The organism is Sphingomonas sp. 2SG (genome assembly GCF_005503285.1).
Taxonomy (GTDB): Bacteria; Pseudomonadota; Alphaproteobacteria; order Sphingomonadales; family Sphingomonadaceae; genus Sphingomonas; species Sphingomonas taxi.
The window spans coordinates 1-54435 of record NZ_SCMZ01000005.1 but is presented as its reverse complement, the minus strand read 5'-3'; the positions used below and the strand labels follow the sequence as shown (position 1 = coordinate 54435).

Sequence of the window (54435 nt, the reverse complement as noted above, 5' to 3'; positions counted from 1 at the left end):
CGCGGCGCGGATCGACCAGCGGCACCAGGCCATAGCCGATGTCGAAATTGACCTGCATGCCGTCGGTGACCTCGTCCCAGCCGATCTTCGACGGGTCGGCGGGCTCCTCGGCGACCGCGGGGGTCGCCTCGACGAGCGGGCGGCGTTCGATCTGGCGCAGCTTCCATGCCGCAAAGCCGGCGATCCCCGCAGCCGTGAGGATGACGAGATGCGGCATGCCGGGCAGCAGGCCGAGCAGGCCGAGGATCACCGCGACCGGGGTCCAGGTGCGCGGGGACCCGAACTGGCCGCCGATCTGGCCGGCGAGATCCTTGTCCGACGACACGCGGGTGACGATCGCGGCGGCGGCGATCGAGAGCATCAGGGACGGCAGCTGCGCGACGAGCGCGTCGCCGATCGCGAGCAGGATATAGCTTTTCGCTGCGGCAGCGATGGTCATGCCGTGGCTGACCGGGCCGAGGATCAGCCCGCCCACCACGTTGGCGGCGAGGATCAGCATCGCGGCGACCGCGTCGCCCTTCACGAACTTCGACGAACCGTCCATCGAGCCGTAGAAATCGGCCTCGGTCGCCACTTCGACGCGGCGCTTCTTGGCGTCGTCGGGGGTGATGAGGCCGGCGTTGAGATCGGCGTCGATCGCCATCTGCTTGCCCGGCAGCGCGTCGAGCGTGAAACGCGCCGAGACTTCCGACACGCGGCCGGCGCCCTTGGTGACGACGATCAGGTTGATGATCATCAGGATCGCGAAGACGAAGATGCCGACGACATAGTCGCCGCCGATCAGGAAGGTGCCGAACGCCTCGATGACGTGGCCCGCCGCGCTCTCGCCCTCGTGGCCGTGGACCAGCACGATGCGGGTCGAGGCGACGTTGAGGCCGAGGCGGAACAGGGTGGCGAACAGCAGCACCGTCGGGAAGGACGAGAAGTCGAGCGGCTTCTGCGCGTTGAGCGACACCATCAGCACCGCGAGGCTGATCGCGATATTGGCGACGAAGAAGATGTCGAGCAGGAAGGCCGGGATCGGCACGACCATCACGACGACGAGCAGCAGGATGGCGAGCGGCAGCGCCGCGCCGCGGCCGGACGCAAGGAGCTTGTTCACCTCAGCGCCCCCCCATGCTGGCGAGCATCATATAGGCGAGCCTTGCGTTGTTCGGCGACGGGCGCAGCAGCGCGTTCGCCGAGGTCGGGTTGGTGTTGAGCCGGCCCCCCATCTGGCCCATCGCGCGCGACGCCCAGGCGAGCGCATCCTCGGCGCTTTCATTGCCGCCGGTGACGACGGTCGATCCGTCCATGTCGAGCGCCTGCGCGGCGAAGGCGAGGTTGGCCTTGCGCGTTTCGGTCGTGCTGTCGCTCGCCGCGCCGAGCTTGTCGGCGAACCTCTGGTAGATCGCTTCGAGCGAGCGCGGCTGGCCGTTGCCGGCGTAGAAGATCGAGCGATTGGCGCCGGCGGCCTGCGGGAACAGCGACGCCGCCGAGGCGCCCGGATTGTTCTGCATCGCCGAGAGGAACTTCTTGGCGCCGCCGAGGCCGAGGAAATGCGCCATATAGAGGTCGGTGCCGTTGGCGGAGCGGCCGAGCGTCCCCTCGAGCACGTCCTTGTTGTCGGAGGCATGTTCGGCCGCCATCAGCGAGGCGGCGGTGGGGTCGTTGCGCAGCGCGAGGATCGCCGAGCGGGTGGCGGGATCGCCGACGGTGAAATGGCCATGCGACTGGCCGATGCTGTCGGCGGCCCAGGCCATGCCGTGCTCGGCGCCATGTTTCTTGACGACTGCGAGCCAGCTCTGCTCGACGAACTGGTACAGGCCCGACGCCGACGAGGTGCCGGCGCGCGCATTGGCGTTGAGACCGCTCTCGATCTTGGCCTGACCGAGCAGATAGTCGAAGTCCACGCCCGTCTTGCTGCTCGCAAGCGCGATCGCGGACTGCACCCGGCCGGAGGTAATCGGATTGACGGTCATTGCGAAGAAAGCACACCCCAGTTGTTGCAGGTGTGATCAGCAAGGACCGTGCCAGTTCTGCCCAGATGCCCCCGTGAAGGGGCGATCGGGTCACGCGTAGGCCGACACCATCGTCGGGCGGAAGCCGTGGCCGGCATCGCCGGTCAGAAGTTGCAGGCGGCGGCGAACATTTGCCGCCATCAGATTGACGTAGATCCGGCAGGTCTCGTTCAGCCGGTTCGCCTCTTCGGCGAGCGCGCGCAGGTCGTCGCCGGCCGGGCCGGTGCCGAGCGCGGCGACCTGTTCGATGCCGGCGAGCTTTTCCTGCGTCGCCCGCTCGAGCGCGGTGACGTTGTTGGTCTTGAGCGCCTCGATCTCGGCATGCAGCGAGTCGATCACCTTGATGAGGGCATCACGCCGCGTCATGGCCATCCCAGTTCAGCCGGAGTGCGAGGAGCCGGTCGGCGATCGTCGCCGGCAGGATCGGGAACGAGCCGTTCTGGATCGCCTTCTTGATCTCGTCGACGCGGTCGCTGTCGATCGGCGGTTCGGCCGCGAGCGTCCTGGCGAGATTGGTCAATTGCGTCGCGGTGTTCGCCGCGGGGGCCTGTTGCGCCGCCTGTTGCAATGCGGGCTGCACCGCCGGCGCAGCCGCTGGGGCGGCGACGCGCGAAACGCTTCCACTTCCGTTCAGCGGCGTTGAGCCGATCGAGTCCACCATGTCCGCACCTATCTGTGTTGCCTGACATGAGGATAAACGGCCGACTGCACCCTGGCTTTAGCAAAAAAGATTCGACGGTCACGCGCGCCGGCTCATTCACCCCAGCCGGGCAGGGTGGCGCGGCCGCTTTCCAGCGCGATCGCCTGCACCGGGCCCTTGGCATCGTCGACCTTCACCATGAAGCGGCCGCCCGGCGCGGCGTCGCCCATCGCGACCCCCTCGCGGCTGATCGAGAAGCCGTTCGACCCCGCCTCGATCACCACCGGGTCGCCGCGACGGATCACCGGTTCGGCCTTGGCGGCGACGGTCATCGGGCGGGCGGCACCGGCCGGTGCCGCAGCGGCGGCCGGGCGGATCACCGGGACGAAGATACGCCAGTCCGGCCCCGAACAGGAGACGACGACGGCGTCGTGCGCCTCGGTCCGCCACGCCAGCGCGACGGTGGAACAGGGCGCGAGCCGCAGCCGGCTGTCGATCGCGGTCCGCGCGCCGCCCTCGGCGCCGATCGGACGGCTGGTAAAGGCGGACACGGCGCGGTCGAGCCCGCCGATGTCCTGGAAGGCGACCGCGCCACCGGCGGCGAGAAGCAGGGGAAGGAAGATCATGGCTGATGGTCCGTGCTGGATTGTTCGCCGACGAAGGCGAGCGTGACGATCGCGGCGCGGCGGCCGGGATGGGGACTGGTGGTGACGGTGATCCGCGGGCCGACCGGGGCGAGCGCCGCGGCGAGGCTGCGCGCGCGATCGGCCGCGAGCAAGGTGGCGCTGCCGGTGGCGCGATCGACGTCGGCGGCGCTGCCGTCGGTCGATCCGGTCACGGTCAGCGCGACGCGCGGATCGCGCACCGCCTCGCGCGCCCAGGCGATCACCGTGGCGGGACTGTCCGGCAAGGTCGCGCTGCCGGGTGCGAAGTCGAACAGGCCGGCGGCCATCACCGGCAGCGCCGCGGGCGCCGGCGCGCCGCCGAAGCTCTGGCGCAGCGCATCGGTGATCGCGCGCGGCTTTTCGCTCGCCTGGATCAGCACGAAGAAGCCGACCAGCAGCAATGCGAGGTCGGCGAGCGTCACCAGCCACAGCGGCTTGGCCGGCGGCGAGGGCGGGTAGAAGGCGTCGCCGGTCATGCGACGCTCTGCAGGGGATGGCGGGGCGTCTCGCGCAGCGCGAGCGCGAGCAGCGGCGCCTCGATCCGCGCGCGCTCGAACGCCTCGATCCGGCCGGCGGCGCGCAGGCGATGGCAGATCGGGGTGAGCACCAGATTGGCGAGCAGCGCACCGTAGAGCGTCGCGAGCAGTGCGATCGCCATCGCCCCGCCGATCGCCTTGGGGTCGGTCATGCTGGCGAACATGCTGGCGAGGCCGATCAGCGTGCCGACCATCCCCATCGCCGGCGCCGCCTCGGCGGCGGACGACCAGACTTCGGCGATCGCGACATGCCGCGCGATGCGCGCCTGGCGATGATAGCGCAGCAGCGCCTCGACCTCGCGCGGATTGCCGCCATCGACGATCGCGGCGATCGCGGCGGCGACATCGGGGTCGGCGATCACCGAGCGATCGAGCGCGACGACACCGTGGCGCTTGGCGATCCGCGCCTGCGCGGCGACCTGGTCGAGCAGCGCATCGGCACGGAACGGCCGCCGCGCGAGCACGCGCAACGCCGACACCGCACCGAGCGCGTCGCGCAACGGCGCGCGCAACACCGCGGCAAGGACCGTCCCGCCGCCGACGATGGCAAGCGCGACGGGATCGAAGAGCTGGGCGATCAACATGCGCGTGCCGATGCAAGGGGCGGGCCAGTTTGTATGGTCCCTCTCTAGTCGTCATCCCGGCGAAAGCCGGGACCCATGGCTGCGATCGGCTCATGGCGCGCGCCAACACCAGCGAACCGCGTCCATGGGTCCCGGCTTTCGCCGGGATGACGAGGAGGGCAAAGGCTGACAAGACGGAGATGGGGTGGGGCAAACGGGTGCGATCCCCATGTGCGCGCGTCGAAAATGGTAAACCCCCGCAACACCATCCGCGCCGTCATCCGGCAGCCTTTGCCGCTCCCCGGCAATCCCCGGCAAGCGTTTGCCGGCCGCCTTGCCGTTCCCTCGTGGTCGCCTTGCCGTGGCTGAAAAAATCGCCTGCCACCGGCCGGAATCGAAAACTGGCACGGCGGTTGCTTAGGTCCGGGCAGCGCAATGGTGCGCCGGAGATTTGGGCCGATGGCCGCAGAGAGTTTGTTCGGAGTCCATGGTGCCGCCCTCGAAGTGCGCGGCCAGCGCATGGGCGTCCTGGCGTCGAACATCGCCAACGCCTCGACCCCCGGCTTCAAGGCCAAGGACATCGACTTCAAGTCGGCGCTCGCGTCGATGGAGCAGGACGGCAACGGCAGTCTCGACGCCGCGACCAAATATCGCGTGCCGCTGCAGACCTCGATGGATGGCAACACGGTCGAGCTCAACGAGGAGCAGACCGCCTTCGCCGAGAATGCCGTCCAGTATCAGACGACCCTGTCGTTCCTGAACGGGCGCATCGGCCAGATCACCCGCGCGCTGAAGGGGGAATAAGCCGATGGCCGATCCGATGAACGTCTTCCAGGTCGCCGGTCGCGCGATGAGCGCGCAGCTCATCCGCATGAACACGACCGCGTCCAACCTCGCCAACGTCGGCGGCACGACGGGGTCGGCGGAGACCGCGTACAAGACGATGAAGCCGGTGTTCCGCACCAGCTTCGACGCCGCCAGCGGCCTTGCCACCGTCGACGTCGAGAAGATCGTCACCGCCGGGGAATCGCCGACCAAGGTCTACGATCCGAACAACCCGCTCGCGGACAAGGACGGCAATATCTACCAGGCCGCCGTCGACGAAAGCCGCGAGCTCGTCGACATGATGGAGACCGCGCGCTCCTACCAGAACAACGTCGAGGTGATGAACACTGCCAAGCAGCTCACCATCGATACCCTCAAGCTGGGACGCTAATCATGGTGACCACCGCCTCGACCACCCAGTCGACCTTCGATGCGACGCTCGACAAGCTCGGCATCAAGCGCTCGACGGCGAATACCGCGACGACCACCGCGACCGGCGCCTCGGCGACCCCGGGCACGACCAAGACGACGCTGGATCAGAACGATTTCCTGAAGCTGCTCACCACGCAGCTCAAGAACCAGGACCCGCTCAGCCCGATGGACAATACGCAGATGGTCGCCCAGATGGCGCAATTCTCGTCCGTCGCCGGCATCAGCGAGATGAACAAGACGCTCAGCGGCGTCGCCACCAAGCTCGGCTCGACCACCGCGTCGGATGCGATGAGCTACGTCGGCAAGACGGTGCTGACCGCCGGCTCGACCGCCTATCCGCGCGCCAGCGGCAGCCTCGACGGTGCGGTCGAGCTCGACGGCGACGCGACGCAGGTCAACGTCTCGATCTCCGACGCCAACGGCGGCACTTTGCGCAACCTGCAACTCGGCGCGCAGAAGCAGGGCACCGCGACCTTCGACTGGGATGGCAAGGACGGCGCCGGCAACAGCGTCGGTTCGGGCCCCTTCACGATCACCGCCTTCGCCACTGCCGGTGACAAGACGGTGACCAGCCGCACGCTCGTCTGGGCGCCGGTCGAATCGGTGTCGCTGCCGTCCAGCGGCGCCCCCAAGCTCAAGGTCCTCGGGGTCGGCGACGTCGATCCCTCGGACGTCCGTTCCGCCACCTGATTCTCATCCGCCGACCTACCGCTTCCAAGGAGTAACCCGATGTCCTTCTACACCTCGCTTTCCGGCCTCCAGGCGTCGCAGACCGACATGGCGACGATCAGCCACAATCTCGCCAACGTCTCGACCACCGGCTTCAAGAAGAGCCGCACCGAATTCGCCGACATCATCGCGTCGAGCACCTCGACCGATCCGCGCAAGATGGTCGGTTCGGGCGTCGTGGTGAAGGGCAACACGCAGCAGTTCAAGGAGGGCAACCTCACCACCACGTCGAACGCGCTCGACCTGGCGATGGTCGGCGAGGGCTTCTTCACGATGCGCTCGACCGGCACCAGCGATTCGACCACCTACACCCGCAACGGTGCCTTCTCGGTCGATTCGAACAACAACGTCGTCGACGCGCAGGGCAGCTACCTGATGGTCTATCCGGTCGACAGTGACGGCAACGTCACCGCCACCGGTGAGAAGGGCCTGACCACGCTGCAGATCCAGCAGACCAGCGGCACCCCCAAGGGGACCAGCAAGGTCGCCACCGCGGTGCAGATGTCGTCGACCTCGACCGTCAAGGGCGGCGGCGCCGGCTACAAGTTCGATCGTACCGATACGACGAGCTACAACAATTCGGTCGCCACGCGCATCTACGACGCGAACGGCAACCCGATGACGATGACCAGCTATTACGTCCGCACCGCTGCCGGCACCGCCGGTCCGCCGGCGACCACCGGCAGCTGGGACGTCTATACCTTCATCGGCGACCAGGCGATGACCACCGGCACCGGTGCGGCCAAGTCGGACAAGGTCACGCTGACCTTCGACGACAAGGGTGCGCTCGCCACCGGCACGACGATGCCGCTCAACTTCAACACCTTCACGCCGACCTCGGGCGCCGCGGCGCAGACCGTGTCGCTCGACCTGACCAACTCGACGCAGCTGTCCTCGGCATTCGCGGTCAATGCCAAGACGCAGGACGGCATCGCGGTCGGCCAGCTCGCCGGCGTGACGGTGACCGACGCCGGCCTGATCCAGGCGAGCTTCTCGAACGGCGACATCAAGCCGCTCGGCAAGGTCGCGCTCGCCAAATTCTCGACGCCGACCGGCCTGCGCCAGATCGGCAACAGCTATTGGGCGGCGACCGGCGTGTCGGGTGCGGCGACTTTGGGCTCGGCGAGCGCCGACGGCTTCGGCTCGCTGATGAGCGGCACGATCGAGGGATCGAACGTCGACATCACCGAGGAGCTGGTCAATCTGATCGCGGCGCAGCGCAACTTCCAGGCGAACTCGAAGGCGCTCGATACCGCCAACCAGGTCTCGCAGACCATCATCCAGATCCGCAACTAAGCGACGCGGCGCGGAGGCCTTAAATGGACAAATTGGTCTATACGGCGGCGACGGGGCTGCGTGCGCACATGCAGGCGCAGGCGGCGATCGCCAACAATATGGCGAATGCGTCCACCACCGGCTTCCGCGCCGATCGCGTCGTCTTCGACCGGATCGAACTGAAGGGCGGCGGCGCGCAGCTCGAAGCGCGCATGCCGACCAGCGAAGAGGTGACCGACGCCGATCGCGCGCCCGGCGCGATCCAGGCGACCGGCCGCGCGCTCGACGTCGCGATCAGCGGCAACAGCGACTGGCTGGCGGTGCAGGCGGGCGACGGCAGCGAGGCCTATACCCGCCGCGGCGATCTCGAGATCGCGCCCTCGGGCGTGCTCCAGACCGGCGACGGCTTCATCGTCCAGGGGCAGGCGGGGCCGATCACCGTGCCGCCGCACGACAGCCTGACGATCGCCGCCGACGGCACGATCAGCATCGTGCCGCAGGGCGGCGACGCGAAGAACCCGCAGGTGCTCGACCGGCTCAAGCTGGTCGACACCAAGGGAACGGCGACGCTGAAGGGGCTCGACAACCTGCTCCGCGTCAAGGGCGGCGGCACTCTGCCCGCCAATCTCGACGCCAAGGTGCAGGGCGGCGCGCTCGAAGGCTCCAACGTCAACATGACGCAGGCGCTGGTCGACATGATCGAGAACCAGCGCAGTTACGAGGTTCAGGCCAACCTCATGAAGTCGGCCAAGGATATGGACGAGAGCAGCACCTCCGTGATGCGCCTCCCGAGTTAAGGAACAGACACGATGTCCTCCTCCGCCATGCACATCGCGCGCACCGGGCTCGACGCCCAGGATACGCGCATGCGGGTCATTTCGAACAACCTCGCCAACGTCAACACGACGGGGTTCAAGAAGGATCGCGCCGCCTTCGAGACGCTCGCCTATCAGACGATCACCGCGCCCGGCGCGGCGTCGACCGCCGAGACCAAATATGCGACCGGCCTCAACCTCGGTACCGGCGTGCGCGTGCAGGGCACCGCGCGGATCGATACGCAGGGCTCGCTCACGCAGACCGGCAACAGCTTCGACATGGCGCTCGACGGCGACGGCTATTTCCAGGTCCAGCTGCCCGGCGGCAACCTCGGCTACACGCGCGCCGGCAATTTCAACCGGTCGCCCGAGGGCCTGCTGGTTACCTCGGAAGGCTATCAGGTGATGCCCGGCATCACCGTGCCGGCCAATGCCACCTCGGTCTCCATCGGTACCGACGGCACCGTCACCGCACAGGTGCCGGGCCAGAACGAGGGCACCAACATCGGCCAGATCCAGGTCGCGAGCTTCCCCAACGCCACGGGGCTGCAATCGACCGGCGACAATTACCTCAAGGAGACCGCTTCGTCGGGCGCCGCCAACCTCGGCATCGCCGGCCAGGACGGGCGCGGCAACATCCGCCAGGGCAGCCTCGAAGCGTCGAACGTCAACGTCGTCGAGGAACTCGTCGACATGATCGAGACGCAGCGCGCCTATGAGGTCAATTCCAAGATGATCTCGTCGTCCGACGAAATGCTCAAATATGTGAACCAGAACCTGTGATGGCCGCCGCACCGCATAATCGCCGTCCGGCCGCCGTCGCCGCCGCGGGACTGCTCGCGCTTGCCGCGTTCACGCCCGGAACGGCCGATGCCAGCATCCTCGGCAAGAAGAAGCCGGCAGAGGATTTCACCGTCGTGCGCGCGCCCGTCGCACCGGCGCCGGCGCCCGCCAACGGGTCGATCTTCCAGGCGAGCGATGGTTATGCCGCGCTGTACGAGGGCTGGCGCGCACGCCGCGTCGGCGATCCGCTGACGATCATCCTCGTCGAGCGCACCGCCGCATCGAAGTCGTCGGGTTCCAAGCTCGATTCGAAGGGATCGGGCAGCATCACGCCGCCGACGACCGGACCGCTCAAGTTGTTCAACTCGACCGACGTCACCGCCAGCGGCAGCCGCGGTTTCGACGGGCAGGGGCAGGCCGATCAGGCGAATTCGCTGTCGGGCGAGGTCTCGGTGACCGTTGCCGAAGTCTATCCCAACGGCACGATGCTGGTGCAGGGGCAGAAGCGCGTCACGCTCAACCGCGGCGACGAATTCCTCCAGATCAAGGGCATCGTCCGCACCGCCGATATCGGCGCCGACAATCGCATCCTGTCGACCCGCGTCGCCGACGCGCAGATCGCCTATACCGGCAAGGGCGACGTCGCCCGTGCCGGCCGGCAGGGCTGGCTCAGCCGCTTCTTCTCCGTCGTCAGCCCGTTTTGAGCGCCCGTTAACCCTATGACGCGCAGAGTGTCCGCCATGATCCGTTTTCTTCTCGCCTCGCTGATCGCCACGCTCGCGTTCGCCGCGCCCGCCTCGGCGGACCGGATCAAGGACCTCGGCGGCTTCCAGGGTATCCGCTCGAACCAACTCACCGGTTACGGCGTGGTGGTCGGCCTGCCCGGCACCGGCGACGACAATCTGGAATATACCGTCCAGTCGCTGAAGGCCGTCGCGTCGCGCTTCGGCCTGCAACTGCCGCCGGGCGCCAATCCGGGCATGAAGAACGCCGCGGTGGTGATGATTACCGCCGAGCTGCCGCCCTTCGCCAAGCCGGGTCAGCGGCTCGACATCACGGTCGCGTCGATGGGCAAGGCCAAGTCGCTGCGCGGCGGCAGCCTCGTGCTGACCCCGCTGCTCGGCGCCGACAACCAAATCTACGCGATGGCGCAGGGCAATCTCGCGGTCGGCGGTCTCGGCGCGGAAGGCGCGGACGGCTCCAGGATCGTCGTCAACGTCCCCTCGACCGGCCGCATTCCCGAGGGCGCCACGGTCGAGCGCGCCGTCGCCACCGGGTTCGACTCCTCGCCGATGCTGACCTTCAACCTCGCGCGGTCCGATTTCACCACCGCGCAGAACGTCGCGCAGGCGATCAACGCCAAGTTCGGCTTCGGCACGGCGCAGGCGATCGACGGCGTCTCGGTCGCGGTCCGTGCACCGCAGGGCGCCGACGTGCGCGCGACGCTGATGTCGACGATCGAGAACCTCGATGCGACCTCCGCCGAGCCGTCCGCAAAAGTAATTGTAAATGCGCGCACCGGAACGGTCGTTATCAATTCTGCGGTCAGGGTGGGTCCTGCCGCGGTGACGCACGGCAAGCTGACCGTGCGCATCGACGAGAACCAGCGGATCAGCCAGCCGGCGCCGTTCAGCCAGGGTCAGACCGCGTTGGAGAAGAAGTCCAACGTGTCGATCGAAGAGGAGAAGAAGCCGATGTTCCTCATCAACCCCGGCCCGAAGCTCGCGGACATCGTCAAGGCGGTGAACGCCATCGGTGCCTCGCCCGCCGATCTCGTCGCGATCCTCGAAGCGCTGAAGGAGGCCGGCAGCCTCAAGGCGGAGCTGATCGTGCTATGACGACGCTCGGCACCACCCCGATTGCGGCCACCGGCGGCATCTCGACCGATACGTCGCGGCTCAAGTCCGCCGACAACCTCAAGAAGGCGGGCGAGAAGTTCGAGGCGGTGTTCACCGGCATGATGCTCAAGAGCATGCGTCAGGCGAAGCTCGCCGATCCGTTGTTCGATTCGAAGGCGATCGACACGTTCAGCGAGATGCAGGACGCGCGCGTCGCCCAGTCGATGGCGGAGACGACGCCGCTCGGCATCGGCAAGGCGATGACCGCCTTTCTCGCCAAGTCGCAATCCGATCTTAATGCTTCTGTTGCAGATCCGCCGAAATGAGCGACTTGCTGTCGATCGGCGCCTCGGGCGTCCGCGCCTATCAGAGCGCCTTGGCCACGGTCGGCGAGAATATCGCCAACGTGAACTCGCCCGGCTATACCCGCCGCACGGTGAACGTCGCCGAGGTCGCGGGCGGCAGCGGTTCGACCAATCCTTATGGTGCCGGCAACGGCGTCGTCATGACCGGGATCAACCGGTCGTCCAACGTCTACGCCAGCGCCGCGCTGCGCGCCTCGACCAGCGATCTCGCCCGCACCACCGGTGGCGCGGACTGGCTCGACCGCATCCAGGGCGCGCTGACCGGCAATGCGCTGACCTCGCGCGTCACGTCCTTCTTCGCATCGGCGCAGAGCCTCGCCGCCGAACCCAATTCGACCGCGCTGCGCACCGGCATGATGAGCGCCGCCGCCTCCGCCGGCATCGCCTTCACCGCGACCGGCAAGGCCTTCGATCAGGTCGATGCCGATATCGACAGCGCCGGCAACCAGGCGGCGCAGACGCTCACGTCGCTGGGCGACTCGCTCGCCAAGATCAACGAGAGCATCAGCCGCGCCCAGCTCGGCAGCACCGCCGCCGCGCAGCTGATGGACCAGCGCGATAACATCCTCTCGCAGATGAGCGGCATCGCCGACATCACCAGCCGGACCGACGCGATCGGTCGCGCCACGGTCAGCTTCGCCGGCTCGACCGGTCCCGCCTTCGTGCAGGGGGTCAACAGCGGCATGATCTCCTACGATCGCGACAGCAACGGCAAGATCGCCTTCTCGGTCACCGTCGGTGCGGTCAAGAACCAGATCGGCGCGACCGGCGGCTCGATCGCCGGGATCGTCGACGGTGCCGAGCGCGTCGCCGCGATCCGCCAGGAGCTGGACGCGGTCGCCAAGAGCTTCGTCGGTGCGGTCAACGACAATCAGGCGGCGGGACTCGACCAGACCGGCGCGCAGGGCGTCGCGATGTTCACCACCGGCGCGAAACCGACCGACGTCAGCATCTCGGCGACCTTCACGGGCAGCCAGATCGCCGCGGGCAAGATCGCCGCGGCACAGGGCGGCGGCGTGCGCGACTCGTCCAACCTCACCGCGCTGGAGGCGACCCGGGTCAGCAAGGGCTTCGAAACCTCGCTGACCGCGCTCGTCACCGACAACGCCACCGCCTACAAGCAGAAGAACACGATCGCCGACGCACAGGCGGCGATCCGCGACGGCGCAACGACGGCGCTGTCGACTGCGACGGGCGTCAACCTCGATGCCGAAGCGGTCGATCTGATGCGCTTCCAGCAGGCCTATGCCGCGTCGGGCCGCGTGATCCAGGTCGCGCGCGAGACGATGCAGACCATCCTCGATATCCGCTAGGGCGCGCCATGCAGATCTCCACCAGCCTCTTCTACGCCAATGCTTCGAGCCGCTTCTCGAAGATGAGCGAACGCGCGTCGGAACTGCAGACGCAGATCTCGACCGGCAAGAAGATCCTGAAGCCGTCGGACGATCCCGCCGCCGCGCAGCAGCTAGCCGAATTCGACCGCAAGGATGCCGATGCCGCGGTCTACGGCACCAACATCACGCTCGCCGGCTCGCTGCTCGATCAGGCGGATGGCGTGCTCAGCCAGATCAGCACGCAGCTCACCCGCGCGACCGAGCTGGCGACGCAGGCGGCGAACGGCACGCAGACCGATGCGACGCGCAAGATCATCGCGACCGAGCTCAATTCGATCGTCGGGTCGCTCGTCGGCCTCGCCAACACCAAGAACGTCCGCGGCCAGCCGTTGTTCGGATCGGCATCGGGCGGGCTGGCGGTGGTCGACAACAAGGACGGCACCTTCACCTTCCCGCCCGACGTGCAGGTGTCGGAAGTGCCGATCGCCGACGGCCAGAGCGTGCAGGCGACCGAAAGCGCCAAGCGCATCTTCTCGCTCGCCGGCGGCAGCGACAACACGCTGGCGATGCTGAGCAAGCTCGCCACCACGCTCAACGCGGGCGGCGACGTCTCGGCGACGGTGAGCAGCGCGCTCGACCAGATCGGCCAGGCGGTCAACCAGGTCGCCGACGTCTCGGCCTCGGTCGGTGCGCGCGGGGCGCGCGTCGACCTGCAACAGCAGTTGCTGGTCACCGCCAATACCGATCGCACCGAATTGCGCGGCAAGCTCGAACAGGTCGACATGACCGACGCGGTCGTGCAGCTCCAGCAGATGATGACCGCGCTGTCGGCCTCGCAGGCCAGCTTCAGCAAGCTGTCGAGCCTCTCGCTGTTCGACTACATCAAATAGGCGGCATCCCCGACCTTCGCCACCACCGGTGCCGCGATCCGTGGCGTCGGTGCGGCGCGTTGGCGCGCTCGAACAGGGCTTCCGGCGGTCGCCGGAAGCAGGCGCGCCCGGTGCGCGATCCGCGCCACCAAACAAACTCACCCGGCCGGTAACCACTTATCTAGGAAGTGCGGTTAATCCGGTCGTATCGGATTGCCGGCTCGCCGGCGCAACGGGGGTTTCCCACAGTGTTTCCTGCCATCGGTCTCGTCGTTCTTCTCGCCATGGTGTTCGGCGGCTTCGCCATCACCGGCGGCGCGCTCGGGCCGGTCATGGAGGCGATCCCGCACGAGATGCTGATCATCGGCGGCGCCGCGGCCGGCGCGCTGATCATCGGCAATTCCGGCACCGAGCTGAAGGCGGTGGGCAGCGGCCTCGCCAAGGTGTTCAAGGGCCCCAAGTACAAGAAGCAGGATTATCTCGACGTCATCTTCCTCGTCAGCAAGCTGATGAAGATGCTGCGCATGGACGGTCCGATCGCGCTCGAGCCGCATGTCGAGGACCCCAAATCGTCGGCGGTGTTCAGCGAATATCCGCGCCTGCTCGCCGACCATACGCTGGTCAATTTGATCGCGGATACGCTGCGCCTCGTCGTCGTCTCGTCGGGGACGCTCGACGTCCATGCGGTCGAGGAGGTGATGGACCATTCGATCAAGACGCATCACCACGAGGTCGAGGGGCCGCATACGACGCTCAACAGCCTCGCCGATTCGCTGCCCGCGCTCGGCATCGTCGCCGCGGTGCTCGGCATCGTGAAGACGATGGGTTCGATCGACAAACCGCCGTCGGTGCTCGGCGGGATGATCGGTTCGGCGCTGGTCGGCACGTTCATGGGCGTGCTGCTCGCCTATGGCATCGTCTCGCCGCTCGCCGGGCGGCTCAAGCAGGTGCTCGACGCGGATGCCGCGATCTACATGGTGGTCAAGCAGATCATCATCGCATCTTTGCATGGCCACCCGCAGCCGCTGGTGATCGAGGCGGCACGGTCCGGGATCGCGCACAAGAACCAGCCCGGCTTCGCCGAGGTCTTCGACGGCCTGCGGGGCAAATAAGCGATGGCCCGCGCCGCGCCGCACGGCAACAACCAGCCGCCCAAGATCATCATCGTCAAGAAGATCATCGATGGTGGCCATGCCGGCCATCACGGTGGCGCGTGGAAGGTCGCCTATGCCGACTTCGTGACCGCGATGATGGCCTTCTTCCTGCTGCTCTGGCTGCTCGGCGCGACGACCGAGAAGCAGCGCAAGGGCATCGCCGACTATTTCGCGCCGACCCTGCTCGACAAGAAGATGACCGGCCTCGGCGGCAACGGCGTGCTCGGCGGCGAATCGATCCTCAGCAACAACAAGCTCGGGCCGCGTGCGGCATCGGCGCCGATCGCCTCGATCGGCATCCCGATGAGCATGTCGGGCGGGCAGAAGAGCGGCACCGGCGACAAGGGGTCGCTGCGCAACCCGGCCGCGATGCAATTGGACAAACAGGCGTTCCAGGCGATCAAGACCCAGCTCGAAAACCAGATCAAAGCCTCGCCGCGGCTCTCGAAGATGGCCGACCATATCCGCTTCGTGCCGACGCAGGACGGGCTGCGCATCGATCTGGTCGACAATGCCGATTATTCGATGTTCGCGCTCGGCACGACCGCGCTCGATGCCAAGGCGTCCGAGCTGATCGGCATGATCGCCGGGACGATCGCGGGAACGCCCAACACGATCATGATCCGCGGCCATACCGACAGCGTGCCCTATGGCGACCCGCGCGCGATGAACAATTGGATGCTCTCGTCCGGCCGGGCCGAGGCGACGCGGCGCCGGCTGGCGCTCGGCGGCATCCCCGAGACGCGGTTCGAGCGGATCGAGGGCGTCGCCGACCGCGAGCCGATCATCACCAGCGATCCCGGCGACCCGCGCAATCGCCGCGTCGCGATCACCCTGCTCTATCGTCAGGGTACGTTCGGGCAGTAACCGGGCGGCGGGGCGAAACGGCGCGCGACCGATCGGGTCGGTCGCGCGCCGCTCGCCTGCCCGTCGGCGTCAGGCCTCGACGGCGTCCGCGGACTTGCGGCCGCGACGCGCCGCTGCGGCGCCCTCGGCGCCCCCTTCGGCCTTGCGCGCACCGGGCTTGCGGCCGAGGCCGATCTTCTTCGCCATGGCGCGGCGGCTCTCCGAATAATTCTCCGCGACCATCGGATAATCGGCCTTCAGGCCATAACGTTCGCGATATTCCGCCGGCGTCATGCCGTGCGTCGCGAGATGACGACGCAAGGTCTTGTAGGGCTTGCCGTCGATCATCGAGATGATGTGATCCTTCGACGCCAGCGACTTCCGCGCCGAGACCGCGGCGGTATATTCAGTCGCGGGCTGCGCTTCCGGTGCCGCACCGCTGGCGCCAAGCAGTGCCGAGACGGTGTCGTGCATCTTTCCGAGAAAGGCCGGAACCTCATCGGCGGAAGTACGGGTGTTGGGGTTGCCGAGCCAAGCAATCGTCAATTCGGTTGCTAGTTCAACGGCGTTCAGATCGGTGGATTCGTCAGTCATAGTTTGCTCCTTTGACCAATGGCAGCCGTACGCCGGGGAAACCAACCGTCAAGCGGATGATCCGCAGTCCTGTGCTTTTTTGGATCGTAAAAAAGACGCTCACCCTATTCGATTTCCTGCGTCATACTCCAGCAACAGCCAAGATCGGCCGACCGGAGGACATGTTGAGGCACGAGCTGAAGTTCACGACGGCGCTGGCGGCCGCGTTGCTGGCGGCAGGCTGCGGCAAGTCGCGCGACGACGCCGACGGCTGGGTCGCGCAGGGCGATACCGCGGTATGCACCGATCGCAGCGGCAACCGCGTCGCCGACAGCCAGTGCGCGCGCCAGAGCCATGTTGGCGGAGTCAGCCCGTTCCTATGGTACTTCCTCGCGCGCAACGCGATGATCCCGCCTTATGGCGAGCGCGTCGGCGGCGGCTCGTATGCGCGGGCGCCGGGCCGGGCGTATCGCTTTGCGCCCGCGGCGACGCAGGTGACGCGCGCCGGGGCGATCAGCCGCGGCGGCTTCGGCGCGTCGGCGCGCAGTTTCGGGAGCGGTCGCTCGTGATCCGCACCACGCTGACGCCGCGGCCCGACTGGCAGGCGAAGGTCGAAGCGGAGGGGCTGATCTGGCATACCGCCGACGGCCGCCCCTATTGGGACGAATCGGTCTGCTATCATTTCGCCGCGGCGCAGATCGCCGAGATCGAGGCGGCGACCGCCGAACTCTACCGCCTGTTCCTCGCCGCCGGCGAGGCGATCGTCGGCGACCGCGGGCTGCTCGACCGGTTCGGCATCCCGCGCGCCTTCCACCAGCCGATCCGCGACGCGTGGGAGGCGGAGCCGCCCGCGCTCGACTTCGGGCGATTCGACCTCGGCTACGACGGCGCGTCGCCGCCGAAACTGTTCGAGTTCAATTGCGATACGCCGACCTCGCTGCTGGAGGCGGCGGTGATCCAGTGGAGCTGGAAGGAAGACTGTTTCCCCGCCGCCGACCAGTTCAACGGCCTGCACGAAGCGTTGGTGGCGAAGTGGCGCGACCTTGCCGATCATCTGCCGGGCTGCGTCCATTTCGCGCATGCCGCCGACGAGGCGGGCGAGGACGGCGTCACCACCGCCTATCTGCGCGACACCGCGGCGGCGGCGGGGTTCGAGACGGTGGCGATGGCGGTCGAGACGATCGGCTGGGACCACGAGCGCCGCCGCTTCGTCGACGACGCGGCAGAGCCGATCGAGGCCGTGTTCAAACTCTATCCGTGGGAATGGCTCGCCAACGAGGCGTTCGCCGACATGCTGGTCGAGGATCTGGCGGCCGGCGGCACGACGTGGATCGAGCCGGTGTGGAAGATGATCTGGAGCAACAAGGGCGTGCTCGCGGTGCTGTGGGCGCTGTTCCCCGATCATCCCAATCTGCTGCCGGCCGGCTTCGACATTCCCGACGGCGATGCGGTCGCCAAGCCGTTGCTGTCGCGCGAGGGCGCCAACGTCTCGATCCGCCGCGGCGGGCGGATCGTCGCCGAGGCGGCGGGGGAATACGGCGACGAAGGCTATGTCTATCAGGCGATCTATCGCCTGCCCGAACCGGCGCCGGGCTGTTTCCCGGTGATCGGCAGCTGGGTGGTCGACGGCGAACCCGCCGGGATGGGCATCCGCGAGGACGGGCTGATTACCGGCAATACGGCGCGGTTCGTGCCGCATATCGTCACGCGGTGAGCCGCCGCGCGCCCGCCTCGCGCACCGCGGCGATCGTCGGCCAGCCGTTGACCGCCATCAGCAGGTCGGCCTCGGCGAGGATGCAGCGCAACACGTGCGCGCAGCCCGCCGCCCCGTCGAGCGCGAGGCCGTAGCTATAGGGGCGGCCGATGCCGACCGCGGTCGCGCCGAGCGCCAGTGCCTTGACCACGTCGGTGCCCGAGCGGATGCCCGAATCGAACAGCACCGGCGTGGCGCCCGCCGCGGCGACGACGTCGGGGAGCAGGTCGATCGCGGCGATGCCGCCGTTCGCCTGCCGCCCGCCGTGGTTCGAGCAATAGATCGCATCGGCACCGGCATCGATCGCGCGGCGCGCGTCGTCGGGGTGGCAGATGCCCTTGAGGATCAGCGGCAGCTTGGTCAGTGCGCGCAGCCACGGCATGTCGTCCCAGGTGAGGACCTTGCCGAACACGCCCATCCACTGGCGGATCGCGGCGGCGGGGTCCTGCTCCGGCGGCACGGCGAGCTGTGCGCGGAAGACCGGGTCGCTGAAGTAATTGGCGAGCACGGCGCCGCGCAATTGCGGGAAATTGCCGGTGTTGAGATCGCGCGGGCGCCAGCCGGTGACCCAGGTGTCGAGCGTCACGACGATGGCCTTGTAGCCCGCGCCTTCCGCGCGCGCGACGAGGCTGGCGGCGAGGTCGCGATCCTTGGGCGTGTAGAGCTGGAAGAGCGCGGGGGTGGCGCCGCTCGCCGCCGCGACCGCCTCGAGCGGGTCGTTGGACAAAGTGGAGGCGACCAGCGGCACGCCCGTCTCCGCGGCGGCGCGCGCGGCGACGAGGTCGCCGTGGCCGTCGGGCGTGCACAGGCCGGTGACGCCGATCGGCGCCATGAACACCGGGCTCGGCAACGTGAGGCCGCACAGCCGCACCGACAAATCGCGCGTCGCGCAATCGACCATCATCCGCGGCGTCATGCCCCAGTGGCGGAACGCCTCGGCATTGGTGCGCTGCGTGTGTTCATCGCCGCAGCCGCCCTGGACATAGTCACGCACCGACGGCGGCAGCGCGGCGAGCGCGCGCGCCTCCAACGTGGCGAAATCGACCGGCACTTTCGGCACCACCCCGGCGAGGCCGGCGCCGTAGATCGCATTCTGATAGTCGCCGTAATGGAGCATGGCCTCGCCTCCGTCAGCTGGGTGTGCGCGGCAGCGCTGAATGGGTTCGCGCAGAGGCGCAGAGACGCCGAGGGGGCGCGAGCGGGTGACGCATCGCCTTCCCCAGTCGCGGTCGAAGGAGGAGGCTGCGCCGCCGGACCATCTCCGCGTCTCTGCGCCTCTGCGCGAACAGATCTTCTTACTCCCGATAGGAGGGATCGCGCCGGTCGAGCTTGCGGAGCAGCGCGGGCCAGGCGAGGCCGCGGGCGAGCATCGCCATGCCGGGGCCGGTCGATTGCTGCTCGACCTTCTCGGCGACGCCTTGATTGGGGGTGTTGAGCCCCGCCCGGCCGGCACTGAGCATCAGGATCTGCGCCTCGCAGGCGCGTTCGAGGAAATACATGCGCAGGAACGCCTCGGCGACGCTCGCGCCGACGGTGAGCGTGCCGTGGTTGCGCAGGATCATCGTGTGTCGCGACCCCAGATCGGTGACCAGCCGTTCGCGCTCGTCGAGCTCGGTCGCGATGCCTTCGAAGTCGTGATAGGCGACGTCGTGGCCGGCGATCATCGCGGTCTGCGTGTGCGGCAGCAGCCCCTCGGCCATCGCCGACACCGCCTGCCCGTGCGGCGTGTGGAGATGCAGCACCGCCGCCGCATCCTCGCGACCCGCGTGGATCGCCGAATGGATGACGAAGCCGGCGCGATTGACCGGCGCCGGGCTGTCGGAGACGGTGTTGCCGTCGATGTCGATCTTGACCAGCGACGAGGCGGTGATCTCCTCGAACATCATATTGTACGGGTTGATGAGGAAGTGATGTTCCGGCCCCGGCACGCGCGCCGACAAATGGGTGAAGATCAGATCGTCCCAGCCGTAGAGCGCGACCAGCCGATAGGCGGCGGCGAGATCGACGCGCAGCGCCCATTCCTCCGCGCTGACCGCGTCGCGGAGGCTGGGTGGGGCGGGGGGCGCGGGCTCGCGCAGACTGGTGGCCATGGCTGTCCTCTCGTGTCGCGGCGACTCTTGTCGTTCCGCGGCAGGATGACAGGAAATGCCGCATCGGCAAGCCTCCGGCGCCATGGCCCGGACGCCGAATTGCGGCGAAAATGCGGCAACGTGGACAAGATGGACACCTTGATGGAAACGATCCCGGCCGATCGTTTCAATAATCGTCATCCTCCTCCTGCTCCGCCGCCTCGGCCGCCGCCTTGTCCGCGGCGAGCCGCTGCGCCGCCGGATGCGGCTGGACCACGTCGATGAGGTCGAGCAAGCGTGGGAACATCGCCGCGAGTTCGTGCGGCGCGAGCCTGGGATGCGCCGGCTCCGGCTTGTGCGACAGCAGGAAGGTGAGCAGCCGGTCGTTGTGGACGGTACGCGTGCCGACCTGTTCGCCGCGATACCAGATCGCGACCTCCTGCCCCTCCAGCGCGCGTTCCATCGCGATGTCGAGCAGGCGCTTGCGCCCCATCTGGATCGCCACGTCCCAGGCGAGCGCGAAGACGCTGTGCGTCGCGCGCTGGCGCATCGCATAGGCGCTGTTGCGGGGGACGCCGACCGCCTTGCAGGCGTGGCTGACGCAGCCGGTGTCGGCGAGCGCGCCGATGAAGGCACGTTGCGTGTCGGCGCTCCAGCCGTCGACCCGCTGGCGGCGCAGGTGGAGCAGGGGTTCGAAGAAATCGTCCTCGCGCACGCGATTGCCGTCGGCGTCGAGCTTCTGCCCGGTGACCGCGGCGATCGCGGCGGGGACATCCTCGCCGGCGTTGATCGCGTCGACCCCCGCCATGATCGCGCGGTCGCTCAGCGCGCGCAGCTCCGCGTCGCGGATGCGCTGACGTTCGCAACGTGCCTTGCTCCAGGGTTTGAACGGCTTGGCCATAGTCCCTCCGATTCGGTCCAGGGGACCGACGATCTATGCCAAGCGCGGGGGTGTAGGACAGGGGTTGGGTGCGCCTATAATGCATGGGTGATGCGTTGACGCGGTGATTTACGTAGCTACATAAAGGAGCGGATGTGGAGATCAGCTTCGATCCCGGGAAGCGTGCGTCGACACTGGTCGACCGCGGGCTCGACTTTGCCGACGCCGCCCGGGTGTTCGACGGGCCGGTGTTCGAATTCGAGGACCAGCGGTTCGATTATCCGGAGGCGCGCTGGTCGACGATCGGGCTGTTGGACGAGCGGATGGTCGTGGTGATCTGGACCGAGACCGAAGGCGGCCGTCGCGTCATATCAATGAGGAAGGCCAATGAGCGAGAACACGCCAAATTCCGCCGGAAGCTTGCTTGATCCGGCCGACGACGCGCCGGAGTGGACGGAGGAAATGTTCGAGATCGCCGAACTGCGGATCGGCGGCGAGGTCGTTCGCCCGGCGACGGGGTATCTCGGCCCGAACGGCGTCGTGCGCGGCCGTCCGCCGCTCCGGGACCATGCCAAGCAGCAGGTGACGTTGCGGCTCGACCCCGATGTGGTCGAGCGGTTTCGTGCCGATGGGCCGGGGTGGCAGGGGCGGATGAATGCGGCGCTGCGGAGGTCGGTGGGGCTCTAGGGATAGTGCTGCCGGGCGTGGAGCACGGCGAGCACTTCGATCGCATGGATCGAGACGCGATAGACGAGAATGTAATTGGGGTGGACGATCGCCTCTCGCGTGCCGGCGATGCGGCCGGGGCGGTGGATGTAGGGGTGATCGGGCAGGCGGTCGGCGGCGTGCTGGAGCGCTAGGCCGATCCGTGTCGCCGCCGCGGGATTGCGATCGGCGATGTAGCTGGTGATCTCGTACAGGTCGGCGCGCGCATCCGGATCCCAGATGACGGAAAGCGTCACTTGACCTTGGCGCGCTCGATGATCTCCCACATGCCCGCCATCACCTGATCGTGCGGGATTTTAGGCGCCGTGGACGCCATCGCCTTCTCGACCTTGGCGCGGAACCATACGTCATAGGCGGCGGCCTCTTCGGTGGTCGTGAATTCCGACTCGATGGGGGAGAGGTCGGTCATGATGCCGTTTTACTCCATTGCTCTCCAAGGCGGAAGAACGGAAAGCCCTTCATCGAAGCGGCGGGCCGACCGATCAGAACGGTGCGGGTATATGTCGCGTTACCCGAACCCGGCTGGGTTCCGCCAAGTCGAAACGGACTTCGGTGACGATCCCACCCGGTGTTCCTAGCCAGATGAGAACATCGTTTGCGTCCCGCGATATTGCCCATGGCGTCAGAGTGTTCAGCACGCGGAGGATGGTCCGGTCATTCCGGCAAAGACCGGATGACGTTTCATCGGAACATTGAAACCGGAGGTTGCGTGCGCCCAAGCGTATCTGCTCCAGCGCCGTCAAACTACGAAACCCTTGCGCTTGATCGATACCGGGATTGAGATGCGCATAGGATGCGGTTCGACAACCGTGCGGCCTCGGCATTCCTATCTCGGTTGAGCTGTGGCTACGAGCGAGCGTGGCGGTATTGATATCCGCACTGGGTGGCGCGCTAAAACTCACGGCCCAACGTTTTCTAATACATCCTCGCTCGGTCGCGACGGGCTGTTCCACGAGCTCTGCCTCAACCACGCCCGGAGCGATCAACCCGCCGACCGGAGCAATGACGGAGTCGATCCGGCCGTGTGTTTGCCCTTGCAGCACGAGATCGCCAGCGATCGAAGGAGCAAGACGTTTGAATTCTGCAAACGTCGGGGTGGCCGCAACCTGAGCCACTAATGCCATAATGATCATAGGGTGTTCCGCTTGTTTCGATTTCTTTCTCGGGTCGGATCACGGCATCTGTTTAACAGGCGATACCAATATCTTCGTGCCGGTATCGTCGGGCGTGAAGGTCAGCGTTATGTGGGTGGGGCGGGCGCAAACTGCGAGCAGCCAGCTTTCCTGCCAAGCCTTGTGAGATTTTCCGACCGGTCCCAGATATTTGCTGTCTTGCACAGTGATCTGTTCGCAATTGGGGGCGGCAGCTTTCACTGCCGTTGCCATCATCCCGACCGCATCGCTTTGCAATATCACGTCGGCATGGGTTTCTCCCGGAACTCCGACGATACTGGTTATCTTCTCGTCGGACTGGGCTCGGAAAAAGAAGTTGATCGTCGTATCGTTACCGCACCCGCTTACCGGGAAGCTTTGCTCCCAAAGTCCGGACGTCGGATATCCATCCGGCGCGAACGATACCGGCTCGATCATCGTCACCGTAGAGCCCTTCGATATCAACGACGGGCACCTTTGGAGAACAGGCGCCGGCAATTGCGAAAACAGGCGTGCGATATTTGCTTGATAATCGGATGAGACGACCAGTGCCTGCAGGGCAGGTGGCGGTGGCGGTTCGGACGACGCGGTGGCGGACGTTGCGATCGAAAGAGCGGCGAACACAGAGGCTGCGAATGTCATGGCAGCACCTTCCCATCGCTTTTTGACGTGGAAGTGACATCGAGACGGCCCTGGAACCTTACTCTGCGATTACGTAATCCAACACCTGTCGTTGCCCGTTGATCTAACGAAGAAATCCGCAAAATTCCTCGATGGCGCATCGCCGCAAAAATTTTGGGGAAATGCGGGCGTTACTCTGCCGCCACCGCCTCCCCGCCCCGCGCCTTCAACAACGGCGCGAGATACTTCCCCGTGAAGCTCCGCGGTTCCTTCGCGACCACTTCGGGCGTGCCGACCGCGACGATCTCGCCGCCCTTGACGCCGCCTTCGGGGCCCAGATCGACCACCCAGTCGGCGGTCTTGATGACGTCGAGATTATGCTCGATCACCACCACCGTATTGCCCTGCTCGACCAGGGCGTGGAGCACTTCGAGCAATTTGCGGACGTCCTCGAAATGCAGGCCGGTGGTCGGCTCGTCGAGGATGTATAGCGTGTTGCCGGTGGCGCGGCGGGCGAGTTCCTTGGCGAGCTTGACGCGCTGCGCCTCGCCGCCCGACAGCGTCGTCGCCTGCTGGCCGACCTTGACGTAGCCGAGGCCGACCTCGACCAGCATCTCCATCTTGTCGCGGATCGGCGGCACCGCCTTGAAGAATTCCGCCGCATCCTCGACCGTCATGTCGAGCACGTCGGCGATGCTCTTGCCCTTGAACTTCACCTCCAGCGTCTCGCGATTGTAGCGCGCGCCGTGGCAGACGTCGCAGGTGACGTAGACGTCGGGGAGGAAGTGCATCTCGATCTTGAGCACGCCGTCGCCCTGGCACGCCTCGCAGCGGCCGCCCTTGACGTTGAAGCTGAACCGGCCGGGCTTGTAGCCGCGCGCCTGGCTCTCGGGCAGGCCGGCGAACCAGTCGCGGATCTGTGTGAAGCTGCCCGTATAGGTCGCCGGGTTCGAGCGCGGGGTGCGGCCGATCGGCGACTGGTCGATGTCGATCACCTTGTCGAGATGCTGGAGGCCGCTGACCTTGTCGTGCTTGCCGGCGAGGATGCGCGCGCCGTTGAGCGCGCGCGCCGCGGCGGCATAGAGCGTGTCGATCGTGAAGCTCGACTTGCCCGAGCCCGACACGCCGGTGATGCAGGTGAAGGTGCCGAGCGGGATGCTCGCGGTGACGCCGGTGAGGTTGTTGGCGCGCGCATTGTGGACGGTGAGCTGCTTGCCGTTGCCCTTGCGGCGCTTGGCCGGCACCGGGACCTGGCGGGTGCCGTTGAGATAGTCGGCGGTGATGCTCGTCTTGCTCTTGAGGATCTGCTTGAGCGTGCCCTGCGCGACGATCTGGCCGCCGTGGACGCCGGCGCCCGGCCCCATGTCGATGACGTAATCGGCGGTGCGGATCGCATCCTCGTCATGTTCGACGACGAGTACGGTGTTGCCGAGATCGCGCAGGCGCCTGAGCGTCGCGAGCAGCATGTCGTTGTCGCGCTGGTGAAGACCGATCGAGGGTTCGTCGAGCACGTAGAGCACGCCCGACAGGCCGCTGCCGATCTGACTGGCGAGGCGGATGCGCTGGCTCTCGCCGCCCGACAGGGTGCCGCTGGTGCGATCGAGGTTGAGATAGTCGAGGCCGACGTTGTTGAGGAAGCCGAGGCGCTCGACGATCTCCTTCAGGATGCGCTCGGCGATCGCGCGCTGCTGGTCGCCGAGATGATTGGGCAGATCGGTGAAGAAGGCGAGCGCGTCGACCACCGACAGATGCGTGGCATAGGCGATGTCCTTCATCGCGATCTTGACCGCCAGCGCCTCGGGTTTGAGGCGCGCCCCGTGGCAGACCTCGCACGGGCGCGAGCTCTGGTATTTCGACAATTCCTCGCGCATCCACGCGCTCTCGGTCTGGAGCAGGCGGCGGTTGAGGTTGCCGACGACGCCCTCAAACGGCTTCTTGACGTCATAGGCCTTCTTGCCGTCGACGAAGGTCAGCGTGACCGGCTTGCCCTTGCTGCCGTGCAGGATCAGCGCGTGGATCGCCTCGGGCAAATCGGCCCAGGGCGTGTCGAGGCTGAAGTCGAATTCCCGGGCGAGCGATCCCAGCACCTGCATGTAATAAGGGCTGGGCGGGTTGGACTTGGCCCAGGGGACGACGGCGCCCTTCTTGATGCTGAGCCCGTGGTTGGGGACGACGAGATCCTCGTCGAACAGCAGTTTCTCGCCGAGCCCGTCGCAGGCCGGGCAGGCGCCCTGCGGCGCGTTGAACGAGAACAATCGCGGCTCGATCTCGGCGATGGTGAAGCCGCTGATCGGGCAGGCGAACTTCTCGGAGAAGACGATGCGGCCAGCGGGCGCGTTGTCGCCGAGCACTTCCGATTTGGGCGTGTGCGGTTCGACGGGGTCGGCGGGATCGACATAGGCGAGGCCGTCGGCGAGTTTCAGCGCGGTCTCGAAACTCTCGGCGAGGCGCGTCGCGGCGTCACCGCGCACGACCAGCCGATCGACGACGATCTCGATGTCGTGCTTGAACTTCTTGTCGAGCGCGGGCGCCTCGTCGATCTCGTGGATCTCGCCGTCGATGCGGACGCGGGTGAAGCCCGCCTTCTGCCATTCGGCGAGCTCCTTGCGATATTCGCCCTTGCGGCCGCGCACGACCGGGGCGAGCAGATAGAGGCGCGTCCCCTCGGGCAGCGCGAGGACGCGGTCGACCATCTGGCTGACGGTCTGCGCGGCGATCGGCTCGCCGGTCGCGGGGCTGTAGGGGATGCCGACGCGCGCCCAGAGCAGGCGCATGTAATCGTAGATCTCGGTGACGGTCGCCACCGTCGAGCGCGGGTTGCGGCTCGTCGTCTTCTGCTCGATCGAGATCGCCGGCGACAGGCCCTCGATATGATCGACGTCGGGCTTCTGCATCAGCTCGAGGAACTGGCGGGCGTAGGCGGAGAGCGATTCGACGTAGCGGCGCTGGCCCTCGGCATAGATGGTGTCGAAGGCGAGGGACGATTTGCCCGAGCCCGACAGGCCGGTGATCACCGTCAGCGTATCGCGGGGGATGTCGACATCGACGTCCTTGAGGTTGTGCTCGCGCGCGCCGCGGACGGTGATTTTGGTCAGCATGTGGCGGGTTCTACTTCTGTTCTGTGTCTGGGGCTAGTCCGGGAAGTAGGAACGCGCGGGAGGCTTCGCCAGCACCACGTTGAAACGCGCCGCGCGTGTCTTATCTCGGCGACACACAGACAGAGAGGCCGCGCATGGGCAAGAAGACGAAGAAGGCGAAGCTCCCCAAGGAGGTGCTCGGCATCCGCCTGCCCAAGGAGCTGCGCGAGGCGGGCGGGGCGTTGCTGGAGAAAGCGAACAGCCCGCAGGGGCGCGAGATGCTTGCGGCGGGGCTGACGATGGCCGCGGCGGCGGCGACCGCGGCGGTGGCGAAGGGCCGGGCGAAGCGCGAGGCGGCGGGGGAGCGTCCGGTGCCGCCGGTGCCGCCGGTGCCGGGGGCGGCACCCGAGCCGCCGCGTCCACCCGAACCGCCGCAGGGCACGCAGGCGCAACCCGATCCGCAGGCGATCGCCGATGCGGTCGGCAAGGCGGCGGAGGCGCTGCTCGGTCGGTTGTTCGGGGGGAAGAAGGCTTAATGCACAGGGATCGTGAATCGGCTTTAACGGGCTAAAGCGCAGATCCGTTGCCCATCGACGCCGCGGCGGAAGAGCATTGGGATTTCGACGATTACGGTAAGGTGGCAGCTACGCTCGCCTATGCGCGGACGTTCAAGCATAGCGCGCAGCAGTTCGCGGGCGATCCGGAGTGCGATCTGGTCAACGATCCCGCCTATCAAAGCGATTGGCGGGATCGCGGCAATGCGACGGTTGCCTGGGACGTCGGACCGGCGCATGCGACGCTGTACGGTATCCGTTACGGCACGATCCCGAGCGCGGACGGCAAGGGGCATTACGCCCCCTACACGCTCTTTAACGCCAGCATCGGCTACGACGTGACGCCGGATACCAACCTGAAGCTGACCGTCAATAACATCGCCGACCGCTATCCGATCGATAAGAGCGCCGGATTTCCAGGGTACAATGTCGGCTGGTACGACGTGGTCGGGCGGCAGGTTTGGTTGCAGGTCGGCATTAAACTATAATGGGACGGAGGCCGATCCCTCCTTGCCTGTGGCGCCGTCAGCAAGGGGGCGGCACAGGCTTGGCCTCGGCACCGGAACACGCTGCTCAGTGCAGGCGCTGCTTGAGGGCAGTGATGATCGTGGTGGGCGGGACGTCAACCGCGCGTTGTGGCCATACCATCCGCGCCTGGCGTTCGGGGAGAAGGTCGCTGGTGGCTTCCCATTCGGTGAAGCGGAACTTCTCGATCTGATCGGTCATGATATGCGTCTCGTCGACGAGCTTGCGGGCGGCGGCGGTCTCTTCCTCCGCGACGGCGGCATTCTGTTGGGTGACATTGTCCAGTTCGGCAACCGCGGCGGTGATCTGCTGAAGCGCCAGCGACTGCTGCTCGATATTGTCGGCGATATTGGTCGTAAGCGACGCCATGCTGCCGACGCGCTCGATGACCCGGCCGAGTGCGACCTCAACGTTGCCGACCAGCCGGATGCCGAGATCGATCTGTTCCGACGAGCGGCCGATCCGGGTCTTGACGTCCATCGCCGCTTCCGCCGAACGGCCGGCGAGGGCACGCACTTCCTGCGCAACGACGGCAAAGCCCTTGCCCGCCTCGCCGGCCCGCGCGGCCTCGACGCCTGCGTTGAGCGCGAGCAGATTGGTCTGGAAGGCGATGCGGTCGATGACCAACAGGATCTCGCCGATCTCCCCTGAAAATTTCTCGAGCTGATTGATGGCGGCGACTGCGTCCTTCAGCAAGCTGCCCGACTGTTCGGCATCCTGGTGGGTATCGGCGACCACGCCGCGCACCCGCACGGCGTGCCCTGCGGAATCGCTCAATGCGCCGCTGAGTTGTTGGAGCGCGCTGGCGGTCTCTTCCAAGCTTGCGGCCTGCCGTTCGGTCCGGTTGGACAGTTCGGCCGACGATTGCAGGATTTCCTTGGATCCGGCGGCGATGTCTGCCGCGCTCTGCCGGACGGTGACGAGCGCCGAGCCAAGGGCATCGACCGCGTGATTGAAATCGCTTTTCAGCTTGGCGAATTCACCGGCGAGAACGCCCTCGATACGTATGGTGAGATCGCCGCCGGCAAGCTTGTGCAGGCCGCTGCCGATGCTGCGCACGATCAGCTTGGCCTGTTCGCGGCGAGTCATCTCGGTGAGCAGTCCCACCGCTACCGCGAGGAGGCTGAGGAAGACGAGAGCGATCAACAACGTGCGGTTTGCTGCGTGCTGCGCGGCGGCGGCGATGCGGCGCAAATCGGCGACCTGCGCGACCATCTTTTCGATCTGCGCGTCAGCGACATGCGAGGCGGCGCGTTCGGCTGGCCGGACGGTGGTACGCAAGCGATGCAGCGCGCCTTGCCGATCACCGTCGATCGCCTGCGCGGCGACTTCGCCCATGGCGGTAAGGGCGGTGTTCGACAGGGTGAAATAGTCCTTCGGGAGGGTGCCGCGCTCCGTCTTTTCTTCGAGATCGTTCAGCATCTCGCGCATTTGCCGCGATCGGTCGGCGAACTTGTTGACGATGATTGCATGCTCGGCCGGATCGGTCTCCGTGATCAGGTTAAGCGCATCACGTTGCAACGAGCGGCTGATCGAGCGGATTTCACCAAGCGCGAAAACCCGGGCCTGCGCTTCCAGCGCCGCGGTATTCGCCGCTTCCAGTTTGCGATCATTGTGAAGCGTCACCGCGGCGAGCAGCCACAGCAGCAGGATCGCGCCGATCAGCGGTGCGACGACGCGGAGGTTGAAGCGGCGGAATTGCAAGTGTCTATCCTCGTGGCGGGCGAGGCACATGCCTGGCTCCCCAATTATAGAAACGGGCAACGACGGTCGCGTGGTCGACCGCTAAATATCGGCCGCCGGCAGGAGGGTGTGATCATCTTGACGTCGGCCGGTCAGAAGCGATGCGGCAAGACGCGCTCGTCGGGGCTGTTGACGGTGGACCCGATCGAAACGGCGCGACTATAGGTATGCGGTGGCGGCAGGCGGAGGGATAGCAACATGATGACGAGAATGACGGCAGCGGTGCTGGCGATCGCGCTCGCGGCCGCCGCCGCGCAGGCGCAGACGGCGGCGCAGGCGGTCGTCGCGCAGCAGGCGCAGGATCCGGGGGCGCGCGCCGGCACGGCGTATGACGTCGCCTTCCCCAATGCGGTGCATCACGAGGCGCAGATCACCGCGACCTTCGCGCGGGTGCCGGCGGGGCCGCTGCGCGTGCGGATGGCACGCTCGTCGCCGGGACGCTATGCGATCCACGAATTCGCCAAGAACGTCTATGCGGTGTCGGCGAAGGACGGCAAAGGGCGCCCGCTGCGACTGATCCGCAGCGATCCCTATGGCTGGACGGTCGCCGGACACGACGGCACCGTCGTCGTCACCTACACGTTGTTCGGCGACTGGGGCGACGGCACCTATGCGCAGATCGACACGACGCATGCGCACCTCAACATGCCCGCCACCTTCCTGTGGGCGGAGGGCTATGACGCGCAGCCGATCCGCGTGCGCTTCACGCCGTTCGACCCCAAGTGGCGGATCGCGACGCAGCTTCCCGCCGCCAGGGGCGCGAACAGCTTCTGGGCGCCGAACCTGCAATATTTCATGGATAGCCCGACCGAGATCAGCGATTTCGCCTTGCGCGAATGGCCGGTCATCGATGCGCTGGGCAAACGCTATGTCGTGCGGCTGGCGGTGCATCACGCCGGCAGCGACGCCGATCTCGATACCTATACCGCCAAGGTGAAGCGGGTGATCGCGCAGCATTATGCATTGTTCGGGCAGGCGCCGCGCTACGATTACGGCACCTATACGTTCATCGCCGACTATCTGCCGCAGATCACCGGCGACGGCATGGAGCATCGCAACTCGACGATCATCACCGACAAGCGCGGGCTCGCCGAGGCGAAGTTCGCGCAGCTCAACACGTTGAGCCATGAGTTCGTGCATAGCTGGAACGTCGAGCGGCTGCGGCCCGCCGAGCTTGAGCCGTTCGATTTCACCCGAGCCAATCCGACGCCGAGCCTGTGGTTCGCGGAAGGCTTCACGCAATATTACGGGCCGCTGCTGATCCGCCGCGCCGGCGAGATGAGCGTCGACGATTTCCTGCGCGGGCTGGGCGGTACGCTGAGCGGCGTCGTGAACAGCCCGGCGCGGCGCTACGGCGGGCCGGAGGAGATGAGCCTGCGCGCGCCCTTCGTCGACGCCGCCAAGGCGATCGATCAGGTCAATCCCAACATCTTCGTGTCCTATTATCCTTATGGCGCGGTGGTGGCGCTGGCGCTCGATCTGCAATTGCGGCAGCGCTATCCGGGGCTCTCGCTCGATGCCTATATGCGCCATCTTTGGACGACGCGCGGCGATACCGAGCTCAAATATACGCCCGCGGATCTGGAGCGGGGACTGGCCGAGCTGACGCGCGATCCCGCCTTCGCCAAGGCGTTCTTCGACGGGTCCGTGCATGCGAGCGGGCTGCCCGATTATGCGCCGCTGCTGCGGCAGGCGGGGCTGGTGCTGCGCCCCGTCGACGCGACGCGCGGCTGGGCGGGGATGAGCCTCGTCGGCGGCGAGGGCGGGGTGGTCACCGTCGGTGACGCGCCGCGTCTCGACGGGCCTGCCTATGCCGGCGGGCTGGAGCGGGGCGACGTGGTGCTGAGTCTCGATGGCGCGCCGGTGCGCGATGCCGCAGCGGCGCAGGCGGTGCTGGCGGCGCACAGGCCGGGCGACCGCGTCGCGGTGCGCTTCCGCCAGCGCGGGGTGGAGCGCGATGCGGTGCTGCGACTGGCTGCCGATCCGTCGTTCGAGGTGGTGCGCGGCGAGACCGCTGGCGTGGCGGTGACGCCGGCGCAACTGGCGTTCCGCGACGGCTGGCTGGGCAAATAGGGGTCACGCAGCGCGGAGGCGCGGAGAGAAGAAGGGGTTTGCGCGCAGAGGCGCAGAGGGCGCAGAGAGGTGTCGCATTCGTCGCCGAAGGCGCATTTTTACAATCGATATGGGCGATGTGGGTTCGGCTGTGCGCACCCTGTCTCTGCGTTCTCTGCACCTCTGCGCGCCAATATGTTCACGCGAAGGCGCGGAGGCGCGAAGAGTGAGCAGGGCCGCGCTCGTGGGGAGGGATGCGCGTGTCTCGGGCGTCGCGTCCCCACGCCTCCGTATGATCCCGTCTTCTTCGCGCCTTCGCGCCTTCGCGTGAACCATCCTTTTGGCTGTCGGTGGCCGTTCGACCCGGCAGTCGCTGGCGGATACGACGCTAGTGCCCCTCCTTTCCGCGTCCTCCGCGCCGCAGCCCGGACATGCGAAGCGCATTGCAAAATCGTTATTGTAACGGAACATTGCTGCGGCGCGGCGGTAGTGTCAGGAACGAACCGGAGTTGCCGCATGTCCCAGTCCCGCCATCCCGCCCGGTGGCCCCATATCCTTGCCGTTATCATCGGCACGTTCGGGGTGCTCAATCTGGTCGGCGGCGGGTGGCTGATCCTGCTCGGCGGCAGCCTGTTCTACGCGGTCGCGGGGCTGGCGATGCTCGTCACCGCGGTGCTGCTGTGGCGGCGGCATGCGGCGGCGCTGCACGTCTTCGCCGCCTTGGTGATCGGGACGGTGGTCTGGGCCTGGGCGGAGATCGGCGCGGACTGGTGGCCGCTGGTGCCGCGCGGCGACCTGATCTTCATCTTCGGCGCGGTGCTCGCGCTGCCGTGGACGGTGAAGCGGCTGGTGCCGCGCACCGGCTGGCTGCACGCGGCGGGGCCGCTGGCGGTGGCGCTCGGCGCGGCGGCGGTGTTCGGCGCGGTGGCGCTGACCCGCGACGTCCACAATCTCGACGGCACGCTGCCCGGACCGCGCAACGCGCTCGCCGCCAATCTGCACGGCGTGCCGGACGACGACTGGCAGGCCTATGCGCGCAGCTGGTACGGCGACAAATTCTCGCCGCTGACGCAGCTCACGCCGGCGAACGTCGGTAAGCTTAAGGTCGCATGGCAATTGCAGACCGGCGACCTGAAGCGCGAGGGCGATCCCGGCGAGACGACGTACGAGATGACGCCGATCAAGGTCGGCGACACCGTCTATCTGTGCACGCCGCACAATTGGGTGATCGCGGTCGACGCCGAGACGGGCAAGGAGCGCTGGCGCTTCGATCCGAAGATCGCCACATCGGCGAAGAACATGCAGCATCTCACCTGCCGCGGCGTGTCCTATTGGGATGGCGCGCGGGCCGGGGCGAGTGTCGGCGACTGTCCGCAGCGGATCTTCCTCGCCACCAACGACAGCCGGCTGATCGCGCTCGATCCGAAGACGGGGGCCTTGTGCCGCAGCTTCGGGCAAAGCGGCACGGTCAGCCTGTTGCCGGGTCAGCCGCATTACAACCAGGGCTGGTATCAGGTGACCTCGGCGCCGCTCGTCGCGCGCGGGCTGGTGATCACCGGCGGCGCGGTGTTCGACAATATCGCCACCAAAGTGCCCTCGGGCGTGATCCGCGGCTATGACGCGGCGTCGGGCAGGCTCGTCTGGAATTTCGATCCGGGCAACCCGAACGACACCGCGCCGCTCGGCGCGGGCAAGCAATATACGCCGTCGTCGCCCAATAGCTGGAGCACGCCCGCCGCCGACGAGGCGCTGGGGCTCGTCTATCTGCCGATGGGGATGGGTGCGGTCGACCAATGGGGCGGGCAGCGTCCCGCGACGACCGAGCGGTTCGCGACGTCGGTGCTGGCGCTCGACATCGCTACCGGCAAACCGCGCTGGGTCTATCAGACGGTGCACCACGATCTGTGGGACATGGACGTGCCGGCGCAGCCCGCGCTGGTCGACCTGAACCTGCCGGGGCGCGGGCGGGTGCCGGCGCTGGTCCAGTCGACCAAGACGGGCAATCTGTTCGTGCTCGACCGGCGGACCGGCCGGCCGATCTTCCCCGCTCCCGAGACGCCGGTGCCGGCGGGCGCCGCGCCGGGCGATCATACGTCGCCGACGCAGCCGCTGTCCGCTATCTCGCTGATGCCCGCGCCGGCGCGCGAGAAGGATATGTGGGGGGCGACGATGATCGACCAATTGTGGTGTCGCATCCGTTTCAGGTCGCTCGACTATAAGGGCGCGTTCACGCCGCCGTCATTGCGCGGGTCGCTGGTGTTCCCGGGCAATTTCGGGGTGATGGATTGGGGCGGCATCTCGATCGACCCGGTGCGGCAGCTGATCTTCGCGCATCCCAATTACGTCGCGTTCGTCGACCGGCTGGTGCCGCGCGCCGACGATACCGGCGGTCCGGGAGAGCGCGGTCCGGCGGGCGGATCGGATCGCCGCGGGTCGCAGGAGGCGGGCTACAACCCCAATACCGGTGCGCCGTTCGCGGTCGACATGAACCCGTTCCTGTCGTTCGCCGGCCTGCCGTGCCAGCAACCGCCCTGGGGCTATGTCGCCGGGATCGACCTGACCACGGGCAAGAAGGTGTGGGAGCATAAGAACGGCACGATCCGCGACGAGACGATCCTGCCGCTGCCGTTCAAGCTCGGCGTGCCGTCGCTCGGCGGGCCGATCACCACCGCGGGCGGCGTCGCGTTCATGGCGGCGGCGATCGACGATTACATCCGCGGCTATGACACGCGCACCGGCAAGGTGCTGTGGCGCGCACGGCTGCCGGCGGGCGGGCAGGCGACGCCAATGACCTATCGCTCGACGGCGAGCGGGCGGCAGTTCGTCGTCGTCGTCGCGGGCGGGCATGGCTCGCTCGGCACCAGGCTCGGCGATCATGTCATCGCCTACGCCTTGCCCAAATGATCGTCGGAGGGCGACCCGAACACTCGGGTTGCCCTTCGTAGCGGCGCGGGGTACACAGGGGGTTATGGCGTGGCCGCTCCGGTAAGGGGCGGCCCTATTTGTTTCCGACCCAAAAGATCCGACGGAGTTCACCCGTGGCCCAGCCCCTTATGCCCCATGCGACCGCGTCCTGGATGGTCGACAATACGTCGCTGTCCTTCGACCAGATCGCCGATTTCTGCGGCCTCCACATCCTCGAGGTGCAGGCGATCGCCGACGATACCGCCGCCTCGAAGCTGACCGGTCGCGATCCGGTCCGCGCGCACGAGCTGACGCAGGACGAGATCGACAAGGGCCAGGCCGATCCCGCCTATCGCCTCAAGATGATCAAGGGTCCCGAGCAGGTCCGCCGCACCAAGGGCCCGCGCTACACGCCGGTGTCGAAGCGGCAGGACAAGCCCGACGGCATAGCCTGGATCATCCGCAACCATCCCGAGATCACCGACGGCGCGATCAGCAACCTGATCGGCACCACCCGCACGACGATCGCCGCGATCCGCGACCGCAGCCACTGGAACATCGGCAACATCACGCCGAAGGACCCGGTGACGCTGGGCCTGACGACGCAGCGCGAGCTGGACGCGGCGGTGGCCAAGGCGTCGAAGGCGTCGGGCAACGAGGCCGCGCCGACCGACACGCGGCTGGAGGGCGATCGCGAGGCGCTGATCGCCAGCCTGCGCGCCGAGCGCGACGCGGCGGCGCGCGGCGTCGACGTGGCGGATCAGGACCCGGCCTCGGCCGCGGCGGCGTTGTTCCAGGATCCGTTCAAGCGGTGATGTGAGTTAGGCTTCTCTTCCTCCGTTTGCCCTTCGACAGGCTCAGGGCGAACGGACAGGAGACTGGTACCTTGTCCCGCGCTGCGCTAGCCTCTCCCAAAGCATTGGGAGAGCAGGCATGTGCGACGAACTTACCGTCGAGGACGACGCCCGGCTGACGCGGCGGCGACGACCAGCGACGCCAAGGTCTTCCTCGCCTTCCTCGACCTGCAGAAGGAGGTCGACACCAAGCGCGGCATCGGCAGCGCGGGCTATTGCATGGGCGGACCGATGGTGCTGCGCACCGCCGCGGCGCGGCCGACGCGGGTGCATGCCGGCGCGTCCTTCCACGGCGCGGGGCTGGTCAGCGATGCGCCGGACAGTCCGCACAAGCTCGTGCCGCAGCTCACGGGTGGCTATCTCATCGCGATCGCCAGCAACGACGATGCGCGCAGCCCCAATGACAAGGTGGCGTTGCGCGAGGCCTTCGCCGCGGCGAAGCGGCCGGCGGAGATCGAGGTCTATGCCGATGCGATGCACGGCTGGTGCGTGATCGACAGCAAGGTCTACAATCCGCCGCAGGCCGAACGCGCCTGGGCGCGGATGCTCGACCTGTTCGCCAAAAACCTGTGACGGGAGCCGCGTGATGGCCGAGCTGACCTTCTACACCAACCCGCGCTCGCGCGGGCGGATCGCGCGCTGGATGCTCGAGGAGGCGGGGGTCGACTATGACACCGTCGTGCTCGATTATGCCTCGACGATGAAGCAGGAGCCCTATCTGTCGGTCAATCCGATGGCGAAGGTGCCGGCGATCGTCCATCGCGGCAAGACTGTGACCGAATGCGCGGCGATCTGCGCCTATTGCGCCGATGCGTTCCCGGCGGCGGGGCTGGGGCCACGCGACGAGGAGCGCGCGGATTATTATCGCTGGCTGTTCTTCGCGGCGGGGCCGATCGAGGCGGCGGTGACCAATCGCTCGCTGGGCGTGGTGCCGAGCGAGGCGCAGCAGCGGATGGTCGGCTATGGCGATTACGATCGCGTCGTCGACGTGCTGGAGCGGGCGGTGGGCGCGCATCCGTTCATCGCCGGCGACCGGTTCACCGCGGCGGACGTCTATGTCGGATCGCAGGTGATGTTCGGACAGCAATTCGGGTCGATGCCGAAGCGCGCGGCGTTCGAGAATTATGTCGCGCGGCTGACGGCGCGCGAGGGGTTCCGGCGGGCGGCGGCGCTGGACGATGCGGCGATCGCGGCGGCGGCTTGAGGGGGGGCGCAGAGACGCACCTTCAATAGCCGAGGACATTCCATTCCTCCCCCGCCAGGGGGAGGTGCGCGCCCGAAGGGCGTGACGGAGGGGGAGGATACGGCGAACGTGGTCGTATGCGGAAACGCCCCCTCCACCACCCGCTGACGCGGGCGGTCCCCAGCGCAAGGTCGATCATGCCCCCGGCATGATCTTGGATTGCCGGGGGCAATCCAACCTTGCGCTCCCGCTAAAGCGAGGGAGGACTTGAGCTTATCCCCCGATCACCGCCTTCAGGAACTCCGGGATCGGGCCGTTCCAGCCGTCGTCGGGGCCGTCGTCGCGCTCGTCGCGGCGTGGGCGGCGGCCGCCGTCGGGGCGGATGTCGCGGCGCGGCGGCGGCGCGAATTCCGGCTCGGGGCGGCGCTCCTGACGGGGCTGGCGACGCGGTTCCTCGACGGCGGCGGGCGCCTCGACCACCTCGGGTGCAGCCTCCGCCACCGGCGCGCGCGCGGGGCGGTCGCGGCGGCTCTCACCGCGCGTGGTGGTGCGGTCGCGGCGGCCGCGGCGCGGTTCCTCGCTCGCGGCGGTAGCGGCAGCGGCGGGCGCCTCCGCCTCGGGCGCGGCGCCGAGGTCGAGCCGGTCGATCTTCTGGCCGGTCAGCTTCTCGATGTTCTGGATGTTCTCGGCATCCTCGCTGGTGATCAGCGTATAGGCGATGCCGGTCGCGCCGCCGCGGCCGGTGCGGCCGATGCGGTGGACGTAGTCGTCCGGATGCCACGGCGCGTCGAAGTTGAAGACGTGGCTGACGCCCTTGATGTCGAGCCCGCGCGCGGCGACGTCGGAGGCGACGAGGATGTTGATCTTGCCGTCCTTGAACAGGTCGAGCTCGGCGATCCGCTGCGCCTGTTCCATGTCGCCATGGATCTCGCCCGCCTTGAAGCCGTGCTTCTTGAGGCTCTTGTTGAGCTCGCGCACGGTCGTCTTGCGGTTGCAGAAGATGATCGCGTTGCGCACCTCGTCCTGCCCCAGCAACTGGCGCAGCGCCTCGCGCTTCTTCATCGCATTGCCGGAGACGGGGACGAGGAATTGCTTGATGTTGAGGTTGGTCGAGGCGGGGCGCGACACCTCGATCATCTTCGGATTGTCGAGGAACTTGTCGGCGAGCTTCTTGATCGGCGGCGGCATCGTCGCCGAGAAGAGCAACGTCTGGCGCTGTTTGGGCAGCTTGGTGCAGATTTCCTCGATATCGGGGATGAACCCCATGTCGAGCATCCGGTCCGCCTCGTCGATGACGAGCATCGAACAGCCGGTGAGCAGGATGTTGCCGCGACCGAACAGGTCCATCAGGCGGCCCGGCGTCGCGATCAGCACGTCGACGCCCTTTTCGAGCGCCTTGATCTGGTCGCCCATCGATACGCCGCCGATCAGCAGCGCCATCGACAGCTTGGTGCCGGCGCCGTATTTCTCGAAATTCTCGGCGACCTGCGCGGCGAGTTCGCGCGTCGGCTCGAGGATCAGCGAGCGTGGCATGCGCGCGCGGCTGCGGCCGTGCGACAGGATGTCGATCATCGGCAGCACGAAGGCGGCGGTCTTGCCCGTCCCCGTCTGCGCGATGCCGATCAGGTCGCGCATCATCAGCACCGACGGGATCGCCGACGCCTGGATCGGCGTCGGCTCGGTATAGCCGGCGTCGGTGACCGCCTTGAGCAGTTCGTCGGAAAGGCCGAGGTCGGCGAAGCTCATGCCAAAAGGCTCATGCAAAGGTCCGGATAAGTCACGGTCACGCGCGCGTGCGATACCGTTGCGGCTGGCGCTTGCGGATTCGGGCGCAAAAGTCAAGAATTGGTGCGGCAAGTCCTCCCCCGCCAGGGGGAGGGGAGGGCCATTGCATATGGGCGCGGTGGCGAGGCTCGGCCGGCTTCCTCTTCATGTCCGTCACCCCGGACTCGTTCCGGGGTCCACTGGGCCGCAAGGGAATGGCACCGGCTCAAGCCGTTCTCCTCGCCGCAGGGTGGACCCCGGAACGGGTCCGGGGTGACGGGGTGGAATTGGAAGACGGTGGGCTCAAATGAACGTTCATATGCGATAGCCCCACCCGGCGGGGGACCGCTCGGCGCAAGCCTAGTGGTGGGGGGGGAGGTAAGTGCGGGAGCTTCGTTACCGGGCTCCCGCCCTAACCTCCCCCTCCGTCACGGCTTTGCCGTGCCACCTCCCCCTGGCGGGGGAGAACTTTGCTACTTCGCCGGGACCAATGTCTTGAACGTCGCGATGCCGCAGCTCGCGCCGGAGCGCATGCGGATCACGTCGCGGCCGGCGCAGACCTGGCCGTCGGCGGCGGGGCGCAAGTAGAAGCCGCCGTAATAATCGAGCGGGCCGCAATCCTTGTCGAGCCGCGCGCGCAGCCGCTTGCCGCCGTTCATCACCAGATCGACCGCGCCGGGGGTCTGGATCAGCGCGCCGCCGAGATCGGCGGCGGCGACGCATTTCGGCCCCTTCTTCTCCTTGTAGCGCACCGGCGCGGGAATGGCGGCGCGCGCCGCGCCCATCAGCGGCAGGCGGATGATGACGCGCTCGTGGATCGTCATCTGCGCGAGCAGCGTGCCGTCGCGCTGGCCCGCGCCGCCGCCGAGCGCGGCGGCGGCGGGCGCCGCGACGGCGATCAGCAGGATGGGAAATGCGGGATGCAGCATGTCAGACCCCGCCCCTTAGTCCGGATCGTTGAACAGGCGATGAACTTGGCCTAGCGGACGCGGCATGACACCCGCGCAGACCGCCATGCTCGACGCGCTCGTTCCCGTATTGGGACGCAAGGGGATCGTCACCGATCCCGCCGCGATCGCGCCGTGGCTGGTCGACTGGCGGCGGCGCTTCCACGGCGCGGCGCCGGCGATCCTCGCGCCTGCCTCGACCGCCGAGGTGGCCGCCGTCGTCGCCGCCGCCGCGCGGCATCGCGTGCCGCTGGTGCCGCAGGGCGGCAACAGCTCGATGGTCGGCGGGGCGACGCCGCCCGCCGACGGCTCGGCGCTGATCCTGTCGTTGCGGCGGATGACTGCGATCCGCCGCGTCGATGCAGCGGCGGGGCTGGCGGTGGCGGAGGCGGGGGTGATCCTGTCCGACCTGCACGACGCCGCGCTCGCCGTCGACCGGCGCTTTCCGCTGACGCTCGGCGCCAAGGGCAATGCGACGATCGGCGGGCTCGTCTCGACCAATGCCGGCGGCACGCAGGTGCTGCGCTTCGGATCGATGCGCGGGCTGGTCGCCGGCGTCGAGGTGGTGCTCGCCGACGGCAGCGTGCACGACGGGCTCGCGCCGCTCAAGAAGGACAATCGCGGTTACGACCTGACGCAATTGCTGGTCGGGGCGGAGGGGACGCTGGGCGTGGTCACCGCGGCGACGCTGCGACTGGTGCCGGTGCCGGCGGTGCGCGCGACTGCTTGGGCGGCGGTGCGCGATCCGCAGGCGGCGCTGACGCTGCTGCGCCGCTTCCAGGCGGCGACCGAGGCGCTGGAGAGTTTCGAGATCCTGCCGCGTGAATCGCTCGCCGCGGTGCTCGCTTATGTGCCGAGCCTGCGCGCACCGGTGGCGGCGGCGGCGGCTTGGCATCTGCTGATCGAACATACCGATCCGGCCGGCGACGCGCTGATGGAGCGGCTGCTCGGCGAGGCGCTGGCGGACGGGCTGATCGCCGATGCGACGCTGGCGGCGACCGCGACGCAGGCGGCGGACTTCTGGCGGATCCGCGAATCGATCTCCGATTCCGAGCGCGCGCTCGGCCCGGCGTCGCAGCACGATCTGTCGGTGCCGGTCGATGCGATGCCGCGCTTCATGATCGAGGCGGCGGCGGCGTGCGAGGCGCGCTTCCCCGGGACGCATGCGAGCGGCTTCGGCCATCTCGGCGACGGCAACGTCCATTTCCACGTGCGCGCGGCGTCGGGGACCGATCCCGCGCTTTGGTATGGCGAGCAAGTGCCGGTGGTGACGCGCTTCGTCGACGATCTGGTGATCGCAGCGGGGGGCTCGATCGCCGCCGAGCACGGCATCGGCCAGATGAAGCTGGCCGAGCTGGAACGGCTGTCGTCGCCGGCGCGGCTGACGGCGCTGCGCGCGGTCAAGGCGGCGATGGACCCGCTCGGCATCCTCAACCCGGGCAAGCTCGTGGCGCTTGCACCCTCGGCTGCGGCCCAATAGAGCAGCGGCCAGCGAGCGGCTGCGCCGCAAACTATCCACCACGGAGAGAGTTCCCATGGCCAGTGCGCCGCTTCCTTTGTTCTACAACGGCCTCGAGCCGCTCTCGAGCGAGACGCATGCCGATTGGCGTGTCCGCCAGCAGGACAGCGCGCCGTTCCTCGTCGGCCAGCATGCGATTCCGATCACCACCGACGAATTCCCGCTGGTGCAGCGTCATATGCCGATCGTCTTCTCGGTCGGCGACGATGCGATTCCGCTCGCGCTGATGGGCCTCAACGAAGGCGTCAACGTCTTCATGGGCGACGACGGCAAGCTGACCGAGACCAATTTCTACGTCCCGGCCTATGTCCGCCGCTATCCCTACATGCTCGCGCGGCTGCGTCCCGACGCCGAGGAGCTGTCGCTGTGCTTCGACCCGACGTCTGAGGCGCTCGGCGCCTATGACGACGGCGAGCCCCTGTTCGAGAACGGCCAGCCGAGCCAGGTGACCAAGGCGATCCTCGACTTCGCCGAGCAGTTCGAACAGGCCGGTGCCCGCACCCAGGCGTTCATGAACGAGCTGCGCGAGCAGGAATTGCTGATGGACGGCGAGGTCACCATCCAGATCGACGATAACCAGCAGCCGTTCGTCTATCGCGGCTTCCAGATGATCAACGAAGAGAAGCTCGCCGGGCTGCGCGGCGACCAGCTGCGCAAGATGTCGCAGTCGGGCATGCTGCCGCTGCTCTATGCGCACCTCTTCTCGCTGTCGCTGATGCGCGAGATCTTCGCCCGCCAGGCGCAGCAGAACAAGGTGCCGCAGCCGCAGTTCGGCTGATCCTTCCTTCCATACCGATCGCACGGGCGGGGTCGCACGACGCGAGTCCCGCCCGTGTCGTATCCGGGCCATCGCCATGGCTTGACCCGTCGTGCGCGCCGGTCGAGTGTTCCCGCCGCTAGCAAGGGGTTGGACTCTATGACGAACCGGATCGACGGCGAACGCTATTCGCGGGTGGCGATCGTCTTCCACTGGACGATTGCGGTGCTGGTCGTCGCCAATCTGATCATCGGCATCGGCCATGACGGCATCCCGGCGCTGCGCGCGCTGATGGGGGCGCACAAGGCGATCGGCATCACCGTGCTGGTCCTGACCGCCGGCCGCGTCGCGTGGCGGCTGACGCATCGTCCGCCGGCGCTGCCCGCGGGGACGCCGGCGTGGGAAAAGGGCGTCGCGCACGCCACGCATTGGACGCTGTACCTGCTGATGGTCGCGATGCCGCTGACCGGCTGGATGATGGTCTCCGGCCCCGGCCCCGGGCCGCAGCGGCCGCTGAGCTGGTTCGGATTGTTCGACGTGCCGCTGCTGCCGGTCGGCAGCCGCGCCGCCGATCTGGGCCATGACGCGCACGGGCTGCTCGGCTGGCTGATGCTCGCGCTGGTCGTGCTGCACGTCGCCGCGGCGCTGCGCCACCATCTGCTGCTGCGCGATTCGGTCCTCGTCCGGATCGCGCCCGTGCTGGGCAAGTAAAAGAACCGGACGGAAAAAAAGAACGGCTGGCGGGCCGGGGGTTGAACCAATCGGGCGCTCGACTATTTTATGAAAGTACGGCGCTCGTGTCCCCCCTTTCGCGGGCCCGTATGACACACTTTCAGTGTGTCTCCTCCCTGAACCTTGGCCACTCCGTGCTTCATGCACGGGGTGGTTTTTTTATGTCACTCCGCCGCCAGCGCGATCCCGTCGCCGGTGAACGCCTCGTCGGCCGCGGCGGCGATCATCCGCTGGAGCAGCGCGATGACCGCGGGCAGGCCGGCACCGGGGCGATCGAGCGCGGCATCGAGATAGAGCGTGCGGTCGAACTCGATCTGGATGGCGTGGATGCCGCGGGCGGGGGCGGCGTGGCGTTCGAGGATATGGCCGCCCGCATATGGCGTGTTGAGCGCGGTGCGCACGCCGGCCTGCGCCGCGGCCGCCTCCAGCCGCGCGACGAAGCGGTGTGCCGCGGCATGGCCGAAGCGGTCGCCGAGCACGATGCGGGCATGATCGCCGAGCGGCGGCATCGAATGCACGTCGAGCAGCACCGCGACGCCGAACCGCGCCTGCGCCGCGGCGAGCGCGGCGGCGAGCGCGGCATGATAGGGGCGATAATCCTGTTCGATCCGTGCGGCGACCTCGTTTCCGCTGAACCGCCGTCGCCACAGATCGCCCGCCGCCCCGGCGCGGCGCGGCACCAGGCCCAGGCCGCTGCGCACCTTGGCGGAGGGCGCCGGCTGGCCGTGCGGGCGGACGCCCTCGTCGACGCGCGGGTCGCGCTCGCCCTCGCCGCGGTTGAGGTCGATCCAGGCGCGTGCGCGGCGCTGGACCAGCATCGTCTCTTGCGTCCGCGCACCCTGCGCGACCGCGTCGACGAAGCGATCCTCGAGGATGGTCAGCGCGGTCGCCGGCAGCCGCAGCGCGCCGAGCAGCGCCGCCGGATAGTCGCGACCGGCATGCGGCACGGACAGGACCACCGGGCTGAGCGGCGCACCGTCGCGGTCCAACCCGCCGATCGTATCGAACGATGCGTCCATCTATGGCACGTCCTACCGCGTTCCCGCGTTCGGCGCGCTGGAAATCTTCACAACTGCGGATCATAGGACGGCGCGCGAATGGAGACCGACAAGGCGATGATCCGAATCCTGCTGGCCGAAGACGATCAAGTCATGCGCGAATATCTCACCCGCGCGCTGGAGCGCGCTGGCTATGCGGTGGCGGCGGTGGACCGCGGCACGGCGGCGATCCCGTTGCTGGAGAGCGAATCGTTCGACCTGCTGCTGACCGATATCGTCATGCCCGAGATGGACGGCATCGAACTCGCCCGCCGCGCCGCCGAACTGGTGCCGGGGCTGCGCGTGATGTTCATCACCGGCTTCGCCGCGGTGACGCTGAAGGCGGGGCGCGAGATGCCCAATGCGCGCGTGCTGTCCAAGCCGTTCCACCTGCGCGACCTCGTCGCCGAGGTCGATCGCGTTTTCGAGACGGGAAGTGCCACCGGATTGAATTGACCGCTTGCCAGGCCGGAAAAGCCCGGCTAATGGCGCACCTCCGGCGGGCGTGTAGCTCAGTGGTAGAGCACTGTGTTGACATCGCAGGGGTCGCAAGTTCAATCCTTGCCACGCCCACCATCGAAATCCCCGCTAGGCCAACGGCTTAGCGGGGATTTTGTTTTCAGATGGCCCAGCTTCGGGCATTCTGCATGCGGTAACCGTGCGGTAAGATGTCGAAACGAAAGGCACGATAGCTGCGGATGCGTCTCCGGGTCCCACGTCTGGCATGCCTGCGGGATGGCTACGGCAACCATGGCGCTGAACGGCCTCACACCTTGGCGGGGGCCGCAACCTATGCGGCTTCACGGTTTTTCAGATGCCGCTGCGGTTAACCTGTATTCGAAGGCAAAGGCGTGGGATGCGTCATGCATCTGATCATCTTGCATCGGGCTTCTCCCCGAGCGGGTGCCGCATTGGGATGCCGCCGGCGTCAGGTACATCTTCGCGAATCACTCATGGAAGCATGCGGGGGAGGAAAACGCGATCGACGGGGTGCCTTCAGACACCCCGTCGACCCGGCTCAGGCAGCTGCCCCGAGCGCGTGGACCGACCCGAAGTCGCTCGAGGCGAGCGCCATGTCGGCAAGCTCGCGAAGCCGCGCCGCGGCGCGGTCGTATCCGATCGCGATCTGGCCAACCGGCAGTCCTGGTCGCGGCTCCATGCCGTCCGGGTCGAAGCTCATCGTCGCGGCCTTGGGCCCGGCGCTGGCCACCAGCGACAGCCTACCGTCCTGGCCCAGCCAGAAACGGCCGCTCTCCCGGACGTGGACGATACCGAAGCGAATCATCCCGACCTTGACGTTGACGGGTCCTCCCGCCTCGCCACCGGGCTCGAACTCGAGGTGGATGTAATCGGCGTCAGCCTCGTCGTGCGACGTCATGGCTCCCGCGGCGATGAACTCCCGGGTCACCGGACCGATGCTCCCACCGATGACGTATGGCGTCGATGTCGTCAGGATGTTGCGGTGCGGATCGATGGCGGCGCGCGCAGCCTGGAGGAAAGCGTGAACCTCGCGTTCAGCGAATTTCTGAAACATTCTGCAATTCCTTTATTTCTACGATCGCGCTAGCGAGCGCTGTTTTCCCCTTTTCCTGAGAGGAACATTGGAGGCGCAACCAAGCATGGTTGCTATCGCCGAGGCACGGATGCCTTCGGCTGACAAAGCTCCAGGTGAGCGGCTGACCCCGAATGCGGGGTCGCCGACTTCAATTGCGGTGAATCCCGCCAGAATCGTCGTGCGCTACCATCTGAGCGGTATCCGCGTGGAGGCATCCAAGCCGCTCCGCCGTCGTTGCCATCGGTGGTTCTCTCTCCGACGGGGCTTGATCGACGGCGAATGCGGATCACCGCTGGCCCGACCTGCTCCGGCAGCGGGTCACGGCGGCGGGCTTGCCGCTGCTGGTCGTCAACGGGCATCTTGGGCAACCGCACCCTCAAGGAGGGAACCGGCGCGAGCCTGCTAAACCGCTTTGATAGCGACGTTCTCGACGTGCCGGCCGTAGGCTATGTCATCGTGCTGGAGGGCATCAACGATCTCGGAGTGGCGGTGCGCGAGGCCGGAACTCTTAGCAGCGCGCCCCTCGTCGAGGGTCTTCGTCAGGTGATCGCCCGGGCGCGCACCCGTGGCCTCGAGGCGATCGGCGGTACGATCATGCCCTTGAAGGGATCGAAGTCGTATCGCGAGGACGCCGAAAAGGCGCGTCAGGAGGTGAACGCCTGGATCCGGACGCCGGGTGTGGTCGAAGAGCGAGTCATCCGACGTTCAAATCTGTGGCTGGTAGAAAGGCTCTGACTCGCCGAAGTCAATGGCGCGCAGTATTCTTCCCCTCGAGCGCGTGAAGCCTGACCACCGCGTCGCGTAGCGGCGGGGAGACGGCGTCGGCAGCCGCGTCCCTCCTTCTTCGCCTGATACGTAGCGAGATCCGCGGCAGACAGCAGATCTTCCGCGTTGAGCCTGTCTTCCGGGCAGAGCGCCACGCCGACGCTCGCCCCACATGGACGGCGTGGCCCTTGATCCCGATTGGCGGGGGGATCACCGCGATGATTGCATCGGCACGGCCGGTCACCGCCGCGACATACGGATAGTCCGGCATGAGGATGGCGAACTCGTCGCCGCCGAGACGCGCGACGGTGTCCAGTGGATGCGCTTCCTCCGTCAGTCGCCGGGCCACCTCGCGCAGGATGGCGTCTCCGGCGGCATAGCCGATCGTGTCGTTCACTTCCTTGAACCCGTCGAGGTCGAGCATGAGTATCGCCATGCGTCGGCCATTGGCGACACGCTCCCCGACGCGGTTAAGCACCACCGCGTGATTGGGCAGTCCCGTCAGGCCGTCTAGGTACGCGAGGTCGAAAAGCCGACGGTCGTTCGCCCGGCGCTCGCTTATGTCACGGATGATCTCGCCCAACCGCGAGACGCCGTCCTCCCGCTACATGGAGAGCGAAAGCTCGATCGGGAACTCCTCGCCTCCTTTGCGCACGGCGTCGAGTTCCACCGTCGTCCCAAGAGCCTGGGTTTCACGCCCTCCGCCACGCGGGAGAGACCTCCACCATGACCGATGCGAAGGCGGTCCGGCACTATGATGTCGATGCTCGAACCGATCGCCACCTCGGAACCGAAGCCGAAGATCTTCTCGCACGCCGCGTTCCAGACCGTGATGCGCCCGTGATGATCCGCTCAGATGATCCCGTCAGGGGAGGTCGCCGCTATGTTCTCGAAGTGCGACTGGCTGGCGAGGCTGGTGGCCGCGAGCCGGCGCATGTCCAGACAGTCCGAGGCGCACGCCGCCAGCGCCTCCGGATCCATCGCTTCGCGTGGCGAAAGTCCGTTCCGCGGCGGCCGGTCGATGATGCAGAAGGTGCCGATGGCATGCCTACCGGGAGCTGCAGCGGCACTCCCGCATAGAAGCGGACGAACGGCTCATCGGAGGGCGGCAGTCCAATCGGCACCCGGTCCGCGACCGGTGCGTGAGCGGGTCCGAAGGACGGGGGTGCGAAGGGCTATGGTGCAGCCTGAGCGGTCTTGGCAGGCGCTGACGATGACGTATTCGGCCCTGTGCCGTCGGAAGAGTTCGACGCCCACCACGTCCGCGATCGGACGGCCGACCATGGCGGCGACCACGACCTCCGGCAGTGGATCGACCAGGTGCAGGACCGTGCCGCCGCGCCACTGGGAGACCCCCGCGCCCTCGCCGATCGAGCCGGCGAGCAGCACAGTGTCGTCCTCGATCGAAAGACGGCATCTCTGGCGCTGTTCGGCCAATCGACGGGCCATCCGGCCGTGGAAGGCCTCGCGGTTGCGGATTGGGCGGCCGTAGGCCGCCTCGGTGCGAACCGTCTCGGCGATCGCCCTCGACAGCATGTGCGGAAAGTCGAGCAGGCCGCTGTCCCGGGCGTCGAGCGCGAGCATCGAGATTCCGCGCACCGTCGGACAGGTGAGCAGCCAGTGGTGGAGTATCTGTCTCAAGGGGCCGGTCGCCTGAAGCCGGCGATGCGGCCGGTCCCGTCGAGTTCCGCGAGCGCCCGCCTGACGTGCTTGCTCGCGAGCACGTCGTCGGCGTTGTACCTGATTATCCTGTCGCGGAGCACCGTATCGCCGGTGCGGGCGAAGGTGTCGAACCACTCGATGGAGTTCGAGCCCGACGGGTCGAGGTCGGACCAGGAGAAGCCGACCGACTTCGCGATGCTCTTGATGCCGTAGGAGCTGAGCGGCCAGTCGGTGTCGCTCGCGACGATCCTGTACAGGTCGGTGCAGCGCTCCGGCGCGAAGATCTCGTCGATCTCGTCCGCGTCGCAAACCTGGGGGTGACGGCGCTGAAGCCCGGCGTAGGCCGTGCGCTCATAGGCGGAGTAGTGGAACCAGTGTGCCGAGCGGTGACGCCGAAAGTGGTTGATCGCTAAAGCGAAGGCCTGACGTTCGCCTTCCTCGTCGATGGTCGGGGCGAAGAAGTGGACGAATTCGTCCTCGCATCCGGGGCGCTCGTGCCAAAACCCGTGCAGGTAGACGATGCCGCGCATGGGATCGGCTTCGACGTCGAAGTCGATGCTGTGCGGGTTGTTGGGCAGGCGGAGGGGACGGTGGGCGACCGGTTGCGACGCCGGCTCCTTCCAGAGCCGGGCGCGAGCCGCGAAGCGGGCGAGACGTTCCCGCCCCAATCCGGGCAGGGGTCCGTCGCCGATGGCTCCGGGCGCCAACTTGGCGAGATCAGCGATGGTCGGGGCGAGGGGTTCGATGGTCGTCCGGATCGCGCGGCCCAGTCCAGCGAGCTGGGTCAGGTCGTCGGATGTCGCTAGTTCCCTCCGGCACGTCGACCGCCAGTCGCACATCCCGCATTGCGACGAGAGGGCACCTCGCGTGTGCCGCCCGCCGACAATGATGTCCCGGGCCATCGCCAGGAGATCGAGATGGCGCTCGGAGCCCGACCGTCGGTCGCGACCGAACCTCAGATGGAGATCGTACATGGTCTCGTCGCCGCGGGCGTCGATGATGCCGGCGACGTCACCTGTCCCGATGCCGGTCGTCGCGATCAGGTGGGCATAGTGGGAGACCTGGATCAGATACGACGCCTTGTAGGCGCCGCGCGGTCCCTCCAGCGCCGACCCCGCCTTGACGTCGAGAGCTACGTATCCCGTCGGCGTTAGCCGCATGACGTCGGGCATGCCGATCAGGTCGTCGTGGCTCAGGACGGCACCGAGGATCGTGGGCGCGCGGTGGTCGACTGCGAGCGACGTGCGGGCCTCCCGGTCGACCCGATCCAGCCCGCGAAGGTCGGTCGCCGCTTCCGCGATGCCCGACAGGATCTCGTCCTCGTGCGCGAGACCGTCCCGCCAGAGCATTCGCACGAACGGGGACGTCTCGTCGCGGTCGCCCAGCTCGCCGAACAGGTCGAGACCGAACCGCCGCTCGCACAGTAGCAGGTCGCGCAGCATCGTGCCGGAGATCAGCTGACTCACGCCTCCGGACCGACCGAGGGGGCCGCACGGAGAAGGGGCGGTGTCGTGACTTCGACGCGGGAGAGCCCGCTCCTGGTTCTGGAGCGACGGACGTGGCCGCCGAGGCTGCCGGCGAGCGCGTTGACGATGCCGTGACCCTGGCCGCCGTTCCGGACCCAGCCGCCCCCTGCGCCGTCGTCCTCGACGGCTAGGCGACCGCCGAAGCGGGTGCGGCGCAGGGTCACCGTGACGGTGCCGCCCCGGTCGCGGACGCCGTGTCGGATGGCGTTGCCGACCAGCTCGGCGACGATCATCCCCATCCGCCTGGCCGACCGCCCGTCTAGCAGCATCCGCTCGCTCCGCACGACCACGTCGATTGGAGCGTCGGTGGCGTTCATCCTGCGCACCGCCCGGCAGACGTCCGCGATGTGTTCCCCGATCTCCGTGCCGTCCCCATCCTCGCCGGCGAGGATCCGCTGCAGATCCGCGGCACCCGAGATGCGCTCGATCGCCTGCCAGGTGTGGCGGGTGTCCCCGCGGCTCGCGAGGTGGAGCGCGGCGATCGCGTGCTGGAGGATGTTGGCCGTGCGGTGGGCGAGCTCCCGCGCGTAGATGCCCTCGTCCGTCGGCCGCTCCAGTTGCGCGATATCCATTCCTCATCTCCAATCTATATGCACATGTGCATATAGAAAGCATGACGATGCGTTTGTGTCCATGGCATTCTTTATTCGTCGGCAAGATCCGCCCCCGAAGCCTTTGGCGCCGCTGGATCGAACGGCTCGTTCCGATGAGGCCGCGGACGGAACGAAAACCCTTCACGATTGTATGTCAGGTATGGACATTTATTGTTTGGACAACGGGTTGGAGCGTTTGCGGATGGGCGCGGCGCGTCCTAAGACCAGCCCCATGCCTCAGGTATCGAAACCGCAACGGAACCCCTCCACCGAAGCCGAGGCGGCACGCTCCGCGCTGCAGACCGCGGTGGGAAGACGCATCCACGACGTCCGTCTCGCCGTGGGATTGGGGCAGGCGGAATGCGCGCGTACCGCTGGCATCGACACGAGCTCGATGTTCAGAATTGAAACCGGCGCCCAGAACCTCACCCTAGACACCCTGGCGCGGGTCGCGCTCGCGCTCGACGTGCCGATGGACGAGCTACTCACCGGCGTCAGGCCCGATCCCGCCATCATCCAGTTGAGGACCCGAGGCTAGGGCCTGGCCGAGCCATGCCGAACGCCGCACGGCCTTTCACGTATGAATGGTGGCACGGGTGGATCGCCTGAGGCCTCGGAACGGGTGCCGATCGACCGCTCTGGTCGAGGTCGCGGACTGATCCCTCCATCATTGCCAATGCCCTCCTGACCAGCGGCGGCTTTGCTCGCGTCGCCCTTACGGCCCGCGGCGAGCGCCGTCGTCAAGCGGCGGCAGCAGAGTTTGCCCGATCCGTTGTTTGCGCTTTGGAGGGCTTTCGAGGCGGCGCTGATGCCCGACAAATGGCACGGCCGTTTTAAACGTCGACGCGCGCTTCCATGTCGGCGGCGGTTGCCTCGTAGGCATCGGCCATTTCAAACATGCTGTCTCGCATGCCGCTTTCGGAAAAGGTGGCTGCTAGTTCGCGACACTCGACGGCCTTACGTCGCCACCGTTCAGCCTGCTCGCTAAAGCTACCGGACTTCATCCTCGACCTATCACTCTTTCTACTAAGAGACCGTGAAAACGACCGATGGGCCGCGCACGTTTCCGGTCCCCGAACGATTTCGGTCATCACAAAGCCAACGTGGGATGCGTTTGCGGATCGTGTGGCCCTTGAGGGGATCGTGCATCGCGACCTGTCGCGCGGTGGTGTTTTCTCAAGAGGTGAATGTCGCAAAGGGAAAACCTGCCGGATTATCTCCGCTGCACGAAATGCGGCGCTCGACCTCGCCGTATTACAGCGACACCGGGGGAACCCACCGATCCTAGATGGGGATCAGACAACTACTTCAAGCGGCTTGAGCGTAAGCTGCGCGGCCAGCGGAACCAAAAGTTAACGCGCTGTTTTTATCGTGCCTCAACGGCTTCAAGCGGAGCCCCGATGATCCTTACCCCCCTTGGGATCATGGGGGCTTTGCACATTTCATCGAGCCTCTGCATCACACCATTGTCTCTCGATTGAAACAAAGTGTGGACCGATACGTCCGCCAAGCGGTTATGGTCGCGGTAATAATCCTCGATCAAGGCTTGCGCTATGTGTCACGTTTTAGTGATCGAAGACGAACCGCTAATCGCCGATATGATCTGCGATTTTCTCGAAGCCGAGGGCGCTACGTCGTTTAGTGTCGCGGCGTCAGAGGATGCGGCTCGCGAAATGGCCAATCGTCAGGTTCCCACGGTAATCACGTCAGACGTGAGACTGGCGAAGGGCTACGGGCCTCGCGCTGTTGAAGCCATCCGCTCGATACACGGTGAGGTGCCAACGATCTTCATCACGGCTTTGCCCGACGAGTGTAAGCCGTGTGATCACGCCATCGCAATTATCCAAAAGCCTTTTACTGCAAGGCAGCTTACAGGCGCATTCGCAAAGGCTTGGTCTGTATCACCTTACGCATAGCTGAGTTGTCGTAAGCTGACATTTTCGTGCAAGCCAAACAGCAGCGTGAGGTCGGCTTTGACAACACACTAAACTACGCTTGCCCAATTGCGCAGCCAGTAATTTAGATATTGACGCGGCCAATGCGGAGAGAAGGGCGGCGCATAAAGGATATGAAACTGAATGTTTGCTGTTGGTGGATTGTGTTGAAGAAGTCGGGTGCGGACTGGAGGCAAGCGACGGCTGGATTGCGCTGCACAGCGCCGACCGCCTCAGGCGGGTAGTGGCTGCGCGGGCATCGGGATGAGCTTGGTCATCTTGCGGAGGTTCTGAGCGGCGACTGCCATGTGGAACTCATCCCTTGCACCGTTTGGACCACGCAGACGCAATCGGCCGAGCTTCAGAATGCGTTTGAGGTGCAAGAACAGCATCTCGACCTTCTTTCGCTGGCGGCGGGAGATGACGGAGGCGTCGGTGGTGACGATGTCGCGGGCAAGGTCGCGAGCCCCTTCGTGGATCGAACGGGTGACCTTGCGCGCCGGCATGTTAGGCGTGCAGCGTTCCCGCAGGGAGCAGCCGCCGCAATCCTGCTGTCGCGCGCGATAGTGGATGAAGCCGTCCTGGCCGACATCGCCATGGGCGGTCGCGAAGTTGCGGTTCCTGGGGCGCAGGCGCTTTCCGCCAGAACAGACATATCTGTCGTCGTCATGGTCGTAGGCGAAGGCTTCACGTTCGAAGGTGCCGTCGCGGCGGGCGGACTTGTCGATCACCGGAATGCGCGGCTGGATGTCACGCTCGTGGACCAGCCAGGCGAGCATCTCTGCCAAGCCGTAAGCAGTGTCGGCTGCCAGCCGCTCGGGCCAGACGCCGAAGCGGTCCTGCACCCGCGCGATCATGCGCTTGCACGCGGTCACCTCGGCCTGGCGTACGGCGGTGCTCGCTTCCACTTCCATGATGACGGCGTGGTCGAGGGCGATGAGGTGGTTGGTCGAGTAGACGTAGAAGGCCAGCCCGCGATGCGCGCTGGTTCAGCGCGATGCCGGATCGGCCGGCGCCAGATACTTCGACACCACCGGTGTCGCGGCGCCGAACGCGGCATCGTCGAGAACGGCCAGATACTCGCGTACCGCACGGCTGTCGGCCCCCGGTGGTACGTCGTCGCTGCCCGGGTCGCCGGTCTGACGATTGGCGTTGGCGCGGATCAGGCTGGCGTCGACCGCGAGCCCTTCGCCGCCCACCAGCCCCTCGACCATGCAGCGCACGACCGTCGTCTCGAACAACCGGCGCAACAGGTCGCTGTCGCGGAAGCGTCCGTGCCGGTTCTCCGAGAAGGTCGAGTGGTCGGGCACGTCGCCATCCAGCCCCAACCGGCAGAACCAGCGATAGGCCAGGATCAGATGCACCTCGTCGCACAGCCGCCGCTCGGACCGGATGCCCATGCAATACCCGATGATCAGCATCCGGATCATCAGCTCCGGATCGATCGAGGGGCGACCCGTTTCACTGTAGAAGGGATTCAGTTCCTCGCGGATGCCTGACAGGCCACGAACCGGTCGATCGAACGCAGCAGATGGTCCGCCGGCACGTACCGCTCCCGGCTGAAGCTGTAGAACAGCGCCTCCTGCGCCACCGTCCGCTCGCCCATCATCGGCCCGTCTCCGCTTACCTCGCGAAGTCTGAATCAAACCATCAGCACAACTGCAAGCCTGCCTTTTTCAACACAATTGAGCGTTAGCGGACGCCCCACCCTCAGACGCGAGCCTTCAGGAATGTACGCTTATGGCGTGTTCCCTTCATTCGCTCCGCGCCCATCGGGCGAACCGGCTCCAGCCCAGCAGGGAGGGGGCGGTGTCTTGTTATTGGTGCTAAGCGGACCAAAGCGAAAAAAGCACGGCCCCATTCATCTAGACATATATTCCGGGCACATTCGAACGATCAGGCTTTCGAATAAATCGATCCATTGGGCACGACAACGGTACGGTCTCTACATATGGCCCGAGGTATTCCGTGCCGCTGAAATGCGCTCAGCGTTTTTGGCATTCGCGGCGTCTATTGCGGCCCATTCCTCCTTGGTATGGCAGGTCCGAGCGGGGAAGAACGACCCCGTTACATCTTCTTTTCGGCAGATCGGTTTCGGTGATTTCATCTTAGCTGACGGCGTTGTGGGCGTCGCGCTATTAACCGCACCCGCTCCAGTGGTCTGAGCAACTGCAAGCCCGGGGGTGAAAACCATCACCGCCGCAATCAACGTCTTCATCGTGCGACTCCCGTTATTATGCCACCAGCGTATTCTTATAGGTCAGCAACGCAAGAGTGTCGCGGCCTTAGACGGGGGCCTTCAGGAATGTCGCTTATGGCGTGTTCCCTTCACTCGCTTCGCGCCCCCTCGTGCAAACCGGCTCCAACTCAGCAAGGGAGCGCACCGTCCGCTATCGGGTTTTTCGTCACTGACGCCGATCGCTTCAAGCGCCGCTTGTCAGATCGCGGTGAGAGGCAAACGCCGCCGTCTTCGTCTTTAAACTGACGCAACGATCGCTCTATCGCTCAACTGACTCATGAAGCTGAGCAAGCTTTCCAATGATGATCTCAAAGTGCGCTAAGCCAAGCGGTGAAAGCACGAGGGCGTCGTCGAGATCACCCGTCCCATCACCAACGATATATCCGCTTTTGGACAGATGGATAAGCCAGCGTGATAGCGTCGAAGGAGCGATGTTGTTGCGAGCACTGACATCGCTGCCCGTGAGTCGACGTCCCTTTGCGTCAGCAATGAACAATTCTATCAGGAGATCCCAGCCAGGTTCTCCGAATATCTCTTTCGGGAAAACGGTTTCCCTTGCTCTTCGAAACTCAAGCATATGAACTGCTAAAGCCGCCGCGCGATCTCCTCGTTTCACGCCGATTTTCCTCCATAACGCCGTTTACCGGCTATGGAGGCGTAATCTATGTTAGGCTTCCTGGTTCCCATACAGTTCGATAAATTGCAGGCGAGCCGAGTCTAACGTAGCGGCTAAGGCGAAGTCACCGTTTTGATCTGCGAAAGCCAACAAGGCTTCGAGGCATTGAGCCAGCGATCGCGTTTCATCGTTCTGCAAACCTAAGGCTCCGTCGACTTTCGGCGATGTCTATAATTAAATTACCTGCCTTGTAGAAGGCCAATTCGATGGTGAGGAGGAGTAATAGGTGACCCATGATGGTGCTACCATCGTCACCGTATGCGATTCAGCGCTGGAGGATTGCCATACATCGGATGGCGTGACGGGGATAGGCGCTTAGCTACCGGGTGGCGGCGAACGCATCATCAGGCTGAGGGAGGGTAAAAAACGTCCCGTCGCCGGCCCCCCCCCCCCCC

General features: G+C 66.7%; 59 protein-coding genes, 1 tRNA gene and 3 pseudogenes (1 of these 63 only partly in view). 33 read left to right on the top strand and 30 right to left on the bottom strand.

The genetic code is table 11. From position 1 onward, the window contains the following. From flhA to FFS23_RS03795, 7 genes are all read right to left on the bottom strand, one after another. Window positions 1–1102, bottom strand: the 5' portion of a protein-coding gene (gene flhA, locus FFS23_RS03825; protein ID WP_137897514.1) for a flagellar biosynthesis protein FlhA. 971 nt of this gene lie to the left of the window's left edge; only the first 1102 of its 2073 coding nucleotides appear in the window; it begins with the start codon at window positions 1100–1102; its stop codon lies off the left edge, out of view. A 1-nt stretch (window position 1103) separates the two neighbouring features. Then, window positions 1104–1961, bottom strand: coding sequence for a flagellar protein FlgJ (locus FFS23_RS03820; RefSeq protein WP_038663710.1), 858 nt, complete (start codon window positions 1959–1961; stop codon window positions 1104–1106). Window positions 1962–2051: 90 nt separating this feature from the next. Beyond that, window positions 2052–2366 (bottom strand): flagellar protein FlgN, encoded by a 315-nt coding sequence (locus FFS23_RS03815; RefSeq protein WP_171009346.1) that lies wholly within the window; start codon window positions 2364–2366, stop codon window positions 2052–2054. Continuing rightward, entirely contained in the window at window positions 2353–2661 is a 309-nt protein-coding gene (gene flgM, locus FFS23_RS03810) for a flagellar biosynthesis anti-sigma factor FlgM (RefSeq protein ID WP_038667299.1), read from the bottom strand. The genes FFS23_RS03815 and flgM overlap by 14 nt, the downstream gene beginning before the upstream one ends. Window positions 2662–2753: 92 nt before the next feature. Beyond that, window positions 2754–3266 carry a flagella basal body P-ring formation protein FlgA gene (locus FFS23_RS03805; protein ID WP_137897513.1) on the bottom strand — a complete coding sequence of 171 codons (513 nt, stop codon included), beginning with the start codon at window positions 3264–3266 and terminating at the stop codon, window positions 2754–2756. Next, entirely contained in the window at window positions 3263–3781 is a 519-nt protein-coding gene (locus FFS23_RS03800) for a flagellar motor protein MotB (protein WP_249340507.1), read from the bottom strand. The genes FFS23_RS03805 and FFS23_RS03800 overlap by 4 nt, the downstream gene beginning before the upstream one ends. Next, entirely contained in the window at window positions 3778–4425 is a 648-nt protein-coding gene (locus FFS23_RS03795; RefSeq protein ID WP_038663701.1) for a motility protein A, read from the bottom strand. Before FFS23_RS03795 ends, FFS23_RS03800 begins: the two co-directional genes overlap by 4 nt. Before the next feature lie 438 nt (window positions 4426–4863). On the opposite strand from FFS23_RS03795, the gene FFS23_RS03790 reads away from it, so the two are divergent. The 13 genes from FFS23_RS03790 (at window position 4864) to FFS23_RS03730 (ending at window position 15690) form a co-directional block, all read left to right on the top strand. After that, entirely contained in the window at window positions 4864–5208 is a 345-nt protein-coding gene (locus tag FFS23_RS03790; protein ID WP_038663697.1) for a flagellar basal body rod protein FlgB, read from the top strand. A 4-nt stretch (window positions 5209–5212) separates the two neighbouring features. Further along, a complete protein-coding gene (flgC, locus tag FFS23_RS03785) occupies window positions 5213–5620 on the top strand; it encodes a flagellar basal body rod protein FlgC (RefSeq protein WP_038663694.1) in 408 nt (135 codons plus the stop codon). A 2-nt stretch (window positions 5621–5622) separates the two neighbouring features. Further along, window positions 5623–6351 carry a flagellar hook assembly protein FlgD gene (locus tag FFS23_RS03780; RefSeq protein WP_038663692.1) on the top strand — a complete coding sequence of 243 codons (729 nt, stop codon included), beginning with the start codon at window positions 5623–5625 and terminating at the stop codon, window positions 6349–6351. Between the two features lie 39 nt (window positions 6352–6390). Further along, the gene (locus FFS23_RS03775; protein WP_038663689.1) at window positions 6391–7686 is read left to right on the top strand and encodes a flagellar hook protein FlgE; all 1296 of its coding nucleotides are present in this window, start codon (window positions 6391–6393) and stop codon (window positions 7684–7686) included. Between the two features lie 23 nt (window positions 7687–7709). Then, window positions 7710–8462 carry a flagellar basal body rod protein FlgF gene (locus FFS23_RS03770; RefSeq protein ID WP_038663686.1) on the top strand — a complete coding sequence of 251 codons (753 nt, stop codon included), beginning with the start codon at window positions 7710–7712 and terminating at the stop codon, window positions 8460–8462. A 12-nt stretch (window positions 8463–8474) separates the two neighbouring features. Beyond that, window positions 8475–9263 (top strand): flagellar basal-body rod protein FlgG, encoded by a 789-nt coding sequence (gene flgG, locus FFS23_RS03765; RefSeq protein ID WP_038663683.1) that lies wholly within the window; start codon window positions 8475–8477, stop codon window positions 9261–9263. Next, on the top strand, window positions 9263–9967 hold the full coding sequence (locus FFS23_RS03760) for a flagellar basal body L-ring protein FlgH (protein ID WP_137897512.1): 705 nt from the start codon (window positions 9263–9265) through the stop codon (window positions 9965–9967). The genes flgG and FFS23_RS03760 overlap by 1 nt, the downstream gene beginning before the upstream one ends. A 36-nt stretch (window positions 9968–10003) precedes the next feature. Further along, on the top strand, window positions 10004–11101 hold the full coding sequence (locus tag FFS23_RS03755) for a flagellar basal body P-ring protein FlgI (protein ID WP_137897511.1): 1098 nt from the start codon (window positions 10004–10006) through the stop codon (window positions 11099–11101). Then, window positions 11098–11427: a rod-binding protein gene (locus FFS23_RS03750; protein ID WP_038663675.1), complete on the top strand. Its 330-nt coding sequence runs from the start codon at window positions 11098–11100 to the stop codon at window positions 11425–11427. The genes FFS23_RS03755 and FFS23_RS03750 overlap by 4 nt, the downstream gene beginning before the upstream one ends. Beyond that, window positions 11424–12779 carry a flagellar hook-associated protein FlgK gene (flgK, locus tag FFS23_RS03745; protein WP_038663673.1) on the top strand — a complete coding sequence of 452 codons (1356 nt, stop codon included), beginning with the start codon at window positions 11424–11426 and terminating at the stop codon, window positions 12777–12779. Before FFS23_RS03750 ends, flgK begins: the two co-directional genes overlap by 4 nt. Before the next feature lie 8 nt (window positions 12780–12787). Beyond that, entirely contained in the window at window positions 12788–13690 is a 903-nt protein-coding gene (flgL, locus tag FFS23_RS03740; RefSeq protein ID WP_137897510.1) for a flagellar hook-associated protein FlgL, read from the top strand. Between the two features lie 227 nt (window positions 13691–13917). After that, entirely contained in the window at window positions 13918–14781 is an 864-nt protein-coding gene (motA, locus tag FFS23_RS03735; RefSeq protein ID WP_038663668.1) for a flagellar motor stator protein MotA, read from the top strand. A gap of 3 nt (window positions 14782–14784) precedes the next feature. Beyond that, the gene (locus FFS23_RS03730) at window positions 14785–15690 is read left to right on the top strand and encodes a flagellar motor protein MotB (protein ID WP_137897509.1); all 906 of its coding nucleotides are present in this window, start codon (window positions 14785–14787) and stop codon (window positions 15688–15690) included. 69 nt (window positions 15691–15759) lie between these two features. On the opposite strand, the gene FFS23_RS03725 is transcribed toward FFS23_RS03730, so the two are convergent. After that, window positions 15760–16263, bottom strand: a complete 504-nt coding sequence (locus tag FFS23_RS03725; protein WP_038663662.1) for a Ros/MucR family transcriptional regulator — start codon at window positions 16261–16263, stop codon at window positions 15760–15762. Window positions 16264–16427: 164 nt separating this feature from the next. Between FFS23_RS03725 and FFS23_RS03720 the strand changes: the two genes are divergently transcribed. Together FFS23_RS03720 and FFS23_RS03715 are read left to right on the top strand one after the other, a co-directional pair. Further along, a complete protein-coding gene (locus FFS23_RS03720; protein WP_137897555.1) occupies window positions 16428–16811 on the top strand; it encodes a hypothetical protein in 384 nt (127 codons plus the stop codon). Beyond that, window positions 16808–17956 (top strand): glutathionylspermidine synthase family protein, encoded by a 1149-nt coding sequence (locus FFS23_RS03715; RefSeq protein ID WP_137897508.1) that lies wholly within the window; start codon window positions 16808–16810, stop codon window positions 17954–17956. The genes FFS23_RS03720 and FFS23_RS03715 overlap by 4 nt, the downstream gene beginning before the upstream one ends. Here FFS23_RS03715 and FFS23_RS03710 read toward each other — a convergent pair. The 3 genes from FFS23_RS03710 to FFS23_RS03700 form a co-directional block, all read right to left on the bottom strand. Further along, complete coding sequence (locus tag FFS23_RS03710) at window positions 17946–19112, bottom strand: alpha-hydroxy-acid oxidizing protein (protein WP_137897507.1); 1167 nt, start codon at window positions 19110–19112, stop codon at window positions 17946–17948. The two genes, FFS23_RS03715 and FFS23_RS03710, sit on opposite strands and share 11 nt — an antisense overlap. A 178-nt stretch (window positions 19113–19290) precedes the next feature. Continuing rightward, a complete protein-coding gene (locus FFS23_RS03705; RefSeq protein ID WP_137897506.1) occupies window positions 19291–20085 on the bottom strand; it encodes a class II aldolase/adducin family protein in 795 nt (264 codons plus the stop codon). A gap of 166 nt (window positions 20086–20251) precedes the next feature. Beyond that, window positions 20252–20965 (bottom strand): hypothetical protein, encoded by a 714-nt coding sequence (locus tag FFS23_RS03700; protein WP_137897505.1) that lies wholly within the window; start codon window positions 20963–20965, stop codon window positions 20252–20254. A gap of 134 nt (window positions 20966–21099) precedes the next feature. On the opposite strand from FFS23_RS03700, the gene FFS23_RS03695 reads away from it, so the two are divergent. Then, window positions 21100–21372 carry a BrnT family toxin gene (locus FFS23_RS03695; protein ID WP_137897504.1) on the top strand — a complete coding sequence of 91 codons (273 nt, stop codon included), beginning with the start codon at window positions 21100–21102 and terminating at the stop codon, window positions 21370–21372. Next, on the top strand, window positions 21332–21631 hold the full coding sequence (locus FFS23_RS03690; RefSeq protein ID WP_137897503.1) for a BrnA antitoxin family protein: 300 nt from the start codon (window positions 21332–21334) through the stop codon (window positions 21629–21631). Before FFS23_RS03695 ends, FFS23_RS03690 begins: the two co-directional genes overlap by 41 nt. On the opposite strand, the gene FFS23_RS03685 is transcribed toward FFS23_RS03690, so the two are convergent. The 5 genes from FFS23_RS03685 to uvrA all read right to left on the bottom strand — a co-directional run bounded on the left by FFS23_RS03685 (window position 21628) and on the right by uvrA (window position 26540). Continuing rightward, complete coding sequence (locus FFS23_RS03685; RefSeq protein WP_137897502.1) at window positions 21628–21906, bottom strand: type II toxin-antitoxin system RelE/ParE family toxin; 279 nt, start codon at window positions 21904–21906, stop codon at window positions 21628–21630. The genes FFS23_RS03690 and FFS23_RS03685 overlap by 4 nt on opposite strands. Then, window positions 21903–22079 (bottom strand): type II toxin-antitoxin system RelB family antitoxin, encoded by a 177-nt coding sequence (gene relB / locus FFS23_RS03680; protein ID WP_137897501.1) that lies wholly within the window; start codon window positions 22077–22079, stop codon window positions 21903–21905. The genes FFS23_RS03685 and relB overlap by 4 nt, the downstream gene beginning before the upstream one ends. A gap of 73 nt (window positions 22080–22152) precedes the next feature. Beyond that, the gene (locus FFS23_RS03675) at window positions 22153–22803 is read right to left on the bottom strand and encodes a hypothetical protein (protein WP_137897500.1); all 651 of its coding nucleotides are present in this window, start codon (window positions 22801–22803) and stop codon (window positions 22153–22155) included. 39 nt (window positions 22804–22842) lie between these two features. After that, window positions 22843–23463 (bottom strand): hypothetical protein, encoded by a 621-nt coding sequence (locus tag FFS23_RS03670; RefSeq protein ID WP_137897499.1) that lies wholly within the window; start codon window positions 23461–23463, stop codon window positions 22843–22845. Between the two features lie 170 nt (window positions 23464–23633). After that, the gene (uvrA, locus tag FFS23_RS03665) at window positions 23634–26540 is read right to left on the bottom strand and encodes an excinuclease ABC subunit UvrA (protein ID WP_137897498.1); all 2907 of its coding nucleotides are present in this window, start codon (window positions 26538–26540) and stop codon (window positions 23634–23636) included. Between the two features lie 134 nt (window positions 26541–26674). On the opposite strand from uvrA, the gene FFS23_RS03660 reads away from it, so the two are divergent. After that, on the top strand, window positions 26675–27055 hold the full coding sequence (locus FFS23_RS03660; protein WP_137897497.1) for a hypothetical protein: 381 nt from the start codon (window positions 26675–26677) through the stop codon (window positions 27053–27055). A gap of 47 nt (window positions 27056–27102) precedes the next feature. Next, a complete protein-coding gene (locus tag FFS23_RS03655) occupies window positions 27103–27561 on the top strand; it encodes a porin family protein (protein WP_137897496.1) in 459 nt (152 codons plus the stop codon). Between the two features lie 85 nt (window positions 27562–27646). On the opposite strand, the gene FFS23_RS03650 is transcribed toward FFS23_RS03655, so the two are convergent. After that, window positions 27647–29302, bottom strand: coding sequence for a methyl-accepting chemotaxis protein (locus tag FFS23_RS03650; protein WP_171009345.1), 1656 nt, complete (start codon window positions 29300–29302; stop codon window positions 27647–27649). Between the two features lie 237 nt (window positions 29303–29539). Between FFS23_RS03650 and FFS23_RS03645 the strand changes: the two genes are divergently transcribed. The 5 genes from FFS23_RS03645 (at window position 29540) to FFS23_RS03625 (ending at window position 36355) form a co-directional block, all read left to right on the top strand. Further along, window positions 29540–31414: a M61 family metallopeptidase gene (locus FFS23_RS03645; RefSeq protein WP_212742902.1), complete on the top strand. Its 1875-nt coding sequence runs from the start codon at window positions 29540–29542 to the stop codon at window positions 31412–31414. A gap of 495 nt (window positions 31415–31909) precedes the next feature. Then, window positions 31910–34297, top strand: a complete 2388-nt coding sequence (locus FFS23_RS03640; protein ID WP_137897494.1) for a membrane-bound PQQ-dependent dehydrogenase, glucose/quinate/shikimate family — start codon at window positions 31910–31912, stop codon at window positions 34295–34297. A gap of 134 nt (window positions 34298–34431) precedes the next feature. Further along, complete coding sequence (locus FFS23_RS03635) at window positions 34432–35112, top strand: DUF1013 domain-containing protein (protein WP_038663640.1); 681 nt, start codon at window positions 34432–34434, stop codon at window positions 35110–35112. A 120-nt stretch (window positions 35113–35232) separates the two neighbouring features. Further along, window positions 35233–35724 carry a dienelactone hydrolase family protein gene (locus FFS23_RS03630; RefSeq protein WP_283214439.1) on the top strand — a complete coding sequence of 164 codons (492 nt, stop codon included), beginning with the start codon at window positions 35233–35235 and terminating at the stop codon, window positions 35722–35724. A gap of 13 nt (window positions 35725–35737) precedes the next feature. Next, on the top strand, window positions 35738–36355 hold the full coding sequence (locus tag FFS23_RS03625) for a glutathione S-transferase family protein (protein WP_137897493.1): 618 nt from the start codon (window positions 35738–35740) through the stop codon (window positions 36353–36355). Window positions 36356–36607: 252 nt separating this feature from the next. On the opposite strand, the gene FFS23_RS03620 is transcribed toward FFS23_RS03625, so the two are convergent. Both FFS23_RS03620 and FFS23_RS03615 read right to left on the bottom strand, forming a co-directional pair. Then, window positions 36608–38080: a DEAD/DEAH box helicase gene (locus FFS23_RS03620; protein WP_137897492.1), complete on the bottom strand. Its 1473-nt coding sequence runs from the start codon at window positions 38078–38080 to the stop codon at window positions 36608–36610. 491 nt (window positions 38081–38571) lie between these two features. Then, a complete protein-coding gene (locus tag FFS23_RS03615) occupies window positions 38572–39027 on the bottom strand; it encodes a hypothetical protein (protein WP_137897491.1) in 456 nt (151 codons plus the stop codon). 64 nt (window positions 39028–39091) lie between these two features. On the opposite strand from FFS23_RS03615, the gene FFS23_RS03610 reads away from it, so the two are divergent. The 3 genes from FFS23_RS03610 to FFS23_RS03600 all read left to right on the top strand — a co-directional run bounded on the left by FFS23_RS03610 (window position 39092) and on the right by FFS23_RS03600 (window position 42032). Beyond that, complete coding sequence (locus tag FFS23_RS03610; protein ID WP_137897490.1) at window positions 39092–40525, top strand: FAD-binding oxidoreductase; 1434 nt, start codon at window positions 39092–39094, stop codon at window positions 40523–40525. 55 nt (window positions 40526–40580) lie between these two features. Continuing rightward, on the top strand, window positions 40581–41342 hold the full coding sequence (locus tag FFS23_RS03605) for a SapC family protein (protein ID WP_137897489.1): 762 nt from the start codon (window positions 40581–40583) through the stop codon (window positions 41340–41342). A gap of 138 nt (window positions 41343–41480) precedes the next feature. Then, entirely contained in the window at window positions 41481–42032 is a 552-nt protein-coding gene (locus tag FFS23_RS03600) for a cytochrome b (protein ID WP_137897488.1), read from the top strand. A 185-nt stretch (window positions 42033–42217) separates the two neighbouring features. On the opposite strand, the gene FFS23_RS03595 is transcribed toward FFS23_RS03600, so the two are convergent. Continuing rightward, window positions 42218–43072, bottom strand: coding sequence for an N-formylglutamate amidohydrolase (locus tag FFS23_RS03595; RefSeq protein WP_137897487.1), 855 nt, complete (start codon window positions 43070–43072; stop codon window positions 42218–42220). Between the two features lie 96 nt (window positions 43073–43168). Between FFS23_RS03595 and cpdR the strand changes: the two genes are divergently transcribed. Together cpdR and FFS23_RS03585 are read left to right on the top strand one after the other, a co-directional pair. Continuing rightward, window positions 43169–43546 (top strand): cell cycle two-component system response regulator CpdR, encoded by a 378-nt coding sequence (gene cpdR, locus FFS23_RS03590; RefSeq protein WP_038667273.1) that lies wholly within the window; start codon window positions 43169–43171, stop codon window positions 43544–43546. A 45-nt stretch (window positions 43547–43591) separates the two neighbouring features. Continuing rightward, window positions 43592–43666 (top strand) — tRNA-Val (locus FFS23_RS03585). A 442-nt stretch (window positions 43667–44108) separates the two neighbouring features. Here the strand turns inward: FFS23_RS03585 and FFS23_RS03580 are convergent. Further along, a complete protein-coding gene (locus FFS23_RS03580; RefSeq protein WP_137897486.1) occupies window positions 44109–44624 on the bottom strand; it encodes a hypothetical protein in 516 nt (171 codons plus the stop codon). A gap of 300 nt (window positions 44625–44924) precedes the next feature. Here FFS23_RS03580 and FFS23_RS03575 point away from each other — a divergent pair, with 300 nt between their 5' ends. Continuing rightward, entirely contained in the window at window positions 44925–45380 is a 456-nt protein-coding gene (locus tag FFS23_RS03575; RefSeq protein WP_137897485.1) for a GDSL-type esterase/lipase family protein, read from the top strand. Here the strand turns inward: FFS23_RS03575 and FFS23_RS03570 are convergent. The 5 genes and pseudogenes from FFS23_RS03570 to FFS23_RS19995 form a co-directional block, all read right to left on the bottom strand. After that, window positions 45290–45993: pseudogene (locus FFS23_RS03570) on the bottom strand (diguanylate cyclase domain-containing protein). The gene FFS23_RS03575 and the pseudogene FFS23_RS03570 overlap by 91 nt on opposite strands. Beyond that, entirely contained in the window at window positions 45969–46244 is a 276-nt protein-coding gene (locus tag FFS23_RS20695) for an EAL domain-containing protein (RefSeq protein WP_137897553.1), read from the bottom strand. Before FFS23_RS20695 ends, FFS23_RS03570 begins: the two are co-directional and overlap by 25 nt. Window positions 46245–46505: 261 nt before the next feature. After that, window positions 46506–46994 (bottom strand): hypothetical protein, encoded by a 489-nt coding sequence (locus FFS23_RS03560; RefSeq protein WP_137897483.1) that lies wholly within the window; start codon window positions 46992–46994, stop codon window positions 46506–46508. A 53-nt stretch (window positions 46995–47047) separates the two neighbouring features. After that, the gene (locus FFS23_RS03555; RefSeq protein WP_171009344.1) at window positions 47048–48538 is read right to left on the bottom strand and encodes a TM0106 family RecB-like putative nuclease; all 1491 of its coding nucleotides are present in this window, start codon (window positions 48536–48538) and stop codon (window positions 47048–47050) included. Then, window positions 48535–49170 carry an ATP-binding protein gene (locus tag FFS23_RS19995; RefSeq protein WP_171009343.1) on the bottom strand — a complete coding sequence of 212 codons (636 nt, stop codon included), beginning with the start codon at window positions 49168–49170 and terminating at the stop codon, window positions 48535–48537. The genes FFS23_RS03555 and FFS23_RS19995 overlap by 4 nt, the downstream gene beginning before the upstream one ends. Window positions 49171–49423: 253 nt before the next feature. Between FFS23_RS19995 and FFS23_RS19990 the strand changes: the two genes are divergently transcribed. After that, window positions 49424–49729, top strand: coding sequence for a helix-turn-helix domain-containing protein (locus FFS23_RS19990; protein WP_171009342.1), 306 nt, complete (start codon window positions 49424–49426; stop codon window positions 49727–49729). Window positions 49730–49854: 125 nt separating this feature from the next. Further along, window positions 49855–50028, top strand: a pseudogene (locus FFS23_RS20690) (DUF6771 family protein); the annotation flags it as partial. Here FFS23_RS20690 and FFS23_RS19985 read toward each other — a convergent pair. Further along, window positions 50025–50195, bottom strand: a complete 171-nt coding sequence (locus FFS23_RS19985) for a hypothetical protein (protein ID WP_171009341.1) — start codon at window positions 50193–50195, stop codon at window positions 50025–50027. The pseudogene FFS23_RS20690 and the gene FFS23_RS19985 sit on opposite strands and share 4 nt — an antisense overlap. 564 nt (window positions 50196–50759) lie before the next feature. Here FFS23_RS19985 and FFS23_RS03545 point away from each other — a divergent pair. Further along, on the top strand, window positions 50760–51107 hold the full coding sequence (locus tag FFS23_RS03545; protein ID WP_249340506.1) for a response regulator transcription factor: 348 nt from the start codon (window positions 50760–50762) through the stop codon (window positions 51105–51107). Between the two features lie 251 nt (window positions 51108–51358). Here FFS23_RS03545 and FFS23_RS03540 read toward each other — a convergent pair. From FFS23_RS03540 to FFS23_RS03530, 3 genes and pseudogenes are all read right to left on the bottom strand, one after another. Then, a pseudogene (locus FFS23_RS03540) lies at window positions 51359–52734 on the bottom strand (transposase). Between the two features lie 336 nt (window positions 52735–53070). Next, a complete protein-coding gene (locus tag FFS23_RS03535; RefSeq protein ID WP_137897479.1) occupies window positions 53071–53343 on the bottom strand; it encodes a hypothetical protein in 273 nt (90 codons plus the stop codon). Window positions 53344–53623: 280 nt separating this feature from the next. Continuing rightward, a complete protein-coding gene (locus FFS23_RS03530; RefSeq protein ID WP_137897478.1) occupies window positions 53624–53941 on the bottom strand; it encodes a hypothetical protein in 318 nt (105 codons plus the stop codon). Window positions 53942–54435: the final 494 nt, after the last annotated feature.

What these genes read in the sequence shown, in the direction of transcription:
- FFS23_RS03820 (WP_038663710.1), bottom strand. Translation starts at nt 1,961, where the DNA reads ATGACCGTCAATCCGATTACCTCCGGCCGGGTGCAGTCCGCGATCGCG.
- FFS23_RS03815 (WP_171009346.1), bottom strand. Translation starts at nt 2,366, where the DNA reads ATGACGCGGCGTGATGCCCTCATCAAGGTGATCGACTCGCTGCATGCC.
- flgM (WP_038667299.1), bottom strand. Translation starts at nt 2,661, where the DNA reads ATGGTGGACTCGATCGGCTCAACGCCGCTGAACGGAAGTGGAAGCGTT.
- FFS23_RS03805 (WP_137897513.1), bottom strand. Translation starts at nt 3,266, where the DNA reads ATGATCTTCCTTCCCCTGCTTCTCGCCGCCGGTGGCGCGGTCGCCTTC.
- FFS23_RS03800 (WP_249340507.1), bottom strand. Translation starts at nt 3,781, where the DNA reads ATGACCGGCGACGCCTTCTACCCGCCCTCGCCGCCGGCCAAGCCGCTG.
- FFS23_RS03795 (WP_038663701.1), bottom strand. Translation starts at nt 4,425, where the DNA reads ATGTTGATCGCCCAGCTCTTCGATCCCGTCGCGCTTGCCATCGTCGGC.
- FFS23_RS03790 (WP_038663697.1), top strand. Translation starts at nt 4,864, where the DNA reads ATGGCCGCAGAGAGTTTGTTCGGAGTCCATGGTGCCGCCCTCGAAGTG.
- flgC (WP_038663694.1), top strand. Translation starts at nt 5,213, where the DNA reads ATGGCCGATCCGATGAACGTCTTCCAGGTCGCCGGTCGCGCGATGAGC.
- FFS23_RS03780 (WP_038663692.1), top strand. Translation starts at nt 5,623, where the DNA reads ATGGTGACCACCGCCTCGACCACCCAGTCGACCTTCGATGCGACGCTC.
- FFS23_RS03775 (WP_038663689.1), top strand. Translation starts at nt 6,391, where the DNA reads ATGTCCTTCTACACCTCGCTTTCCGGCCTCCAGGCGTCGCAGACCGAC.
- FFS23_RS03770 (WP_038663686.1), top strand. Translation starts at nt 7,710, where the DNA reads ATGGACAAATTGGTCTATACGGCGGCGACGGGGCTGCGTGCGCACATG.
- flgG (WP_038663683.1), top strand. Translation starts at nt 8,475, where the DNA reads ATGTCCTCCTCCGCCATGCACATCGCGCGCACCGGGCTCGACGCCCAG.
- FFS23_RS03760 (WP_137897512.1), top strand. Translation starts at nt 9,263, where the DNA reads ATGGCCGCCGCACCGCATAATCGCCGTCCGGCCGCCGTCGCCGCCGCG.
- FFS23_RS03755 (WP_137897511.1), top strand. Translation starts at nt 10,004, where the DNA reads ATGATCCGTTTTCTTCTCGCCTCGCTGATCGCCACGCTCGCGTTCGCC.
- FFS23_RS03750 (WP_038663675.1), top strand. Translation starts at nt 11,098, where the DNA reads ATGACGACGCTCGGCACCACCCCGATTGCGGCCACCGGCGGCATCTCG.
- flgK (WP_038663673.1), top strand. Translation starts at nt 11,424, where the DNA reads ATGAGCGACTTGCTGTCGATCGGCGCCTCGGGCGTCCGCGCCTATCAG.
- flgL (WP_137897510.1), top strand. Translation starts at nt 12,788, where the DNA reads ATGCAGATCTCCACCAGCCTCTTCTACGCCAATGCTTCGAGCCGCTTC.
- FFS23_RS03730 (WP_137897509.1), top strand. Translation starts at nt 14,785, where the DNA reads ATGGCCCGCGCCGCGCCGCACGGCAACAACCAGCCGCCCAAGATCATC.
- FFS23_RS03725 (WP_038663662.1), bottom strand. Translation starts at nt 16,263, where the DNA reads ATGACTGACGAATCCACCGATCTGAACGCCGTTGAACTAGCAACCGAA.
- FFS23_RS03710 (WP_137897507.1), bottom strand. Translation starts at nt 19,112, where the DNA reads ATGCTCCATTACGGCGACTATCAGAATGCGATCTACGGCGCCGGCCTC.
- FFS23_RS03705 (WP_137897506.1), bottom strand. Translation starts at nt 20,085, where the DNA reads ATGGCCACCAGTCTGCGCGAGCCCGCGCCCCCCGCCCCACCCAGCCTC.
- FFS23_RS03700 (WP_137897505.1), bottom strand. Translation starts at nt 20,965, where the DNA reads ATGGCCAAGCCGTTCAAACCCTGGAGCAAGGCACGTTGCGAACGTCAG.
- FFS23_RS03690 (WP_137897503.1), top strand. Translation starts at nt 21,332, where the DNA reads ATGAGCGAGAACACGCCAAATTCCGCCGGAAGCTTGCTTGATCCGGCC.
- relB (WP_137897501.1), bottom strand. Translation starts at nt 22,079, where the DNA reads ATGACCGACCTCTCCCCCATCGAGTCGGAATTCACGACCACCGAAGAG.
- FFS23_RS03675 (WP_137897500.1), bottom strand. Translation starts at nt 22,803, where the DNA reads ATGATCATTATGGCATTAGTGGCTCAGGTTGCGGCCACCCCGACGTTT.
- FFS23_RS03670 (WP_137897499.1), bottom strand. Translation starts at nt 23,463, where the DNA reads ATGACATTCGCAGCCTCTGTGTTCGCCGCTCTTTCGATCGCAACGTCC.
- uvrA (WP_137897498.1), bottom strand. Translation starts at nt 26,540, where the DNA reads ATGCTGACCAAAATCACCGTCCGCGGCGCGCGCGAGCACAACCTCAAG.
- FFS23_RS03660 (WP_137897497.1), top strand. Translation starts at nt 26,675, where the DNA reads ATGGGCAAGAAGACGAAGAAGGCGAAGCTCCCCAAGGAGGTGCTCGGC.
- FFS23_RS03645 (WP_212742902.1), top strand. Translation starts at nt 29,540, where the DNA reads ATGATGACGAGAATGACGGCAGCGGTGCTGGCGATCGCGCTCGCGGCC.
- FFS23_RS03640 (WP_137897494.1), top strand. Translation starts at nt 31,910, where the DNA reads ATGTCCCAGTCCCGCCATCCCGCCCGGTGGCCCCATATCCTTGCCGTT.
- FFS23_RS03625 (WP_137897493.1), top strand. Translation starts at nt 35,738, where the DNA reads ATGGCCGAGCTGACCTTCTACACCAACCCGCGCTCGCGCGGGCGGATC.
- FFS23_RS03620 (WP_137897492.1), bottom strand. Translation starts at nt 38,080, where the DNA reads ATGAGCTTCGCCGACCTCGGCCTTTCCGACGAACTGCTCAAGGCGGTC.
- FFS23_RS03615 (WP_137897491.1), bottom strand. Translation starts at nt 39,027, where the DNA reads ATGCTGCATCCCGCATTTCCCATCCTGCTGATCGCCGTCGCGGCGCCC.
- FFS23_RS03610 (WP_137897490.1), top strand. Translation starts at nt 39,092, where the DNA reads ATGACACCCGCGCAGACCGCCATGCTCGACGCGCTCGTTCCCGTATTG.
- FFS23_RS03605 (WP_137897489.1), top strand. Translation starts at nt 40,581, where the DNA reads ATGGCCAGTGCGCCGCTTCCTTTGTTCTACAACGGCCTCGAGCCGCTC.
- FFS23_RS03600 (WP_137897488.1), top strand. Translation starts at nt 41,481, where the DNA reads ATGACGAACCGGATCGACGGCGAACGCTATTCGCGGGTGGCGATCGTC.
- FFS23_RS03595 (WP_137897487.1), bottom strand. Translation starts at nt 43,072, where the DNA reads ATGGACGCATCGTTCGATACGATCGGCGGGTTGGACCGCGACGGTGCG.
- cpdR (WP_038667273.1), top strand. Translation starts at nt 43,169, where the DNA reads ATGATCCGAATCCTGCTGGCCGAAGACGATCAAGTCATGCGCGAATAT.
- FFS23_RS03580 (WP_137897486.1), bottom strand. Translation starts at nt 44,624, where the DNA reads ATGTTTCAGAAATTCGCTGAACGCGAGGTTCACGCTTTCCTCCAGGCT.
- FFS23_RS03575 (WP_137897485.1), top strand. Translation starts at nt 44,925, where the DNA reads ATGCGGATCACCGCTGGCCCGACCTGCTCCGGCAGCGGGTCACGGCGG.
- FFS23_RS03560 (WP_137897483.1), bottom strand. Translation starts at nt 46,994, where the DNA reads ATGCTCGCGCTCGACGCCCGGGACAGCGGCCTGCTCGACTTTCCGCAC.
- FFS23_RS19995 (WP_171009343.1), bottom strand. Translation starts at nt 49,170, where the DNA reads ATGGATATCGCGCAACTGGAGCGGCCGACGGACGAGGGCATCTACGCG.
- FFS23_RS19990 (WP_171009342.1), top strand. Translation starts at nt 49,424, where the DNA reads ATGCCTCAGGTATCGAAACCGCAACGGAACCCCTCCACCGAAGCCGAG.
- FFS23_RS19985 (WP_171009341.1), bottom strand. Translation starts at nt 50,195, where the DNA reads ATGAAGTCCGGTAGCTTTAGCGAGCAGGCTGAACGGTGGCGACGTAAG.
- FFS23_RS03535 (WP_137897479.1), bottom strand. Translation starts at nt 53,343, where the DNA reads ATGAAGACGTTGATTGCGGCGGTGATGGTTTTCACCCCCGGGCTTGCA.
- FFS23_RS03530 (WP_137897478.1), bottom strand. Translation starts at nt 53,941, where the DNA reads ATGCTTGAGTTTCGAAGAGCAAGGGAAACCGTTTTCCCGAAAGAGATA.